Origin of the sequence: Streptomyces sp. NPDC007264, from assembly GCF_042869095.1 — a bacterium.
Lineage (GTDB): Bacteria > Actinomycetota > Actinomycetes > Streptomycetales > Streptomycetaceae > Streptomyces.
In genome coordinates this window covers 113,773-170,495 of the sequence record NZ_JBIAFD010000010.1, presented here as the reverse complement: position 1 = coordinate 170,495, position 56,723 = coordinate 113,773, and the positions used below count along the sequence as shown (strand labels likewise).

Genomic DNA, 56,723 nt, shown 5'->3' with positions numbered 1-56,723 from the left:
CGGTCGGGGTCGTGGGGCTGCTCGCCCTGGGCTCCCGGCGGCGCAGGGGCTGACCCGGCCGTACACGAAGCCGTCGAAGCCAGGTAGGTTCGAGGTGTGAGCGAGAAGACCCACCACGACAAGTTGCCGATCCGGATGCTGCACGACCGCGTACTGGTGCGGCAGGACGCCGCCGAGGGCGAGCGCCGGTCGGGCGGCGGCATCCTGATTCCCGCGACCGCGGCCGTCGGCCGGCGCCTCGCCTGGGCCGACGTCGTCGCGGTCGGGCAGAACGTACGGACCGTGGAGCCGGGCGACCGGGTCCTGTACGACCCGGAGGACCGGGCCGAGGTCGAGGTGCGCGGGATCGCGTACGTCCTGATGCGCGAGCGCGACCTGCACGCCGTGGCGGCGGACCGCTTCGAGGGGTCGGAGGACTCCACGGGGCTGTATCTGTAGGCCGCACGACGCGCACGACGCGCACGACGCGCACGACGCGCACGACGCGCACGACGCGCACGACGCGCACGACGCGCACGACGCGCACGAAGCACGAAGCACGAACGCACCGAAGGAGGGGGCCGGCGACCGCCGTCGCCGGCCCCCTCCTTCCGCGTCCGCGCGTCTCTACGTTCCTTCCAGCAGCCCCGCCGTCGTCGTGCCGCCCGTCGAGGTGCCCCCGGCCCCCGTGGTCCCCCCGGACCCGGTGGTGCTCCCGCCGCCGGTCGTGCCGCCCGTGTCGGTCGTACCGCCGGATCCGGTGGTGCCGCCCGTGGTCGTCGTCCCGCCCGTGGTGGTGCCGCCGGTGTCGGTCGTCCCCCCGGACCCGGTGGTGCCGCCGGTGTCGGTGGTGCCGCCCGTTCCGGGGGTGCCGCCGGTCGTCTGGCCCTGGGTCGCCCCCTGGTCCTGACCGGGTGTGGTCGGGGTGCCGGTCGTGCCGCCGTTGTCCTGGGCGCCGGGGGTGCCCGTCGGCTCGCTCGTGGGGCTCGTGGGCGGCTCCACGACCTGGTCCGCGCCGTCCTGGAGGCGCAGGTCGAAGTCCTTGACCGGCTTGCCCTTCAGCGCCGCCTTCGTGAACTGGGCCCAGATCCGGGTGGGCGCGCCGCCGCCGTTGATGCGGGTCTCGCCCATCGCGCCGTACAACGACTCGTGCCGGCCCGTGTCCGGGTCCTGTCCCATCACCGAGACCACCGTCGCCAGCTGCGGGGTGTAGCCCGCGAACCAGGCCGCCTGGTCCTCCTCCGCCGTGCCCGTCTTGCCGGCGGCGGGCCGCCCGGCGGCCTGCGCCGCGGTCGCGGTGCCGTTGTCCACCACGCTCTGCAGGACCGCCGTCGTGGTGTCGGCCGCCTCGCGGCTCACCGCCTGCTCCGCCTGCCGCCGCGGCAGCGCCACGTCGTCGGTGCCGTCCTTGGAGATCCTCTCGACGAGCGTGTACGTGCCGTGCCTGCCGTGGTTGGCGAGCGTCGCGTACGCCTCGGCCATGTCGAGGACGCTCGCGGTGGCCGTGCCGAGTGCGATCGACGGGTACGGCTTGAGGTCGGGGGTGGTTGCGGGCACCCCGAGGGCGACCGCGGTCTCCTTGACCCGGGACGGGCCGACGTCCACCGCCATCTGCGCGTACACCGCGTTCACCGACTTGTCCGTGGCCTTGCGGACGGTGATCGGGCCGTAGGAGACGTTGTCCTCGTTCTCGGGCGCGTACGCCCCGCCGTTCCAGCCCTGCACCGGGCGCTTGTCCGTGCCGTCGTACACCGTGTTCGGGGTGATCGCGGCGCCGTCCTGCGTCCGGGAGGCGTTCTGCACGGCCGAGGTGAACACCAGCGGCTTGAACGTGGAACCGACCTGGTAGTCGCGGCGGGTCGCGTTGTTGACGTACTGCTTGGTGTAGTCGATGCCGCCGTACATCGCGACGATCTCGCCGGTCGCGGGGTCGACGGCGACGCCGCCCGCGCGGACGTAGCGGTCGACCTTGCGGTTCTTCTTGTCGAGGTGGGACATCACCTGGTCGTCGACGGCCTTGACGAAGGCGTCCTGCTTGGGCTTCTGCAGGGTGGTGGTGATGCGGTAGCCGCCGGTGGCCAGGGTGTCCTCGTCGATGATCTTGTTGGTGGTGAGGTAGTCCTTGATCGCCTGGACCAGGTAGCCGCGCTGGCCGGACATCCCGGCCGCGAACACCTGCTGCCGGGGCGCCGGGAAGGTCACTTTCGCCCGCTGGGCCGGGCTCAGCCAGTGCTTCGTGACCATGCCGTCGAGGACGTAGTTCCAGCGGGCCAGGGCGGCCGACCTGTTCTCGGGGTGCGCGATCACGTCGTACTCGCTCGGCGCGTTCACCAGCGCCGCGAGGTAGGCGCCCTGACCGACCGTGAGGTTCTCGGCGTCGACACCGTAGTACGCCTGCGCGGCGGCCTCGATGCCGTACGCGTTGCGGCCGAAGTAGCTGGTGTTGAGGTAGCCCTCCAGGATGTCGTCCTTGCTCTTCTCGCGGTCCAGCTTGATCGCGATGAAGAACTCCTTCACCTTCCGCGTGACGGTCTGCTCCTGCCCCAGGTAGTAGTTCTTCACGTACTGCTGGGTGATCGTCGAACCGGACTGCCGGCCCTTGCCGGTGGCCGTGTTCCAGCCCGCCCGGATCATCGCCTTCGGGTCGATCGCGGACTCCGAGTAGAAGTCGCGGTCCTCGGCGGCGAGCACCGCGTGCTGGGCGTCCTTGGAGATCCGGGCGAGCGACACGTTCTCCCGGTTGACCGAGCCGTCGCGGGCCAACTCGCTGCCGTCCGCGTACAGATACACGTTGCTCTGCTTCGTCGCCGCCGCGTTCGCCGGAGGGATCTTGACCATGGAGTAGCCGAGCGCGAAGAGGCCGATCACCAGCAGGGTCACCATGAGGAAGGTGCCGAGCACCATCCGCCAGGTCGGGATCAGCCGGCGCCACCCGGTGCGCCCCGGCCGCTTCGGTTTCCCACCGGGCAGCGGCTCGGCCATCGCGGGCTGCGGCTCGCCCGACGCCCCTCCCGGGCTGCTCTGTTGCGGCTGCGGCTGCGGCTGCGGCTCGTCGCTCATCGTGCTGCCGGACTCCTGTTTCGCCTCGTACGTTCCCGTACGCCCTCGTACGCCATCTGCGTCCCTCGATGAAGACTGTCGCACCATGCGTTCCGTTCCCGGCACGGCGGCGTGTCGTGCGGAAAAAACGTGTGGTACGTCCTTCCTCGGCGCGTTAGGCTCCTGCGCTTCGGCCCGGCACGCCTCGAAGGAGGGTTTCCCGTGGGGACAGGGCGGTTGTACGCCGCCGTCGCCGCCGGTGGTTTCCGGCGGTACGCGACCTATCGGACCGCGACCGCGGCAGGGGTGTTCACCAATACGGTCTTCGGATTGATCTTGGCATACACCTACCTCGCCCTGTGGCACGAGCGGCCCCACCTCGGGGGATACGGCGAGTCCCAGGCGTTGACGTACGTGTGGACGGGACAGGCGCTGCTCGCGGTGGTCTCCGTGATGGGCGGCGGCTTCGAGGACGAGTTGACGGAGCGCATCCGCACGGGCGACATCGCGGTCGACCTGTACCGGCCCGCCGACCTCCAACTGTGGTGGCTGGCCGCCGATCTGGGCAGGGGCCTGTTCCAGTTGCTGGCCCGGGGCGTGCTCCCGATGGCGGTCGGCGCGCTCCTCTTCCCGCTCGCCCTGCCGACCCGCCCATGGGTCTGGCCGGCCTTCCTGGTCGCCGTCCTGCTCGGCACCGTGGTGTCCTTCGCGATCCGCTATCTCGTCGCGCTCAGCGCGTTCTGGCTGCTGGACGGCTCGGGCGTGGCCCAGATCTCGTGGATCACGGCGACGTTCTGCTCGGGCATGCTGCTGCCGCTCAACGTGTTCCCGGGCGCGCTCGGCGAGATCGTGCGCGCCCTGCCCTGGGCGTCGCTGATCCAGGCACCGGCGGACGTGCTGCTGGGCACCGCGGACCCGGCGGCCGTGTTCGCCCGGCAACTCGCCTGGGCAGCCGCGCTGCTGGCGGCCGGGCGGATGCTCCAGTCGGCGGCGACCCGGCGGGTGGTGGTCCAGGGTGGCTGAGACGGCCCACGGGAGCGCGCAGGAGAACAACCGCGCGCAGCACGACCACGCGCAGGAGTACGACCACGCGCAGGAGTACGACCGCGCGCAGGAGTACGGGCGCGTGCAGGTGTACGGGCGCGTGCAGGTGTACGGGCGCGTGCAGGTGTACGGGCGCGTGCGCGAGGGTCTGCGCGCCTACCGGCTGATCAGCGCGATGTGGATCCGCTCCACGATGGCCTACCGCGCCTCCTTCGTGATGACGACCCTCGGCAACTTCGCGGCGACCGGGCTGGATTTCGTCGCCATCCTGCTGATGTTCTCGCGGGTCGACGTGCTCGGCGGCTACCGGCTGCCCGAAGTCGCCTTCCTGTACGGCCTCTCCGCGACCGCCTTCGGGCTCGCCGATCTCGCGATCGGTTCCATGGACCGGCTGGGGCGGCGGGTGCGCGACGGCACGCTGGACACCCTGCTGGTGCGCCCCGCGCCCGTCCTCGCGCAGGTCGCCGCGGACCGCTTCGGGCTGCGCAGGCTCGGCCGGGTCACCCAGGGGGCCTGCGTCCTCGGGTACGCCGTCGCCGCGCTCGACGTCACCTGGACTCCGCTCCGGACGGCGATGGTCCCGATGATGCTGCTCAGCGGCAGCGTGATCTTCTGCGCCGTGTTCGTGGCGGGAGGGGCGTTCCAGTTCGTCGCGCAGGACGCCTCCGAGGTGCAGAACGCGTTCACCTACGGCGGCACCACGCTGCTGCAGTACCCGCCGACGGTCTTCGGGAAGGAACTGGTGCGCGGGGTGACCTTCGTGCTGCCGCTCGCGTTCGTCAACTGGCTGCCCGCGCTGTACGTGCTGGGGCGGCCCTATCCGCTGGACCTGCCCGCCTGGCTCGCCTTCGCCCCGCCGCCCGTCGCGGCGGGCTGCTGCCTGCTCGCGGGGCTGGCCTGGCGTGCGGGACTGCGTTCGTACCGGAGCACGGGGAGCTGAGGGCCCATGACGAGTGGCTTCATCGAAGTGGACCGGGTGGAGAAGGTCTTCGACGTGCGCAAGAGGACCGGATTCCTGAAGAGCGAGCGGCGACGGGTGCGGGCCGTCGACTCGATCTCCTTCACCGTGACGCGCGGCGAGATGGTCGGCTACATCGGCCCGAACGGCGCCGGGAAGTCCACCACGATCAAGATGCTGACCGGGATCCTCACCCCGAGCGGCGGCCGGCTGCGCGTCGCCGGGATCGACCCCGCGCGTGAGCGGACGCGGCTCGCGCAGCGCATCGGCGTGGTGTTCGGGCAGCGCACGACCCTGTGGTGGGACCTGCCGCTGATCGACTCCTACCGGCTGGCGCACCGCATGTACCGCATCCCGGACGGGCGTTACCGGGAGAACCTCGACCGCTGCGTCGAACTCCTCGAGCTGGGCGGGCTGCTGGACGTGCCGGTCCGTCAGCTCTCGCTCGGGCAGCGGATGCGGGGCGACATCGCGGCGGCGCTGCTGCACGACCCCGAGGTGCTGTACCTGGACGAGCCGACCATCGGCCTCGACGTCATCTCCAAGGCCAGGGTGCGCGACTTCCTGCGGGAACTGAACGCCGAGCGCGGCACCACCGTCCTGCTGACCACACACGACCTGCAGGACATCGAGCAGCTGTGCTCGCGGGTGATGGTCATCGACCACGGGCGCCTGATGTACGACGGACCGCTGGCCGGGCTGCACGAGGTGGGCGACAGCGAACGCACCCTGGTCGTCGACCTGGAGCGGGAGCTGCCGCCGATCGAGGTGGCGCCCGCGCGCGTGGTGCGGGTCGAGGGGCCCCGGCAGTGGCTCTCCTTCCCGGCGTCGCAGTCGGCCGCCCCGCTGGTGGCGCACATCGCGGCGCAGTACCCGCTGATGGACCTGTCGGTGCGGGAGCCGGACATCGAGGCGGTGATCGCGAAGATGCTCCGGACACGCGAGATCCAGTCCCCGCCGGGGCGGGCGGAGCGGGCGGTCTCGTAGCCCCCGGCGCGACGAACTCGTAGGCTGACGCCCATGACCGACGCTGTGTCTTCCGGGGGAAGCGACGACCGGCGGCCGACGCCACGGGACCCCGACACCCCCGTCCCGGAGCTGCGCGCCTCCGACGCCGATCGTGAACGAGTCGCGGAGGTTCTGCGCGACGCCCTCGCGGAGGGCCGTCTCGACATGGAGGAGTTCGAGGAGCGGCTGGAGGCGACCTACACGGCACGGACGTACGGGGATCTGGCGCCCATCACCCGGGACCTGCCGGGCGCGGGCGTCACCGTGCCGCCCGTGTCCCTGCGCAAGGAACCCGCGCCGAGCGGGCCCTGGGCGGAGCGCATCCTCGGCGGCGCGGGCTCGTCCACGGGGGCCGTCGCCGTCATGTCCGGGTTCCAGCGCAAGGGTCGCTGGACGATGCCGAAGCGGTTCACCTGCTTCGCCTTCTGGGGCGGCGGCGAGATCGACCTCAGGGAGGCGTACTTCGCGGACCGAGAAGTCGAGATCAACTGCGTCGCGATCATGGGCGGGGTGAACATCATCGTGCCGCCCGGCGTGGAGGTCGTCGTGCGCGGGATGGGCGTCATGGGCGGCTTCGACCAGCGCGAGGACGGGGTGCCGGGCGAGCCGGGCGCGCCGCGCGTGGTCGTCACCGGGTTCGCGTTCTGGGGCGGGGTCTCCGTCGAGCGCAAGCTGACCCGCGCCGAGCGGCAGCGGCTGAAGGAGGAGCGCCGCCAGGAGAAACTGGACCGCAAGGCCGCCCGCCGGGAGCTGCGCGGCTCCGGTGAGGAGGGCCTGCTGGACCGGCACGGCGCCGGTGTGGAGGGCCTGCTGGATCTGCACGACGCCCACCTGGAGGCGCTGGAGCAGCACCGTGAGCTGATGCGCGAGCGCCGGGAGCGGCACGAGGAGCGCCGCGAGGCGCAGCGGGAGCGCCGGGAGGCCCGCCGCGAGGACCGCGACCGGCGGCGGCGCGGGGACTACTGACCTGGGGGTCGGGGCTCGGGGCCCTGGGCCTCGGCCTTGGGCCCTGAGCCCGGGACGAGACGGTCGGGACGGCGGACGGCGGCGGTGCCGGGCGGGTGGCGCCGGTGCCACGGGCGTGGCGTGGTGTCCGGCACGCGACGGGACGGCGGCCGTCGGCACGATCGGCAGCGGTGCTCAGCAGGCGGCGCCGGTGTCAGGGGGTGGCTGCGTGGTGGCCGTGGTGTCACGGGCGTGGCGTGGTGACCGGCGCGCGGCGGGACTTCCGGCCGCTGCCGCCGGCGCGGGTACGGGACGTGTCGGCGGGCGCTGCCGCCGGGCCGGATGCGACCCTGAGAAGTCCCCGATTCCTCCGTTGCCGAGACCGTAGTCAGGTCTCGGCTTTCCGGGCATTTCTGCCCGGAAAGTCCGTCTCGTCACCAGAGCGTCAGGGGCTCTGCTTGAGTACGGTCTCTCGCTTCCGGCTGCCGCTGGTGCGGCAGGGTTGCGCCACCTGCCCGCCCCGCCTCCGCCTTGCGGCGGGTGCGGGTGGCGCGGGTCTTCTGGTCGGCTCCACGAGGCTTCGACACCGCCGGGGCGGTGTCCTGGTCTCCGGCCACTCCGGTACCAGTCACGCAGGCTGCCGCGAGGGCGGCGAGGTTGAGTGCGGCGTTGTCGTCCCGGTCGAGGACCAGACCGCAGGCGTCGCATTCGTACGTCCGCACGTGCAGCGGCAGCTTGGCCTTCACTGCGCCGCACCCGGAACAGGTCTTCGAAGACGGGTACCAGCGGTTCGCCACGATGGTGTGGGTGGCGTGGCGCTGGCGGGTCTTGTGGTCGAGCTGGCGGCGGATCTCGCCGAATCCGGCGTCGGCGATACGCCGTGCGAGGCGCCGGTTCTTCAACATGCCGGCGACGTTGAGGTCTTCGACCACGACGGTGCCGTACTCGGCCGCGACGGTGGTGGTGAGCTTGTGCAGGGCGTCTTCGCGGAGGTTCGCCACGCGGTGGTGGACCTTGTTCCGCTGGGCGTTGGCCTTCTCCCACCGCTTCGACGGCTGTTGTCCGGTGCGCCGGTCGGGACCCTGGCGTCGGGACACGACGCGGGAGGCGCGGCGCAACTGCTTGCGCGCCCGGTCGTAGTGGCCGGGATGGGGCGCGGTGCGGATCTCGCCAGTACTGTCGGCCATGACCGCGAGGGTCTTCACCCCAAGGTCGATGCCTACCGCGGCATCCGGCCGCGTGACGCGGACCAGGTCGCGTTTCACCTCCGCCTGGAAGGACACGAACCAGCGTCCGCGCTCGTGCCGCACCGTCGCGGACAGGATCCGGGCCGTCCCGCCCTGGACACGGTCGAGGAGCTTCGCCGTGGGCTCATGCGTGCGGATCGCGCCCAGGCGGGGCAGCGTGACGTGCCGGCCGTCGGCGTCCACGCGGATCGTGCCGGTGGTGAACCGGCAGGACAGGTGTGCCTTCCGCTTCGACTTGAACCGCGGCATACCCACCGCGCGGCCCTTGCGCTTGCCCCGCTTCGACTTGGCGTAGTTGTCGAATGCAACGGCGGCGTTCGCGAGACCGGTGGAGTACGCCTCCTTCGAGTTCTCCTGCCACCAGGCCGCGAACCTCGGGTCGGTGTGCTTGACCTCGTTGAACGCCTTCCTGAGCGCGGGCAGCGACCACGGCCGCCAGGGCGTCAGGGCCTCCTCGGCGACGCCGTAGGACTCCTCCGCACGGCGCTGCCACCACGACGCCTCGACCCAGCCGACCGCCCAGTTGTAGGCGGCACGCGCCGCGCCGCAGTGCGAACGCAGCGCGGCTTCCTGGCCGGCATTCGGGTCCAGAGCGAACCGGTATGCCTGGACCACGAAGCCGGGCTGTGCCTGGAACTTCTTCACTCGGCGGCCTCGCCGGTCGCCACGGCCACCGCGCGGGCGGCGCGGTCTTTCGCCGCCCGTCGCCCGTACAGGCGGGCGCACATCGACGTGAGCACCTCGGTGATGTCCCGCACCAGGTCGTCAGCGGTCTCGGTGGGGTCGAGGACGACCAGACGCCGCCCGGACGCCGACAGGACGGCTTCGAGATGCTCGACGCCGAACCGGGCCAGCCGGTCACGATGCTCGACCACGATCACCGCCGCCTGCGGGTCGGACAGCAGGCGGTGCAGCTTGCGGCGCCTGCCGTTCAACCCGGATCCCACCTCGGTGACGACCTCGGCGACGGCCAGGCCCAGCCCGTTCGCGCCGGACACGACCCGAGCGGCCTGCCGCTCAAGATCGGCCTTCCGGTCAACGGACGACACGCGGCAGTACGCCACCACACGCCCCGAGGCCGCACGGACGGCCGGAGCGGGCTCAGCGACCAGCCACGTTCCGGACGGCGCCTGGCTGACCGGAACGGGCATCTTCCCGTCCTTCACCCATCGCCAGGCGGTCTGATAGCTCACGCCCTGCTGCCGTGCCCACTCCGAAAGTTTCACCAGACCAAGATATTCGAGATATACGACTAGAGGTGACTACGAATGGCTAGAAAATCTGTAGCACCCTTCACCCTCTGGGCGCAGATGCCGGGAACTCCCGTTCCGTTCCGGGAGTCGGTCGGGAAGAGACAATGTGTACGGGGGATGCGAACGGGTGGAGCGGATGGAGAGCAGGAAGACGGACGACGCGGCGGCCCCGGGGCGGCGAGCTCGCCCCGGCGCCGCCATGGGCCGGGCGACGATGTCCGTCACGAGCCGGGCGATGACGTCCTTCAGCCCCGCCGACGAGGAGAAGCGCCGCGGCGTACGCCGGATGAAGAGCACGGCGACCGGCCTGCTGCTCCTCGTGGCGCTCGTGTACGCCCTCGCCAAGTGGGCGCAGGAATCGGGCGCGGGCCCCTGGGCCGCGTATGTGGCGGCGGCCGCCGAGGCCGGCATGGTCGGCGCGCTCGCCGACTGGTTCGCGGTCACCGCGCTCTTCCGGCACCCGCTCGGCCTGCCCATCCCGCACACGGCGATCATCCCCACCAAGAAGGACCAGCTCGGCGTCTCCCTGGGCGAGTTCGTCGGCGAGAACTTCCTCTCCGAGGACGTCGTCCGGCAGCGCCTGCGCGCCGTCGGAACGGGCAGCCGCCTGGGCGCCTGGCTCGCCGAGCCGGAGCACGCGGAGCGGGTGACGGCGGAGCTGGCGACGGCACTGAGAGGCGCGCTGACCGTGCTGCGCGACTCCGACGTCCAGGCGGTGGTCGGCGAGGCCGTCACCCGCCGCGCCGACGCCCAGGAGATCGCGCCCGGCCTCGGCAAGATGCTGGAGAAGGTCGTCGCGGACGGCGGCCACAAGCGGGTCGTCGACCTGATCTGCGTCCGCGCCCACGACTGGCTCATCCTGCACGACCAGCAGGTCATGGACGCCGTCCAGGGCGGCGCGCCGGGCTGGACCCCCCGTTTCGTCGACAGGAAGATCGGCGAGCGGGTCTACAAGGAACTGCTCCGCTTCGTCACCGAGATGCGCGACGCGCCCTCCCACCCGGCGCGCGGCGCACTCGACCGGTTCCTCACCGACTTCGCCTCCGACCTGCAGTCCGACACCGACACCCGCGCACGCGTGGAGCGGCTGAAGACGGAGGTGCTCGCCCGCGGCGAGGTCCAGGACCTGATCGCCTCCGCCTGGACGGCCGTCCGTTCCATGATCGTCTCGGCGGCCGAGGACGAGCGCAGCGAGCTGCGGCTGCGCGTGCGCGCCTCGCTGCTGTCCCTGGGTGTCCGCATGGCGACCGAACCCAAGACGCAGGCCAAGGTGGACGGGTGGGTGGAAGGAGTGGCGGTGCACGTCGTGACGACGTACCGCACGGAGATCACCTCGCTCATCACGGACACGGTCGCCGGCTGGGACGCCGAGCACACCACGCGGAAGATCGAGGCGCACATCGGCCGCGACCTGCAGTTCATCCGGATCAACGGCACAGTGGTCGGCTCCCTCGCCGGCCTGCTGATCTACACCCTGTCGCGGGCGCTCGGAGCGTAGTGCTGTGGCCGGGAAGGTTCGCCGGCTCGCGGCGCCCGGCACGGCTCCCCCGCGCTCGGCTGCGCTCGCGCGGGAGGGGTGGCCACCGCCGCGTTGTCGCATCACCCGTGTACATCCGGTACGCGGGCGACACTCCGCCTTGCGATGCTCCCCCGCAGCCCGAAGGGCGCGGGAGGTGCCCCCGGCACCGAACGCCGCGAGCTTTCCGGCGAACCTTCCCGGCCACAGCACTAGGCGCGGTGTGCGCGGTCCGTGCTGCGTCGGTCGGCCACGGCCCATGAGGCCAGTGCCACGGCTCCGGCGACCCCGAACACGGAGGGCCAGGCGCCCACCTTCTTGGCCAGCGGGTGCGAGCCCGCGAACGCGGCGACGTACGCGGCGGTCAGCGCCCCGGCCGCCGCGCCCCCGGCCTGGCGCCGCCACCGCTGGGCGGCCGCGGCCCCCGCGACGGCCAGCACGGCCCCGCCCAGCTGCCGCTTCCTGCTCCAGCGGGCGACCGCGTACCCGCCGACGAGCCCGCTCGCGGCCACCACTGCCGTAGGAACCTTCGCCATCGCTGTTTGCCTCCTGCTCGTGGGTCTCCTGATCGTTCCGTGCACCGAGGCTAACCGACACCACCTCCCACCTGGGAAGACACGCACAAACCCATAGCCTTGAGCCCTAGGTTGTCAACTTTCTGTCTTCGCGCTATATAAGAAGTCGTCAGGGCATCGCACCCAGCACCTCACGAAGGGAGTGACCCGTGATGCTCATGCGTACCGACCAGTTCCGTGAACTCGACCGCCTCGCGCAACAGGTCTTCGGTTCCACCACGCGCCCCGCCGCGATGCAGATGGACGCCTACCGGTCCGGGGACGACCTCGTCGTCCACTTCGACCTCCCCGGCATCGACCCCGAGACGATCGAACTGGACGTCGAACGCCATGTTCTGAACGTCCGTGCCGAACGCCGTTCCGCGGCCCCCGAGGGCGCCGAGATGATCGCGGCCGAGCGCCCCACCGGAACCTTCACCCGGCAGCTGTTCCTGGGCGACACCCTGGACACGGAGCGCATCGACGCCTCGTACGACGCCGGCGTCCTGACCCTCCGCATCCCCGTCGCCGAGGAAGCCAAGCCGCGGCGCATCCAGATCACGGGTGGCCAGAAGCAGCTCAGCAGCTGACGACCGCAGAAGCCGGAGCCGCCCCGCGGGTGCGCACACGCGGGGCGGCCCCGTGACCGGGGTACCCGGGAGGGGACCGGGTGGGGAAGCAAGACGGAGGAGTACCCGCAGGATGAGTACGACCACGACGAACGCGGCGACGGACACGGCGACGAACGCGGCGACGAACGCGGCGACGGACACGGCGACGGACACGGCGACGAACGCGGCGACGGACACGGCGACGGACACGGCGATGGACGCGGTGGCGAGCACCCTCGGTGCACCCGGCGCGGCCACCGCGAGCCGGGCCACGGCGACGTCCCCGGCCGGCGCACCGGACCTGGACGGCAGTCCGAGCCCTGCCATCGCCACGGTGGACGGGACCGGGACCGCGGCGACCACGACCACCGGGACGGACACGGCGCCGCCCCGCCCGCGCTGGGCTCGGCTGATCGAGGCCGTCAAGGAGTCCGGCCAGTACACGACCACCAGGGAGGCCGAGCGCATCACCCGCATCGTGCTCTCCGCCCTCGGCGGCCACGTCATCGGCGACGAGCGGGTGGAACTCGTCCGCAGGCTCCCCGAGGAGGCGGCACACCTGATCGCCTCCCAGATCCCGGTGACGCGCCCGCTGACGGCCCCCGAGTTCGTGGACGCGGCCGCCGCCCGCATCGAGGGCTCCACACCGGCGACGGCACGCTGGGACGTCGGCGCGGTCCTCTGCACGCTGCCCGGCCTCGTGGGCGACGACCTGACCGACCGGATCCTGCGCCACCTCCCCTCCGGATACGCGCTGCTGTTCGGAAAGGCGGAACTGACACCGGCGGCCTGACACCCGGGCCCGTGGCCCCTGCGGCCCCGTGGCTCCCATGGCTCCCGTGGCCCGTGCGGCCCGCGGCCCGTGCGGCTCCGCCCCTGCGGCCCCGTGCCCCTGCCGCCCCGTGGCTCCCGGAGCCTCCGCCCGGCCGGCTCATCCGATGCGACGGTGGCGTCAGCCGGCCGGGTGGCCCGCGTCGGCAGCGCGGGTGCCCTCGCGGGGCGTGCCTTCGCGGGGAACGCGTCGTGCCACCAGGAATCCGGCCAGCGCCAGCACAGCCATGCCGGTGGCCGCGACGGTCAGCGCCTGGCCCCGGGCCCGGGCGTTGATCCGCACGATCTCCTCGGCCGTGGCGCCCGTGACACCGCGTGAGGCGAGCTTCGCGCGCAGGGCGTCGTCGCTCGCCGCGGCGATCTGGACCTGGTGCTCGAGCGTCTGCTGGACCAGCCGCTTCTGACCGGCGGACAGAACGCCGCTGGCGTCCGTCCCGGCCTCGAACGCCAGCAGCAGCGCCGTGGTCATGAACGTGCCGGCGAGCGCGACCCCGAACGAGCTGCCGAGATAACCGGCGGTGCGCGACACCCCCGTCACATCGCTCACCTCGTCCGGTGGCGGTGCCGACTGGACGAGGTCGGTCACCGTCGTGGCCAGGCCCCGGCCGAACCCGATGAGGAGCAGACCCGGCGCGAGGGCCAGGCCCACGGCCGACACCCGCTGTTCGTGCGGATGGAACAGGACGGCGGTCGCGACGCAGCCCGCGCCCATGAAGAGGAAGATCCCCATCGCCGCGGCGCGGTGCGTCATCCGTCCGCGGGCGATGAGCCGGGCGACCACCGAGGCCGCCACCGTGAGCCCCACGGTCACCGTGATCAGCGTGATCCCGCTGCGCAGCGCGTCGAAGCCGAGGGTCGTCTGCAGAAAGACCGGCACCAGGAAGAGCATGCCGCTGGGCACCAGGATCTGCATCACCTGGGTCTCGGTCCCCGCCCGTACCGTGCGGTTGCGCAGCACGGAGACGCGCACCAGCGGGTCCCGTCCGATCCGGACCAAGCGGCGCTCCCACCACACGAACGCCAGCAGAACCACCAGCCCGATGCCGCCGATCAGCACGACGGGTGACAGCCGGCCGCGGTGGAGCAGCGTATGGCCGAACGCCACGAAGTCCTGCCGGGCCCTGAGCAGCCCGTACCGCCCCGACAGCAGGGTGGCGACCACGAGCAGGCCGAATCCGGCGGCGGACAGTGTCGCCCCGAGAACATCGAACGACTGTTCGTTGCGGGGATGGGGGCCGGCGACCGCAGGACCCCGGCCGGTCTCCGCGGTCCGCCGCATGAGCAGCACCACGGTCAGCGTGACCACGGTCTCCAGGAGGAACGACACCCGCCAGCCCAGGTAGTTGGTGATCAGGCCACCCACCACGGGACCGGCCGCCGCCCCGATCCCGGAGGTCGTGGCCAGCGCGGACAGCACCCGCGTGCGCGTGGCGCCGGTGAAGGCGGCGGTGAGCATCGACAGCACCGCCGGAAGCATCAGCGCCACACCGATCCCCTGCAGCAGCGACCAGCCGACCAGCAGGAACGGCAGCGAGGGGCCCGAGGCGGCGATCAGCGCGCCCAGGACGAAGATCTCGCCACCGGCGACGAAGATCCGGCGGTGCCCGTGGCGCGCCCCGAGCTTGCTCCCGGTGATCAGGAACGCGGCGACCACCAGCGAGTACAGCGAGATGGCCGACTGCACCCCGGTCAGCGATGTATCCAGGCCCCTGACCAGCGCCGACAGTGCCACGTTCAGGGCGGTCGAGGCGTAGTTGATCACGAGGTTCTGGACGGTGCACAGGAGGAACAGCGTCCTGAGGCCCGACGGCGCTTCCGGCCCGGCCGGTCCCCTGATCCGCCACCCTCCGTGTCGCCGCTCCACGCTTCCGTCCCGCGCTCCGACCGCCCTGCCGGGCACCGACCGCCCTGCCGGGCACCGCCGGAGGCGTGCCCCGCCCGCCGGACCGGCACCCGCCTCCGCCTTCGTCCCGGTCCAGGGTGCACGCCCCGCACACCCGTGGCGTTGCGGGACGCGCCAGAGCACGCGAGCGGCACCGGTACGGCGGGCTCCCGGCCGCCGAGATGCGCCCCCGGTCGGGATGTGCTGCGCTGAAGAGAGCGCCTGGAGCGCCTCCCGAAGGGCATCGCGCCATGCCGAGAGTAGGCACCTTCCTGCCGCCCGCGTCCCCCGGCGGGACGGGTCCGCCGTCCGCCCCTGCGGGAGCGGGCAAGATTCCGCCGGACGACCACACGCTGCTGATGAGCCTCCTGCCGGAGATCAGCGGCGTCGAGTTCCTCCACGACCTGGACATCCGCCGATCGTGCGTCCGCAACGGCAAGGTGTACTGCGACGACGTGTGCCTCAGCGACCTCGACCTCTACATCTGGTACGCCCGGATGGCCCGGGAGCCCGCCGGCTATGCCCTGGAGGCCCTGCGAACGCTCAGCCAGGACACACCGGTTGTCCCCGACCCGGAGCGTTTCGCGACCGGCCTCGACAAGTACCGGGCACACCTGTGCCTGTCGCGGGCCGGCCTTCCCGTCCCCGACACGGTCCTGGTCGACCACCGCAACACGGCCGCCGCCGCACCCGTCATCGAGGAGTGGGGCCGCGCCCTGCTGAAACCCCGGCGGGGCGCCTTCGGCCACGGGGTGCTGCTGATCGAGGACTTCGCCACCCTGCGGGACCTGGCGGGCTACCTGGACAGCACCCTCGCGGCCACCGCGGAGGACACCCTCCTCCTGGAGCGCTTCTACCCCCACGGCCCCGGGGACTGGGTCGGCACGACCCTCATCAACGGCACGCTGATGTACGGCTACCGCAAGCGCCGCCACCGCTTCGCCCGCCTGTCCGCCGACGCCTGGAAGGTGTACGACCCGGAGAGGGCGGGCGGCGACGTCGACCGCTGCGAGGTGCCCCCGGGGCACGCCCGCATCGCCCGGCTCGCCCAGCAGGCGCTGTGTCTGCCACTGGTCGGCTTCGACCTGATCCAGTGTGACGGCCGGCCCGTCATCGTGGACGAGAACACCTTCCCCGGCCTCTACCCGGACCTGTTCGCGACCGCGAGGCGCTCGCTCGCCCGCGAACTCTGCACGCTGATCGCCGACTTGATCACCCATCACCTCGGCGGGCCGCCGAGCGCCCGCCAGGACCTGAGGACGGCCACGCCGGACACGGGCCTCATCCTCACCGACGGGGACCCCGAAAGGCCGATCGGCGCCCGGCGGCGTGCGTAGTCGCCTACCGCGAGTACCACGAGCGTGCGCGGGCACTCCGGCGGCACCCCGCTGGTCACGCTCATCGACCTCCCGCGGAACGAGAGACGCACATCACACCCATCCGCCCGTCCGGCTGTCACATCTTCCCGAGTTGACCCGTCAGAGCTGTGTAACCGTCGACGCACAGCAAGGAGATCATCATGGACGCCCGTCTCAACTTCTACGGCAACTCCGTCGCGGCCAAGTTCGCGAAGTACATCAACTCGGCGGGCAAGGTCGTCTCGGACTCGCCGCTTCCTGCCGCGACACAGGAACTGGTGAAGATCCGCGCCAGCCAGATCAACGGCTGCGGCTTCTGCACCGACATGCACACCAAGGACGCCGCGCATGCCGGGGAGACCTCGTTGCGCCTCAACCTGGTGGCGGCCTGGCGGGAGGCGACGGTCTTCACCGAGGCCGAGCGGGCCGCCCTGGAACTGACGGAGCAGGGCACCCGCATCGCCGACGCCGCGGGCGGGGTCACCGACGAGGCGTGGGCGAACGCCGCCAAGCACTACGACGAGGACCAGCTCGCCGCCCTGGTGTCGCTCATCGCCCTCATCAACACCTACAACCGCATGAACGTCATCATCCGGCAGCCCGCGGGCGACTACCAGCCGGGCCAGTTCGGCTGACCACACCCGGCCGCCGCCGGGCGGATCCCGGCGAGCCGACCACGACCGGCCGACCACCACCACCGAGCCCGGGGGCCGGTACCGCCTGCGAGCGGTACCGGCCCCCGGACTCCGCCGCTCCCCCTACGCCGGCCACCGGAACGGGACGTGCACGAGCTCTGTCCCGACCCGTCTCAGACCCGTTCCAACGGCCGATGCGGCCCCTCCGGGAGCTCCACCTCGACCGCGTCGCCGGGGCGCACCACACCTCCCTGCCGCACGATGCCCATGATCCCTGCCTTGCGTACGACGTTCCCGTCGCCGTCACGGCCGACGACCTGCCTCAGCAGGCCGTCCTGGAAGGCGTCGATCTGCAGACAGGGGTTCCGCAACCCGGTCACCTCGACCACGGCTTCCCCGCCGATCCGGAGCAGGGCGCCCACGGGCAGGCCGAGCAGGTCGATGCCGCGGGTGGTGACGTTCTCGCCGAGTTCCCCGGCGGCCACCCGGAACCCCGTCGCGCCGAGCTCCTCGAAGAGCTCCTCGTGCATGAGGTGGACCTGGCGCAGATTCGGCTGCGTGGGGTCCTGCGCCACGCGCGAGCGGTGCTTGACCGTCACCCCGGCGTGAACATCGCCTTCGACACCGAGCCCGACGAGCAGCGTGATGCTCTCCCGGTTCGGCTTGGTGAACGAGTACTCCTCGTTCCTACTGACGGCCCTTACCACTCCGCTCATGGCCCTGTCCCCCTCCGCTCGGCGATGATCGGCCAAGAGCCTAAACCTCTGTGCTCACGGATCACGCTCAACCGCCGATCAGTCGGCTGGGTGACTCGCCCCGGCGGCCCGCCTCACCCGCAGCCATGGACCCTACGAAGTGACGCCACGCTTGCGCCCCCACGGTGACGACGGGCCCGTCCCTGTGCTTGGAATCGCGGACAAGAGCGCCTTCGACCGTGGCCGCGCACTCGACGCATTCACCGCCCGCACCGTTGCTGTACGACGATGTGGACCATATCGGGCGGTCGCCCCCCTGGGTCTCTGTCATGCTCAGTTCGCGTATTCCTTCAGGATGGACTTGATCAGTCGGCTGGAGCGCTGAGGACTCAGAGCGGCGGCTCGGAGACCGTCGAAGGCCCTGGTGTACTCACGCACATGATGCTCACCCTCCAGATAGATCGCATCCGTGATGCCGTCGCGGTACACGATGTCCGGATCTCCTTGATCGGGGAAGCCGAGCATGGTGAAGGAGCCCGTGGCCGGATAGCTACCCGAGTCGAAAGGAAGAACTTGCAGTGTCACGCTGGGCAACTCGGTTGACTCAAGGACGCGCTCGAGCTGTTCCCGCATCAGCGGTCGGTCCCCGATGACATTGCGGACAGCGCCCTCGCTCACAATGAACCAGGCGTCCGGGGCCGAGGGGCGAGTCAGCAGGGTCTGGCGCTCCATGCGCACACGTACCGCCCGGTCGATGTCCTCGGAAGACATGTGCGCACCCGTCCGGTGGAGCTCGGTGGCGTATGCGGTCGTCTGCATGAGCCCGGGGAGTAGCTCGCACTGATACTGGCGAAGCGTGGAGGCGTCCTGTTCCAAGCCGATGTAGATGTTGAACCATTCGGGTACGCCCGTGCCGCCGTGGACTTGCCACCAGCCTCGCGTCTTCGCCTGTCGAGCCAGGGACTTCAGGAACTCACGCATCTCGTCGCTGGTGCCGTAGAACCGGCATAGGGCGTCGATGTCGGAGGGCTGGATCCTGCCGCTGCCCGTCTCCATCCTGTTGACCTTGGAACCGCTCCAGTCCAAGGCTTCACCGACCTGAGCGCAGGTCAACTCGCTCGTCTCGCGAAGCTTCTTCAACTCGATGGAGAGACGGCGGCGGCGTGCCGTCGGAGAACCTGCCATCTCAACTCACCTTCAGTCAGCGAGCATTCAGTCTTGCGCCAGAGCTTGCTCTTGCCAATCACTCGGAAGTGGGAATCTCGCCCTGCACATTGCATGAAGGGATGCGCGCACCTCACTCTGATAGCAGCACAACTCGCCGTGAGCGCTCGTAACGCTTCGCATCTCTGCCCGGCGATCTGAGACGAGGGAGGTCTTCGTGAGCCAGGAACCCTGCATGTCACGAAAGCCGTGGCACGTGGCCTTCACTGCTGAACCCGTGGAGGTGGCCGCCTTGCGCCGCATCATGCGGCTGCATCTAGGGAGCTGGGGATTGCATGACCTTGTCGATCAGGCTCAACTTTGCGTCAGCGAGCTGGTGTCCAACGTCATCACACACGTCGGTCATGGCACTCCGGCCACCCTGACGGTCTCCATGAACGGCACTCATCTACGCATCGAGATCCATGACCCTGAGACACGCGCCCTCCCTGCTCTCCTCGATGCGGGCTCCGACGCCGAGGCAGGTCGCGGCATGGCTCTGGTGGAGGCCGTCGCCGACCGTTGGGGTGTCCTGCTCCACCCCGACCGAAAAGTCACGTGGTGTGAGCTGGCCACAGGGCTCACCTCGCCGAACGGCCATGTGGGAGGCGCGGGTGTCACCCGTGCCGAGGCACTTCTCAGCCTGTATACGGTGGCACGGCTGCCGCGCGAGTCGACGCCGAGCAGGTTGAGCACGGCGATCGCCCAGGAAACGGTGATCGACGCCGTGACGGACTTTCTCCACTGGCTTCGGGCCCACGGCTGCGACGCCGATGAGGTCCTGGACCGTGCCCAAGCGCGTTTCGAGGTGCAGATCTCCGCGCTCGTCCGGGAACCTCTCGCGTGACGTCGTCACCTGGTGGCGATGGCCGAGTAGGTCCACACATCGGCCGGCAACTCGTGCTGGAGTTCCCAAGTGATCGCCATGGGCTTGCTGCCGGCGTGCTTCACGTAGGTGGCCGGGCCGAGGAGCATCCAGGGCTCGGACTTGCCGATGCTGTTGCGCTTGTAACGGCGCAGGAACAGCAGGACGTGGCTGCCTTGCCGGACGTGCTGCTGGTAGCGCAGGCCCGTCGTGGAGTTCTCCGGAGTGGTGCTCTGTGACTCCCAGTGGAAGCGGGTGGGGCTGAGCGCGTAGTCCTTGTAGCGGATGGTGGGGGAGAAGTCCCGCTCGGCTTTCTCCAGCGTGATGAGCAGCGCGTCGGTCTTGATCTCCTCGACCCATCGCACACCCTGACCGAAGTCTCTCGGCATCTGGCCGCCCAGTTGCGCAACCCCGAGAGCCGCGAGGATCTCGGAGCGGTTGTAGGCGCTGTGGATCTTCAGCGGAACATGGCTGAGTGAACCCTCCAAGGGGAGGGGGAAGTGGTCGGCTTCGTCGAGGACGTACGTCAGGACCTGCCGCAACTCGTCACGGAACACCGGCTGGGCGCGGAGGGACTCGAGACCCTGCCGGTATCCGGTGAAGCCGCCCGCGTTGTCCCACAGATTGAAAAAGAGCATGCGGGCATACGTCTGCTCCTTCGGGGACAGGGAGTCGTAGTCGGGGGTGTCGTCTGCGAGCATGCGCAGATAAGCCCTGACCCGTTCAGGGTCGTCGACGTGAAGAAACGCGTGCACGCGCTTCAGAAGCTCCGCTTCGCCCGACCGGGCCGCCCGGTCGATGAGCCCCGCCTTGCGCAGCAACTTGGTCCAGGAGTTGTCACTCTTGTAGAGTTCCTTGATCTCGCGACGGCTTTCGCTCAGGTAGTCGGCCAGCCTGGGCCTGCCGTACTCCCTGACCTCCTTCGCCAGTGTCGTGATCGTGGCCTTGAGTTGTGTGCGGATGTTGTCGAGGACGAGATCCTTGGACTTGCCCTCTAGGAGGATCTGGCAGCCGGAGGGCAACTGGGGGAAGTCGTGCTCGACGGCGTCGACCAGGCGGTTGCGAGAGAGGTTGGTCATAGCCCGGAACTGCGCCTCGAAGCGGAACTCGGCTCGATGCTGACCGATGAAGTCGAGCACCGTCAGCACCGGCTTGTTCGGCGTACGGCGCAGCCCGCGTCCGAGCTGTTGGAGGAACACGGTCGCGCTGTTCGTGGGGCGCAACAGCAGCAGTGTGTCTACGTCGGGTATGTCGAGCCCCTCGTTGAACAGGTCGACGGAGAAGATCACCTGGATGCGTCCGGCCTTGAGATCCTCGAGCGTGCGCTCGCGCAGGGCCGGGGCCGAGTCGCTGTCGAGCGCTGCGGCTTGGAAGCCCGCTGTGCGGAAACACTCGGCCATGAAGCGTGCGTGCTTCTTGGTCACGCAGAAACCGAGCGCACGCATAGAGGCCGGGTCAGCGATCTTGTCCTCGACCTGCTTGATGACGAGACGAGCCCGTGCGTGGTCGCCTGTGTAGAGGTTGCCGAGCTGTTCCGGGTCATAGCTGCCCGACCGCCAGCCGAGGTTGGTCAGATCCGTCCCGTCCGGGAGCCCGAAGTAATGGAAGGGACACAGCAGATCGTTCTCGAGGGCTTCCCAGAGCCGCAGTTCGGCGGCGATGCGCCCGCCGAAGAACTCGTCTTGGACGTTGAGCCCGTCCATCCGTTCCGGGGTCGCGGTCAGGCCGAGTAGTTCGGTCGGTCCGAAGTGCTCGATGATCCGTCGGTATGTGTCCCCCGTCGCGTGGTGGAACTCGTCGATGACGATGGCGTCGAAGTGTTCGGGATCGAACTGCTCCAGCCGTCGGGAGTTGAGGGACTGGACGCTGGCGAAGACATGCGTCCAGTCGCGGGGCTCCTGGCCGTTGTAGAGCAGTTCACCGAAGGACGCGTCGTCGAGGACTTCGCGATAGGTCCGCAGCGACTGCCTCAGGATCTCCTTGCGATGGGCGATGAAGAGCAGCCGCGGGAGTGCTCCGCCGAGCCTGTCTCGCAGGTTCCGGTAGTCCAGGGCGGCCATGACGGTCTTGCCGGTGCCGGTTGCCGCGACGAGGAGGTTCCGGTGACGGTCGCGGATCTCCCGTTCCACTCGGAGGCGCTCCAGCATGTCCTTCTGGTGCGGAAGCGGGCGCACCTCGAGTCCGGACAGGGTGATCTTGAGCTCGTCCGCCGACGTGGTGCCGCCCGCCTGGGCCAACGCCTCGGCGAGCCGCTCACCATCGCGTTCGGGGTCGTACGCCTCGAACGCCGTGTCGGCCCAGTAGGCGTCGAAGGTCGCCTCGAACTTGTCGAGCACCCTGGGGGTGGCGACCGACGACAGACGTACGTTCCACTCCAGACCGTCGAGCAGTGCGGCCTTCGACAGGTTGGAGCTGCCCACGTACGCCGTGTCGAAGCCGGTGTTGCGTCGGAACAGCCAGGCCTTGGCGTGTAGACGCGTGGACCTGATCTCGTAGTTGACCTTCACCTCCGCCCCGAACTCGCGCACCAGCCGGTCCAGCGCATACCTGTCGGTGGCGCCGATATAGGTGGTGGTGATGACGCGGATCGGAACGCCTCGTTCCTTCGCGGCGCGCAGAGAGTCCTCAAGGACCCGTATGCCGTACCACTTCACAAACGCGCATAGCAGGTCGACGCGGTCTGCCGTAGCGAGCTCCGCTCTCAACTCCGCGCCCAGGTTGGGATCGTCCGGGGCGTTGGTGATCAGCGCGGTTTCAGACAGGGGCGTGAGTGGGCGAATGGCGTAGGCGCCGGGCGCCTCCCGCTCAGCGAGCGCCAGCAGCTGTCGAGGACCATCGGCGATGGCGCTGCCCGACCGGTCTTCATCCGGGTCAGGCACGCTGACAGCCAACGCCTGCATGATCTGGTTCGCGGCCGCCACCTGCTGCTTCTGCGGCAGCTGACTCATCCGGCGTTCCACAGCCCGCGCGATGTGCCGGGCGAGTACGTGGGGTGCGGATTCTTCGCTGACCCCGGAGTCGACCGCCTTCCACCCGGCCGCTTCGAGTGCTTCTATCCGATCGTGCAGGCTCTCGGTGATGAGCTGCTCGTAGACACCCGCGACCGGTTGCGACAGGTCCCCCCGTCCCCCCACGACCACTCCCTGATCCTTCGTAATGATTCGTTCCTCAGCGGTTTGCCAAGCGCCTCGAGGTATCCGGAGGCGGACCGGATCCGCCCGTCGACCGCGCTCTCCCTCGACGCGCCTCGGTCGCCGACGTCGCGATGTCCACAGAGGGAGGGGACGAGGGCGTGGATTCAGCCCCCGTGACACCCCTCATACGCCCGCCCCGACCCGCACCAGCACTCCGCCCCCCGCTCCGGCGGCCAGGCCACCGCGCGGCCCCTGGCCGCCAGGGTCGTCGCGTACTGCGGTAGCAGCGTCACGTCGCCCGGTGACGTGCCCTCCGACGCCGCGAACGCCTCGTACGACGGGACCGTGCCGGTCACGATGCCCAGGTTCGCCGTGCCCGAGGCCGACAGTTCCCTCAGGGAGGCCTCTATCGTCCTCAGGTGCTCCTCGTGGGAGGAGTACTCGGCGGTCAGTGTCGGGTACGCCGCCACCAGCTCCGCCAGTTCGGGCGCCGGCCAGTGCAGCACCGCCACTGGGAACGGGCGGGACAGGGCCTCGCGGTAGGCGCCCAGTTCCGCGCGCAGGCGGCTGATCTCCGCCTCCAGCTCCGCAGGGTTGTCCGAGCCGAGGGACCAGATCCGCTTCGGGTCGTGGAGCTCGTCCAGCGAGACCCGGGAGGAGTGGAGGGTGTCCGCCACGGTGTCCCACTCGTCGTGCGGCGCGCCCAGCATGCGGCGGACCCGGTGGCGGCCGTACAGGAGCGGGTGGGTGGACTGCGGGGGGTTCGCCGCGTCGGCGACCAGGAGGCGCAGGCCCGCTGTGAACGTCTCCTCCGCCGCCTCCAGTTCGTCGTGCGACTCCAGCGACTCCGCGACGATCACCCAGGGGGCCGGGTCCCGGGGAGCGGCCGCGCGGACGCCTTCGATGATCGCCCGTGCCTCGGCCTCGTGGTCGTACTCCCACAGGTTCGACGCCTTCAGGGCGCGTACGAGGTGGGGGTTGTCCAACGGCTCGGGAGCGGACAGCAGACGGTCGTACAGCGCGGTCGCGGCGGGGCGGTCGCCGGCCAGCTCCCGGTGGGCCGCGGCCTGCAGCAGCAGGTGTTCCACGTCCTCGGGGTACAGACCGGCGGCCCGCTCCAGGCGCGCTGCTTCGGCGTTGTGGTCGACGTTCTCGGCAGGCGTGTCGGGGCGCATGGGGGACACCGTACTGCCGCCGACCGACAGAGGAGAGAGATTCGCAGGCCAGGGGGACGGAGGGGTTCGTCCCACCGGACACGGCGGGCCGGGGCCGGGGTGTCCGGGCGCGGCCAGGTCGTCGACGACGACCGCGCAGCGCGGCGACGGCCGGGGCGGCGGGCGGGCGGTTCGGCAGGTGATCAGCTCCGCGATATCACCGGTACGGCCGGAGGGGGTCGGCTGCCGGTGCGGCGCCCGGCTCCTGCGGTTCGGCGCGTTGAGCCGAGCGCGTCCAGGGGGCTCATGACCGGCGCACGTCCCTCTTGCGTGTTCTCTGACACACCCCGTAAGTTACCGACAGGTAGCCCGTCCCAACGACAACGCTCCCCAGCTTGCCCGCTCCGCCGCCGCCGTCTTCGCCCGCCGGCAGGAGGTCCTCGCGGCCCTCTTCCTGCGGCATGACCTGACGGAGGAGCGCAGCCGCCGACTCGGTGCCTTCGTCGTCGCCGCGGTCGAAGGCACGGTGATCATGTGCGGGGCCGAGCACATCGCTCGAAGGAGTCGCCATGCCCTCGCTCGACCGCCACGACAACGTCTTCGTCCTCGACCTCGGAGACGGAGAGAACCGCTTCCACCCCGACTGGATCACCGCCGTCGGCGCCGCACTCGACGAGGTCGAGAAGGCGGAGGGCCCCCGCGCCCTGGTCACCGCCGCCACCGGCAAGTTCTACTCCAACGGGCTCGACCTGGACTGGCTGTTCGCCCACGCCGACCAGCAGCACGACTACGTCGTCTCCGTCCACGAGCTGTTCGCGCGGATGCTGTCGCTGCCGGTCGTCACGGTGGCCGCACTGCAGGGGCACGCCTTCGCCGCCGGCGCGATGTTCTCCCTCGCCCACGACTTCCGCGTCATGCGCGCCGACCGCGGTTACTGGTGCCTGCCCGAAGCGGACATCAACATCCCCTTCACCCCCGGCATGGGCGCGCTCATCCAGTCCCGGCTCGCGCCGCAGACCGCGCACGAGGCCATGCTCACCGCCCGCCGTTACGGCGGCGCCGACGCCGCGGCCACCGGCATCGTCGACCAGGCGGTCGGCGAGGACGCCGTGCGCTCCAGCGCGATCGAGCTCGCCCAGGCGCAGGTGAACAAGGCCGGCGACACCCTCGGGATCATCAAGGCCCGCATGTACGGCCCGGCTCTGGCCACCCTGCGCGACACGACGAACCCGCTCGGCTGAGCCGACGCCGCACCGACCGCACCACCCCGTCCCCAGGCGTTCCGCCCGGGGACGGGCCGCCCCAGCCGTCCACCGACTGAGGGGACAGGGCCGGGGCCGACGTCGTTGCCGGACAGAGCGGTGCGTGACCATGGCCACTTGAAGCCGGAGCCCTTATCGTCCGACCCCATGCGCACCCGCGTCGTGCACCACACCACCCGGCGGCGTCGTGCCCTGCTCCGGCGTGGGCTGTGGAGTGGTGGTGAACTGTTGGTCACGCTCGGCGTCGTACTCATGCTGCTCGTCGTCCATCAGCTGTGGTGGACCAATCGTCAGGCCCGGCAGGGAGCCGAGCGCAAGGTGCAGGCGCTGGAGCGGGAGTGGGGCGAGCCCGCCGGCCCGTCGGCCGCCGGCTCGTCCGGTACGCCGGACGCGGGCGGCTCCCCCACAGGCTCCGCCACCGGACGGCGAAACCCGCAAAACCCGCAAGACCCGCGAGGGGTTGCCGCCGTCCGCCCCGCGCTCTCCCGTGCCTACGCCGTCCTCACCATTCCCCGGCTGTCCGTCCGCGTCCCCGTCGCCGAAGGCGTCAGCAAGTCCCGTGTGCTCAACCTGGGCTACGTCGGCCACTATCCGGGCACCGCCCAGCCCGGCGGGGCGGGGAACTTCGCGCTCGCCGGGCACCGCAACACGCACGGTGAGCCCTTCCGGCACCTCGACCGCCTGCGTCACGGGGACGCCGTCACCGTGGAGACGAAGTCCGCCGTCTACACCTACGTCGTCGACAGGACGCTCCCGCAGACCTCCGCCCGGGACGGGGGAGTCATCGCGCCCGTCCCGCGCAGCACCGTGAGACCGTCGTACGGGTACGACCGTCCCGGCTACTACCTCACGCTCACCACCTGCACCCCGGAGTACACCTCGCGGTACCGGCTCGTGGTGTGGGGCACGCTCGCCTCCATGCGGCCCCGGGCGTGAGCCTCAGGCCCGTTCGCGCAGCGCCAGCACCCCGAGTGCCCCGGCGAGCGCCAGCCCCGCCGAGACGATGGCGGCGATGTCCGCGCCGTGGGCGAGCGAGCCGCCGCCCGAGGTGACCACGGCGATCGTGAGGGCCACGCCCGCGCAGGAGCCGATGTAGCGGAACGTCTGCTGGGCCCCCGACCCCATCGCCGCGCGTTCGGCGGGTACCGAGTCCACCGCGACCAGCGGGAGCGCGGCGTTCAGCAGGCCGCTGCCGATGCCCCCGATCACCAGTCCGGGCAGCAGTCGGGCCCAGGAGTGCGCGCCGATCGCGCCCAGCATGGTCAGCACGCCGACGGCATGGAGCGCGAACCCGAGGGCCAGTTGGTGGCGCGGCGAGACCCGGCCCGCCAGCCGCTTCGCCTGGAGCGCGACCGCGAAGGAGAGCCCGGACCACAGCAGGAACAGCCATGCGGTGTCCATCGCCGTGAGGCCCAGTGCCCGCTGGAGCAGTGCCGGAAGGAAGCTGAACAGGCCGATCACCGCGAGGCCCGTGAACAGTCCGCCCGCGGCCGAGCCGAGGAAGCGGGGCCGGCGCAGCAGGGCGAGGTCGATCATCGGTACGCGGGTGCGGCGCTCGATGACGGCGAAGGCGGCGAGCAGGAGCACGGCCGCCGCGAGGAGCACCGCCACCGGCGTCCGCAGCCAGCCGTCGCGGCCCAGCGTCAGCGCGGCCACCAGGGACACGAGGGCGAGGCCGAACACGGAGGCGCCCGCGAGGTCCGGACGGCCGCCCCGAGGCGCGCGGGACTCGGTCAGCGCCCGGGGCGACAGGGCCGCCACGATCAGCGCCGCGACGCCCAGGACCCCGTACGCCACGCGCCATGTGGGCATCGCTCCCGCGATCAGCGGGCCCGCGGCGATGCCGCCGCTGACGAAAGCGCCCCACACGCCGGTCGCGTGCAGTCGGCCCCGAGGGGTCGGGAAGGCGTGCACCAGCAGGCCGAGGCTGCTCGCGAGGATCGCCGCGCTCGCCGCGCCCTGGGCGACGCGGGCCAGGGTGAACAGCCAGGTCGACGTCGCGAAGGCGCCGAGCGCGGTGGTGAGGCCGAGGGCCAGTGTGCCGGCCAGGAAGACCCGGCGGCGGCCGTAGTCGTCGGCGAGGCTGCCCGCCACCAGGAGGAGCGCGGCCAGCCCCAGCGGGGTGCCGTTGAGCAGCCATGCCTGCGCGGAGACGGGGGTGTGCAGGGCGGCGGCGGTGTCGGGGAGCGTGACCATCGGCGCGGTGTACGTCATCAGCGCCACGGCGGTGGCCGCGCTGGTCAGGGCGAGGGTGGGGGTCGCCCGGGGGGTGCCGTGGGGGGCGTGGGCGACAGGGGTGACGACAGGGGTGGCAGGGGTGACAGGGGTGGCGGGGGCGGCGGGGGCGGCGACGGTGTGCTCGTCGTGTTCCCTCGGTTCCGTGCGTTCCAGGGGTGACATGGCCTGCGCTTCCGGAGGGTGGTTCGAGAGGCGGGTTCCAGGTTCGGTCATTGAACCTGATGTGCGCGTACGACCGTAGCAGCAAAGGTTCGGTCATTGAACCAAACGGGAAAGTGGATTCGGTCACCGAACCCTCCTGCTCGGGACTGGCTACAGTGGAGCCATGGCTCTCGGCAAGGACTACGCCACGCAGGAGTGCGCCGTCGCCCGCGCGCTGGAGGTCATCGGCGAGCGCTGGACGCTGCTCATCGTGCGCGACGCCCTCTACGGCGTACGGCGCTACAACGACTTCCTCGTCCATCTCGGCATCCCCCGCGCCGTCCTCGCGGCCCGCCTCCAGAACCTGATCGCCGCGGGGATCCTGGAGAAGCGCCGCTACCAGGAGTCGCCCCCGCGGGACGAGTACGTCCTCACCGAGCGCGGCACGGCCCTGTGGCCCAGCCTGCGGGCGCTCGGTGTGTGGGGGCGCGAACACCTCAGCGGTGCGCGGCTGCGCTACTTCCGGCACGCGACCTGCGGGACGGACAAGGAGTTGGGGCCGTACGGCGAATGCCCCGCCTGCGGAACCGTCGTGCCCGTCGAGGACGTCGAGATGCTGCCGGGGCCCGGCCTCGACCTGGATCCGGCCGACCCGGTCAGCCGGGCGCTGCTGCGGCCGAAGAGGTTGCTGCAGCCGATCGAGACCGATCCTGTATAACAAGCCGGAGAGGCCACGTACGAGGGGAGGAGGCAGCCGGTGGTCCGGTTCCGGGTACGTCTGCGCCCAGCCGTCGTGCTGCTGCTCCTGCTCCTGGAGGTCGCCGCCCTCGACGCCGGCAGCCTCTCCGCCGCCGTCGCGCTCGCCGCGACCGCCGCGGTCGGCTCCGCGTTCGCCCTCTGTGCGCTGATCGCCGCCCGCAGCGTGCCCGCCGTGCCGCCGGCCCGGGTGCGCACGGCCATCCGCGACCGCGAGCACCGCACCGCCTTCCTGCCGCAACGGGACCCCGACGCCCGGGGACGCACCCGGCCGCGGGCACCGGGGCGAGCCCTTCCGGCGACCGCCGCGTAGGGCACGTCCGCGTCGTCCGCGCGTGACCCCGCGCGGGTCGTCCTGCCGACACCTCTTCCACCCGGCACGACGAGACCCCGGAGGGCTCACCCATGTCCGCGTTCATATCCGTGTTCGCCGGCCTGGTCGAACGGCTGGCCGACCTGCTCCAGCCTTTCTTCCACGCCTCCGCGGCGGCCGCCGCGATCGTCCTGTTCACCGCGTTCGTACGACTCCTGCTCCACCCCCTGTCCCGGGCCGCGGCGCGCGGACAGCGGGCGCGCGCCCGACTGCAGCCGAGGATCGCCGAGTTGCGTGCCCGGCACGCCGGGGACTCCGAGAGGCTCCAGCGGGAGGTCCTCGCGCTGCACGCGGAGGAGAAGGTCTCCCCGCTGTCCGGCTGCCTGCCCGGCCTCCTGCAACTGCCCGCCTTCTTCCTGCTGTACCAGCTGTTCTCGAACACGACCGTCGGCGGCCGGAGCAACGGCCTGCTCACCCACGCGTTGTTCGCCGCACCCCTCGGCGACCGGTGGGCCGACGCCCTCGGCCACGGCGGGCCCTTCGGGGCGGCGGGTCTCGTGTATCTCGTGCTGTTCGCGCTCGTCGCGGCGGTCGCCACCGTCACCTACCGGCGTACCAAGCGGACGACGGCCGCGAACCCGGTGCCGGCCGGAGACGGCGCGCAGGTGCCCGGTCTGGGCGCGGTCATCAGGGTCCAGCCGTTCCTGCCCTTCTTCACCCTGGTCACCGTGGCGGTGATCCCCCTCGCCGCCGCGCTGTACGTGGTGACCAGCACGACGTGGAGCGCCGTCGAGCGGGCCGTGCTCTACCGCTGAGCACGGCACGGCACGGCACGGTGGTCCGGTCCGTGAACGGGGTATTGCGGACCGGACGCCGAGCTTGGAAGATCGACCGGCCCTCCGACGGCCGCACCCCGGCCGCGCTCCGGCCGCACCGTCGGTTGGCCGCCCGCGATCGAGGGAGAATGTGACCATGAAGCTGCTGCGAGTCGGTACGGCGGGGGCGGAGCGGCCCGCGCTGCTCGACGCCGAGGGGACCCTGCGCGACCTGTCCGGTCTCGTCCCGGACATCGACGGACCGCTGCTCGCCGACGACGCGGCGCTCGGCAGGATCCGCGCCGCCGCCGAGGCGGGCGACCTGCCGCAGCTCGACGCCTCCGGGCTCCGCGTCGGCCCGCCGCTCGCCGGCATCGGCAAGATCGTCTGCATCGGCCTGAACTACCACGACCACGCCCGCGAGACCGGCGCGGAGCCGCCCGCCGAGCCGGTCATCTTCTTCAAGGCGCCGGACACGGTGGTCGGGCCCCACGACACGGTCCTCGTGCCGCGCGGGTCCACGAAGACCGACTGGGAGGTGGAACTGGCGGTCGTCATCGGCCGCACCGCCCGCTATCTGGAGTCGCACGAGGAGGCGCTCGCGCACGTCGCCGGGTACGCGGTGGCGCACGACGTCTCCGAGCGGGCGTTCCAGACCGAGCGCGGCGGCACCTGGGACAAGGGCAAGAACTGCGAGACGTTCAGCCCGCTGGGCCCCTGGCTGGTGACCGCGGACGAGGTGCCCGACCCGCAGGACCTGTTCTTGAAGCTGTGGGTCAACGGCGAGCTGAAGCAGCACGGGACGACCGCTGAGCAGATCTTCCCGGTCGCCGAAGTCGTGCGCTACGTCAGCCAGTTCATGACCCTGTACCCGGGTGACGTCATCAACACCGGTACGCCGGCGGGGGTCGCGCTCGGGCGGCCCGAGCCGAAGCCGTTCCTCCGGGCCGGTGACGTGGTCGAGCTGGAGGTCGAGGGGCTGGGGCGGCAACGGCAGGAGTTCAAGGACGCGTAGTGCCTCCGGTGCGCGGTGCCGCCGACTGCGCTCGGCGTTCCCGTCGTGGCGAAACGCCGAGCGTATCGTTGTACCGCGCGACTGCCCGCCACCGTGCGGCAGCGGGGAGGAGCGGCGACGGTGACTGTTCTCGTAGACAGGATCGTGATGGCCGAGCAGAGCGAGGAGCTCACCCTCGACAAGATGTTCGAGTGGCTGGAGCCCGCCCCCGAGGGATTCAAGGTCGAGATCGTCCGGGGGGCCATCTACATGTCGCCACAGCGCCAGACGCACTGGGAGATCATCCTCGACATCGTCGAGCAGTTGAGGACGCGTTACCCGCGCAATCGCATCGCCTCCGATGTCCGGATCGACTTTCCGGGCCGTCTCAATGGCTTCGCATGTGACATCGCGACCTTCAAGCCGCACGCGGTCAGGGACGACAAGGGGCGCTGGCGCTACCAGGACGTCCAGTTCGTGGCCGAGGTGATCTCCAAGGACACCGCGGCCAATGACTACGGGCCCAAGCGGGAGACGTACGCCCTCGCCGGGTACCGATCTATCTGATTGCCGACCCGTATACGGGAAGGTGCCATGTTCACATGCGCCCTGAAGGCGGTCAGTACTGCTCAACCCTGATCTTCCGCTTCGGTGAGGAGATCGACCTCAGCGAGACGGTTCTCGGCATCAAGCTGGCCACGGAGGAGTTCCCGCGTGAGGGCGACGCTCCCGGAGCCCCGGCGGCCCAGGGTCCGACAGCCTCACCGTGACCCCCTCGCGGGCCGAGCGCCGGGCCGCCTCCAGGACGTCGAGGGTCGCGGCCGCCTCCAGTGCGGTCACCGGGGCCGGGCCGCCCTCGCGCAGGGCTTTCGCGATCGCCGCGTAGTACGCCGGGTAGTCGCCGCGGAGCGTCGGTTCGGGGCGGCCCCCGCCGGTCTGCGGGGACTCACCGGAGCCCACGCGTCCCCACATGGACTCGGGTTCGACGCCCCAGCAGGGGCCCGGGCGCCTGCCCTCGCGCAGCGCCGCCTCCTGGGGGTCCAGGCCGTACTTCACATAGCCCGCGAGAGAGCCCAGCACCCGGAAACGGGGGCCGAGCTGGGCCGCGGTCGCGGAGACGTAGAGGTGGGAGCGGACGCCGTCGACGTGGGTGAGCGCGATGAACGTGTCGTCGTCCGCCTCCGCGCCCGGCCGGCGCACGTGCGACTCCGCGTACACGGAGGCGGCGGGGCCGAACAGGACGAGCGCCTGGTCGACGACATGACTGCCGAGGTCGTACAGCAGACCCCCGATCTCCGCCGGGTCACCGGACTCGCGCCACCCGCCCTTGGGCTGCGGCCGCCAGCGCTCGAAACGGGACTCGAAGCGCTGGATGTCGCCGAGCTCGCCCTCGGCCAGCAGCTTGCGGACGGTCAGGAAGTCGTTGTCCCAGCGGCGGTTCTGGAAGACGGACAGCAGCAGGCCGTGCTCCTCGGCCAGCGCCGCCAGCTCACGCGCCTCGGCCGCCGTCCCCGCGATCGGCTTGTCGACCACGACCGGCAGGCCCGCCTTGAGGGCGGCCGTCGCGATCGGGACGTGCGTCCTGTTCGGGGAGGCGATGACGATCAGGTCCAGCTCGCCGGCGCGGGGCCACAGCTCGTCGGGTGTGGCGGCCTGTCGCACCTCGGGGAACGCGGCGCGGGCCTGCTCACGCCGCCGCGGGTCCGAGGTGACGACCGTGTCGAGGACGAGGCCGGCGGTGGTGTCGATCAGCGGGGCGTGGAAGACGGAGCCCGCGAGGCCGAAGCCGACGAGGCCCACGCGGAGAGGGGCGGCGGGGCCACCCGGGGCTGTGCGCGTCATGGGCACCACTTTCGCAACGCTGTTGCCAAAGTGCAAGGGCAGGTCACAATGGAGGGCGTGAACGGGACGTGCGCGGGGTCGGTGGAGCGGGAGGCGGTCGTGGGGTCGGGGGAACCGTGGCGAGCGGAGTGAACCTGCCGGCGCTGCGCAGCCACAACGCGGCTCTCGTGCTGGACCTGCTGCGCACGGCGGGGGAGACCGGGATCAGCCGGCTGGAGCTGGCGGAGCGGACCGGCCTGACCCCGCAGGCCGTCAGCAAGATCACGGCCCGGCTGCGGGCGGACGGCCTCGCGACGGAGGCGGGCCGCCGCGCCTCCACCGGCGGCAAGCCGCGAACGGTGCTGCGGCTGGTGCCCGCGGCCGGGCACGCGGTGGGGCTGCACCTGGACCGGGACGAGGTACGGGTGGTGCTGTGCGACCTCACGGGCGCCGTGGTCGCCGAGCGCCGCTCCCCGCTCGACCTGGGCGCGGGCGCACGGAGCGTGGTGGAGCGGGCGGCCCGGGAGGTCGAGGGGCTGCTGTCCGAGGCCGGTCCCATGACCGAGGCCGGTCCCATGACCGAGGTCGGTCCCATGACCGAGGCTGGTCCCATGACCGAGGCTGGTCCCATGACCGGGGCAGGTCGCATGCCTGGGGCCGACGTGGTGTCCGAGGCGGGTCCCCTGCCCGGGGCGGCGGGCTCCACGCCCCGTACGGGCTCCACGTCTCGTACGGGCTCCACGTCTCGTACGGGCCCCGGGCCGTTGCTCGGTGTGGGTGTCGCGCTTCCGGGGCCGCTCGACCATCGGCACGGGGTGCTGCATCGCGTCACCGGGTTCCCCGAGTGGGACGGCTTTCCGCTGCGGGACGCGCTGGCGCGGCGGCTCGGCGTGCACGTGGCGATGGACAAGGACACCAACGCCGCCGCGCTGGGGCTCGCGCTGGGCGGTGCCGTCGAGGCCGCGGACCGGTCGTTCGCCTATCTGCACCTGGGTACCGGGCTCGGCGCCGGACTGGTCATCGGCGGGACCGTGCACCGGGGGCCGCGGACGGGGGCGGGGGAGTTCGGGCACCAGGTGATCCAGCTCGACGGGCCGCCCTGCGGCTGCGGCAACCGGGGCTGCATCGAGGCCCTGTGCCTCGCCGCCGTCGCCCGCGGTGACATGGAGGAGGCGGCGCGTGTCCTGGGCACGGGCGCCGCGAACCTGGCGCAACTGCTCGACATCGACCTGGTGCTGCTCGGCGGCCGCACCGTCGCCGCCCACCCGGAGTCCTTCGTCCGTGGAGTGGGCGCCGTCCTCGGCGAACGCGCCCGGCGCGAGGGCTCGACCCCGGCCGTCCCCGTGCGGGTCGCGCCCGGCGGGGAGCGCGGCGTCGCGGAGGGCGCGGCCCAGCTGCTGCTCGCGCCGCTCTTCGGACGGGCGGAGGGATGACTCCCCGGGGGCCCGGCGAGCGGGCCCGGCCACTGCGCTGATCGAGGGGACTTGGGCCGCGGGCTGCGGCCCTCAGGGCGTGGCGTGCCCCGGAGGCCCGCGCTGATGGCCGGTCATAATGTCATGCGACTGTTTCGACTGTTCCCGGTCCTGCCCTTCGCACTCGCCGCCACCGCCCTTCTCCCACAGGCCGCCGCCGGCGCGGCTCCCTCCGCTGGAGTCCTCGCCGACCGGGAGTCCGCCTGCGTGGCGCCCACGGGTCACGCCTTCCCCCTCACCACCCGCATCCACGGCGGTCCCGAGGCATACGAGCCCGGCGGCGCCGGCCGCACCTGGTTCATCGACCTCAAGAACACGACCGCGCAATCCTGCGGGGGCATCCACCCGGTGGTCGTCCTCGTCGACTTCAAGCGCACGCTGACGGTCGCCCAGCCCAAGCTCGAGTTCTTCGAGGGGGACCGTGCGCACCCGGTCACCTTCGAACACACCGCCCGGGACGAACTGGTCGGCGCGTTCGACGACGGTTTCGCCGGGTTCACGGTCGCGCCGGGGCAGACGCTCGCCGTGAAGGTGCGGCTGACGCTCGCACCCGGCACCAAGCCGAACGACGTCATGGCGAAGGCGGCGATCGTGCAGCGGCAGGGCGGCGACGGCGACTGGGTCGGCGAGTCGAACTACTACCGGTTCCGGATCGATGGCGGGGACGGCCATGCCGATGACCAGGCGGGGACGCCACCGGCATCGGACTCGCCGTCGCCCTCGCGCGCGCCCTCGCCGTCGTCCTCGTCGTCCCCTCTCTCGGCCCCACCCGCCTCCTCACCCGCGCCCACCTCCCTGCCCAGCCCCGTGGGCAAGGAACTGGCCAACACCGGGCCGCAGCCGCCGCACGGCATCAGTCCGACGACCGTCGGCCTGCTCCTGGTGGCGGGCGGCGGCCTCGTCGCGGCCTGCCCCTTCCTGCTGCGCCGCCGCTGAGCCCGCCCGCAGGGCCGGGACGTCCCCGCGGGGCCGGTGTGTCCCCACCGACTGGTGCGTGCCCGCCGGCCCGGTGTGTCCCCACCGACCGATGCGTGCCTGCCGGCCGGTGTGTCCACCGACCGGTGCGTGCCCGGCGGGATCGGGTCGGACCGGTCCTGATTACGCTGGGGCCCTGGGCGCCCGCCTTCATCGTCATGCGGGCGCCCCCGCTTCCCCGTTGCGTACGGCAGGAGATCGCACATGGCAGAGCGCAGGCCCATCGCGTCATGGCTCACCGACATGGACGGTGTGCTCATCCACGAGGGCGTCCCGATCCCCGGTGCCGACTCCTTCCTCAAGAAGCTGCGCGAATCCGGCAAGCCGTTCCTGGTGCTCACCAACAATTCCATCTACACTCCGCGCGACCTGCACGCCCGGCTGCACCGCATGGGGCTGGACGTGCCGGCCGAGAGCATCTGGACCTCGGCGCTGGCCACCGCCCAGTTCCTGGACGACCAGCGGCCCGGCGGCACGGCGTACGTCATCGGTGAGGCCGGACTGACCACGGCGCTGCACGACATCGGCTACGTCCTGACCGACCACGAGCCCGACTACGTCGTCCTCGGCGAGACCCGCACCTACTCCTTCGAGGCGATGACCAAGGCGGTCCGGCTGATCAAGGCGGGGGCCCGCTTCATCTGCACCAACCCCGACGAGACCGGCCCGTCCACCGAGGGCCCGCTGCCCGCCACCGGCGCGGTCGCGGCGCTGATCACCAAGGCGACCGGCAAGCAGCCGTACTTCGCGGGCAAGCCGAACCCGCTGATGATGCGGACCGGGCTGAACACCATCGGGGCCCACTCCGAGAACAGCGCGATGATCGGCGACCGGATGGACACCGACGTGCTGGCCGGGATGGAGGCCGGGATGCAGACGTTCCTGGTGCTCACCGGGCTGACCACGCCGGAGGAGATCGACCGCTACCCGTACCGCCCCTCCCACGTCGTGCCCTCGATCGCGGACCTCGTCGACCTCGTCTGACGGCCCCGGGCGGTCACCCGCCCCGGAGCCCTGCCCGCCCCGCCCGGTGGACGCCGTCGAACAGCGCCCGGTGGAGGCCATCCGGCGCAGCGCCCGCTCCCGTACGGAGTAGTCGAGGGTTCCTTCCGGATGCGCCGGAGTGCCCGGAGGGGGAACCTCCTGATATCGGGAGGTTTCACGATGGGTTCACTTCGGCTCACTCTCTGTGCGGGGGCCGTCGTCGCAGTCGCCCTCGGGCCCGCCGCGTACGCGGCCGAGGCGCGGGGCGTCTCCCTGACCCCGGGGTCCCCCGCACCCGCCACCGGTGTCCGGCCGGCCGTGCGCGGGTGCTCCGACGCGACGGGCACGACAGGCACGACAGGCACGACAGGCGTGGCGGGTGTGGCGGGCGTGGCAGGCACGACAGACGCGAGAGCTGCAGATACGACGGGCAGGGGTGGGCCGGTCGCGTCGGCCGCGTTCGTCGCGGACGGCCGGTTCGTCGCCCGGGTCGTCGGTCGGCACGGCACGCTCCCCGGCGGCACCGGTGTCCTCCTCCGGGCGGCGCCGGGCAGGTACGCCGTCACGGCCGGCTGCGACGGCCGGACGGTGAAGGGGCCGCTCACCGTCGGCGCCCCCAGGGCGGCCGCCCCGACCGGCCCGGTCCTCCCGCCCGCCCTGGCGTCCCCGGCGCCTCGGACGCCGCCGAGCGCTTCGAGACCCCCGATGGCCGCACCGACCCCGACCCCCACCGGCCGGGAGTCGCGCAGTGTGCCGCTCTCGCCGTCCGCCCCCTCCTCGCCGGTCGCGCCGGTACCCGCGGGCGGCGGCGGCACCGCGCGCGTGGCGTCCTCCGGGGCCCGGAACACCGGGCCCGGCGTGGGGCAGGCGGTCATCGGTCTCGTGCTGGCGAGCGCCGCCGCCGTCGCGGTCTTCGCCCGGGGGGCCCGCCGGGACCCCGGCGCGGAGTGAACCGTGTCCGAGCACGAGCGTTCCTCCGGTACCGGGCGGCTGCTGATGGGTGTCGCCTGGGTGGTCCTGCTGCTCGGGCTGTGGCTGTGGGGCCGGGAGGTGACCGACGTACGCCAGGGGATCTCCGCGCCGACAACCGGTGACATGGCCGCCGCCGGCCGGCCACCCGACGCCGAACTACCGCCCGCGGTCGAGCCGTTGGGGCGGGCCGTGCCGCTGCGCGTCGACATCCCCGTGATACGGGTGCAGGCGCCGGTCGTGGCGCGCGGACTGGACCGGCGGGGCGCGATCGAGCCGCCGCCCTTCGACCAGCCCGGGGTGGTCGGGTGGTACGCGGGCGGGGTGAGGCCCGGCGCCGCGGGGACCGCGCTGTTCGTCGGGCACGTCGACACCGAGACCAAGCCCGCCGTCTTCTACAAGCTCAGCACGCTGCGTTCCGGGGCGAAGGTGCGGGTGGTCCGCGACGACGGGCGCGTCGCCGAGTTCACCGTGGAGGACGTCAAGGTCCTCGACCGTGAGCACTTCGACGCCCGCCGGGCCTACGGGACCCGGCAGTCGGGCCGGGCCGAGCTGCGGCTGATCACCTGCGGCGGCAGGTTCGACCGGGCGAGCCGCTCGTACACCGCGAACGTGGTGGTGTCCGCGTACCTGACGGGCGGCGGCCGCTGACGACCGCGGTGCCCCCCGGCAACGGGTGCAACAGCTCTGGGAGAAGCCTCCGACGGCGTCGTGGGAGACGCGGAGGTATGCCACGATTGGGGGTAAGACGGTACACCCAGGGGGGAGTTGGATGTACGGGACGAGGGGTGTGGGGGCTTGGGCCGCGGCGGCGGTGGGGGCCGCCGTGCTGCTGGCCGGGTGTTCCTCCGCCGGGGGCGGGGGCGCGAAGGACGACGGGGGCGCCGGGATCACCCAGCGGCCGAAGTCCTCGGACCCGTTCTGGGTCAACCCGGACGGGAACGCGGCCCGGCAGGTCGCCGCGTACGAGAAGGCCGGGAGGACGGCCGAGGCGGACCGGATCAGGAGGATCGCCGAGCAGCCGACGGGGGAGTGGATCGGGCCGGAGAACCCCGAGGCGGAGGCACGGGGCTTCACCGAGGCCGCCCGGAAGGCGGACCGGACGGCGATCCTGGTGCTCTACAACGTCCCGCACCGCGACTGCGGGCAGTTCTCGCAGGGCGGCGCGGCGGACGGCGACGCGTACCGGGCGTGGATCGACGGGGTGGCCCGGGGCATCGGGGACCGGCACGCGACGGTCGTCCTGGAACCGGACGCGGTGCTGCACATGGTGGACGGCTGCACGCCCAGCAGGTTCCACGAGGAGCGCTACGACCTGCTGGAGGGCGCGGTCACCACGCTCACGGCGCTGAAGAACACGACGGTGTACCTGGACGCGGGCAATCCGGGCTGGCAGCACCCCGACCAGATCTTCCAGCCGCTCCAGCGGGCCGGCGTCGACCGGGCCGACGGCTTCGCGGTGAACGTCTCCAACTTCTACTCGACCCAGGACGCGATCGCCTACGGCAAGCAGTTGTCGGCGAAGATCGGCGGGAAGCACTTTGTGATCGACACGAGCCGCAACGGCAACGGGCCCTACACGCAAGGCGATCCGGGGCAGCGCTGGTGCAATCCGCCGGGCCGGGCCCTGGGCGAGGCGCCCACGACGAGGACGGCGGACCCGCTGGTGGACGCGTACCTGTGGGTCAAGCGCCCCGGCGAGTCGGACGGCTCGTGCAAGGGGGGACCGAAGGCCGGGGAGTGGTGGGCGGCCTACGCGCTCGGACTGACCGGGGCCGGCATCTGACCCCTCCCCCCCGCGTGACCCAGGGGGGCGCCCTCCGCGGTGGAGGGCGCCCCCCTGTGCCGACGACAGGGGCCTAGGGAACCCTCACCCACTGCGCCTTGCTGGGCGTTCCCCGGTCGTCGTCCGCGAACAGCATGTACCAGCCCGACGGGACGAGATTGCGGTTCGTCGGGACGGTCACCGTGATCCTGTTCCCCGATGTCGTGAAGTCCAGCGCGATCGAGCGCTGGTCGACGTCCGTGACGTGCGTCGACGCGCTCGGGCGGATCAGCCGGACCTTCTTGATCGTCGACGCGTGCCGCGAGGTGAACGTGCCCGACGCGCCGCGCGCGAGGGTCCGTGGGCCGCCCGACAGGGAGGGCCGCGCGCCCCGGTACAGATAGGGCGGCGTGTAGATCTCGATGCGCTGCTCGAACGTGCCGGGCCGGGTGTTGGCCTTGTCGCCGTACAGCGAGTCGGAGCCGAAGAACATCACGCGGCCGTCGGGCAGCAGGATCGAGCCCGCGTGGTAGTTGCGGCCGACCAGGGGGTCGGCGACCCGCTGGAACGTGTCGGTGTCCGGGTGGTAGACGCGCGCCTGCCGGATGTCGGAGTCGCCTCGCCCGCGGTAGTCCTCGGAGCCGCCGGAGACCAGCACCGTGTCGTCGGGCAGGACCGAGGACTGCGGGTAGCGGGTGCCCTTCTCCAGGGACGGCCCGTCCACGAAGCGCGGGTTCTTCGCCTTGAGGTCGATCAGCCGCGTCTTCCTGCTGGACAGCTTCGACTCGCCGACCCCGCCGCCCCCGATCACCAGGAACCTCTCGTCCTGTGCGGGCGGCAGCAGCACCGTGCCGGAGGTCTCCATCATGCTGGGATCGCCGAGCCCGGGCACCTTCGTGAACGTGTTGGCGGCCACGTCCCAGACGCCCGGGTCGCGGCCCACGTCGTCCGGCCCGTAGCCCGCGTTGGAGCCCGAGTAGAAGATCTTGCCGTTCTGCATCAGGAACAGCGCCGGGTAGGTCGGGAACTGCCGGGTCTTCCTGGTGTACGTCCACGTCCGGGTCGCGGGGTCGAAGATCTCGTTCTTGCCCGGGACCAGCTGCCCGATGTCGTCCAGCCCGGAGACGCTCAGGATCCTGCCGTCGCTGAGGGTGGTGAGGGTCGGGTACCAGCGGGCCTCGTGCATCGGGTCGACCGTGATGTACCTCTCGGCGACCGGGTCGAACTCGTAGGAGTCCCGGATGCCCTGGAAGTCCTTCTTGTCGAGCGCGAGCTTCTGCGCGATGCCGTAGGTGTTGCGTGCGTCGACGCCGGCCAGTCCCCGGATGCGGTAGTTGTCCTGGGTGCCGGTCTCGTAGCGGGAGCCGCTCTTCTTCGCCTCGACGTAGATGCGGCCGAGACCCGGGTCGTTGCGCAGGAACCTGCCGGTGCGGTCGAAGACCTTCTTCGCGCGCGGCACCAGGACCGGGTCCTTGGAGACGAAGGTCTTGTGGTCGGCCCGGCCGGTGAACACGGTGCCCGCGGGCAGCGTGATCGGCTTGTCGGGGTTCTCGTTGTGGACGATCATCAGGCCGCCGGCCTTGGTGACGTCACCCTTCAGCTTCTCGTACCGCTTGGTGCCGCCGGCGATCAGCAGGTTGCCGTTGGCCAGTTGGGTGTGACCGGTGCAGAACAGGTCCTTGGGCGTGGGGATCTTCTTGATCGTGCCCTTGACCGGGTCCCAGAGGCGGGTGTCGAACTTCTTCTTGTCGAAGTTGTCCTGGTTGTTGCCGGAGCCCGCGATCAGCAGCACCTTGCCGGTGTGCAGGAGCGCCGCGTGAATGGTGTCCTGCCGGTACCGCTCGGGGAACTCGACGATCTGCCAGTGCCCGTTCTCGGCCTTGTACTCTGCCTTGTTGATCGTGTACTCGTGGTACCGCTCCGTCCCGAAGCGGTACAGCCACGGCCCGTTCATGCCGGCCAGCGCGAGGACGACCACGGTGCCGATCGCGAGACGGCGTGCACGGCGGTGGCCGGCCCGGTCCTTCATTTCTTGCGCCCTTCGAGGGCGATCCGCACGGTCTGCTCGGGGCCCTCGGGTCCGGCCCACACGGGTCGCCGGCCCGCCGCGTGTGCGCCGGCGGCCTGCTGCGGCACCGCCACCGCGTCCTGGGGCTCGTCCGCGACGGCCGGGTCGGCCGGGTTCCTGCTCTCCCGCCGTAGCGTCCAGCGCCATACGGCGATGGGTGAGGCCGTGATCAGCAGGGCGATCGAGGCCCAGGTGATCATCGCGGGGTGGGCGTGACCGAAGAGGAAGCCGGCGACGATGGAGCAGCCGAAGACCAGAACGAAGAACAGGTGGATCCGGAAGGTCCCCAGCAGCGTGTCGGGGCTCGCCGAATCGCCCTTGGGCGTGACCACGAACCTGCTCCTGCGGCGCAGCACGGCGTCCATGAGCGAGCGGGCGTAGACCGGTGCGGACAGCGCCGACATCACCATGCCGGCCACACCGCCGGAGCCCTCCGGCTCGTGCGGTGAGACATTGTGCCGGCGGTTCCAGACGTACAGGCCGATCTGCAGCGCGGAGGCGTTGCCGTACAGCATCAGCCAGACCGTCGGGTCGATGTTCACACCCGAGGCGCCCAGCCCCAGGAACAGCGCACAACTCAGCGCTGCCAGGATCCAGTTGGCCGCCGACATCGGGTAGAAGATGATCATCATGGTGTAGTTGAAGAGCCTGCCCGGCGGCAGCGAGAAGAAGCCCTTCCAGTACTGCTTGAGAATCGTCTCGTACGTCCCCCGGGACCAGCGCAGCTGCTGGGTGAAGAAGTCGGTCCAGGCGCCGGGGCCCTCACCGACCGCGAGCACGTCCGGGGTGTACACCGACTTCCACTTCTTCCCGGTGGCCGGATTGCGGTGGCGGTGCATCTCGAAGCCGGTGGCCATGTCCTCGGTGATCGAGTCGTACAGACCGCCGATCTGCTTCAGGGCGGAGATCCGTACGGCGTTGGAGGTGCCGACGAACATCGGGGTGCCGTAGCGGTTGCCGGCCCGCTGGATCAGCGCGTGGAAGAGGAACTGCTGCGACTCGGCGGCCTTGGTGACAAAGGCGTCGTAGTTGCCGTACACCTGCGGGCCGATGACGAAGCCGACGTCCGGGTCGCGGAAGAAGCCCAGCATCCGCTCCAGGTAGTTGGGCAGCGGCACGTGGTCGGTGTCCACGGAGGCGAAGTAGTCGTAGGCGTCGCCGTGCGCCTCCAGCCACGCGTTGTAGTTGCCGTGCTTGGTCCTGGCGCGGTACGGCCCCTTGGGCCGGTTCCAGCGTTCGACGCCCTTGCGGGTGAAGTGGTGCACGCCGAGGCGCTCGCAGACCGCCTTGACCTCCGGGTCGTCGCCCTCGTCGAGGAGCCAGACGTGCAGCAGGCCCCGGTGCCGCAGCCGCACGGCCGCCTCCAGGGTCCTCGTCACCATCGACAGCGGTTCCTTGCCGGGAACGTACGTGGTGAGGAAGGCCACTCTCGTGCCGGTCTCCGGCACCACCGGGACCGGGTCGCGGGCGACGAGCGTGGCGTGCGCGTTCGAGAGCACGTTCATGCAGCGGAAGAACTCGATCAGACCGATCGAGACGAGCATGACGGCGTCGAGGACCGGCAGGAAGGCGTACTGGGGATAGGCGCGGGCGGTCCAGTGTTCGGGCTGGAGCAGCCAGCCGAGCAGGACCAGCGACAGCAGCGGCGCGGCGCCCAGCATGAGGGCGGCGCGGATGCGGTGCGGCTCCTGCGAGAGCAGGGAGCGGTACCGGACCCGGTACGGCCGGTCCGGATCCGGCTGGGTGAGCGGTCCCGCCAGCCGGCTGTAGTGCTCGTAGTCGTATCTCGGCAGGGTCTTCCTGATCCGGCGGAGGCTGCCGGTGTGACCGGTCCGATGCGACGGCACCCGGAGCCGGGTGGTCGGTGACGGGTCGATGTTGTGCCGGGCACTCGTGGACGTCATGAGTCATCCCCCCCGCACGCACCACGTGCGTGTGTTCCTCGTTCGTGTCGTCCGCGGCGGCCCCCCAGGCCGTGGCGGACGGATCCGTGACAGGTCGGCGCGGCCACGTCACCCACACCTGTGGACACGGGTGCGCCCCACCTTCCGGTTGCGGGGACGCCCCCCTCGGCATCCGTTCCGGCGAGGTCCCCGTCCCCGCGCGTGCAACCGGCCCAGCCCCCGGCTGCCGTCGTACGGCAGCGCCGACACTCAGGGTTCTATGGCATCCGGCATGATCACAAGACAGGAAACGCGGTGTTTACCGGTCATACCCGCTCATTCGCATGCTTGTTGGATCCTTCTGGTGCGGTTGAGGTCAGCCGGGTACGGATGTTGAGGAAGTGCTCCCTCACGGCCTGCTCCGCTCGAACGGAATCCCCGGACCGCACCGCGTGGAGGATCTCCCGGTGCTGTCGGCAGGTGACCTTCGGGTCCTGCGGCACGTCCACCCGGGGGTCGGGCCAATCGTGTGGTTCTCCGGGGCGCGGGCGCGAAAAAGGCCCCCCGCTTGTGCGAGGGGTCTTTCGGTGGTGCGCCGCCAGGGACTCGAACCCCGGACCCGCTGATTAAGAGTCAGCTGCTCTAACCAACTGAGCTAGCGGCGCCCGCTGACGTGGAGAACTCTACCCGACGCCGAGGGGTGCTTCCGGCCGTGGGCCGGCGGGCTCCGGTCGGGGGTGGGGCCGATGGGGTGGGTCTCGCGTACATCGTTCGGACCGTCAACATGCGGTTCGGGTGCACGGTTGGAAAACTGACGGACATGCAGAAGTGAGGACATATCATCCGAATATGGACAGAATGTGTAAGGGGCATCGCATGGAGACTCCGGTGTTCGAGGAATCCGATCCCACGAGCGGACGCGACCGAGGCGGCCGCGTCCGCCGGCGGCCCGTCGGTCCTGCGTCTTCCCGGGCCGCCGGACGTTCCGGGGGGCGCGGCCCGACGGTCCGCAAGGCCGTCCTGCTGGCCGCCGCGGTGGGCACGGTCCTCGGCATGAGCCCCGCGATGCCCTCCCTCGCCGCCGCCCACGCCCCGCTGCAGCCGGGTGTGCCGGCGGACGACGCACTGCCCGACACCCCGCAGGGCCAGACCGCGCCGCTGCGGGGCCCGAGCGGGGCACCGGCCTCGGCCGCCCTGCCCAAGACGACCCGCGCGCAGATCATCAGACGGGCCAAGAAGTGGGTCACGGCCGCGGTGCCGTACGACATGAACAAGTACTGGTCGGACGGTTACCGGCAGGACTGCTCGGGCTTCGTCTCGATGGCCTGGAACCTCGGCAGCAACGAATGGACGGGCAGCCTCAACGCGTTCGGTGTCCGCATCTCCAAGGAGGAACTGCAGCCCGGCGACATCCTCCTCTTCCACAACAAGAGCAACCCCGAGAAGGGGTCGCACGTCGTCATCTTCGGCGGCTGGACGGACTACACCCACACGTCCTACATCGCCTACGAGGAGACCCCGCCGGTGGCCCGGCGGCAGGCCACCCCGTACGCCTACTGGTCCAATTCCGGCAGCTATGTGCCGTATCGCTACAAGGGCGTGACCGACGGCGCGGTCGGCACCAAGGGCGCCCCGGCCACGATCGCCGGCGCCACGCCCCCCGTCCTGCCGGTCCCCTTCCCGTCCGCCGCCTTCGGCCCGGGCGCCGACAACGGCAACGTCACCCGGCTCGGCAGTCTTCTCATGGCGCGCGGCGGGGCGCGGTTCTACCTCGAGGGCCCCGGTTCGCGCTGGTCCGAGGCGGACCGGCGTGCCGTCGCGGCGTTCCAGCGGGCCCAGGGCTGGACCGGGCAGGCCGCGGACGGGCTGCCGGGACCGGTGACCTGGAAGTACCTGACGCAACGGGCGGGCGCGGACATCCCCCTGACGGTCACCCCCACGGCGGGGACCGCCGCGGTGGGGGCGCCCGGGACCGCCGCCCCGCACCCACCGGCCCTGAACCCACCGGCCCTGAACTCGCCCGCCCTGAACCCACCGGCCGTGAACCCGGCAGGGACGCCCGCGACGGCGCTCGCCGGGCCCCCCGCCGCCCAGCCCGTGGGGAAGCCGGTGCCACGCGCCGCCGCGCCCGTGGTGCCCGGCTACCCGGGTGCCGACATGTTCCGCCCGGGCGCGAACAACCCGTACGTCACCCGGCTGGGCCGGCAACTGATCAAGAAGGGGTTCGGCTCCTCCTACCCGCAGGGGCCGGGGCCCGTCTGGGACGAGGCGGACCAGCGTGCCGTCGAGGCGTTCCAGCGGGTCCTGGGCTTCGACGGTGACGCGGCCGACGGCCGTCCGGGACCGGAGACCTGGCGACGGCTGTTCTCCTGACCCGGAGGCACAGGTGAACACGACGGCATCGCACACGCCGGAGTCCGAGGGGGCGCCGGACGGCGCCGACACCCGGTCCGCCCGGCTCATCCAGAGCGAGGCGACCACCGAGATTCCGGTGCACCTGCTGTTCCGGGACGACCCCGACGCGGCCGCCGTGCCGCTCGCGCCCGCCGTCGTGGGACGGCGGCTGGGCACCGGTGAGCAGCCGCGGGTGCGCCGGCCCGGCCCGCCGCCGGCCCGCCGGGTGCCGGTCGTCGACCCCGAGCCGGCCGAGCGGCCCGCGCGGGTGCTGCCCGGGGCGGTGGGAGTGATCGCCGGTCTGTGCGGACTGGTCGGCTGTGCGGCCGTGTCGTGGTGGGCCGGCCTGCTGTCGCCGGCCGCCGTGCGGACGCTGGAGCTTCCGGCGGGCGCCGGGGCGGGGCTCGGACCGGCGCAGCTTGCCGCGTACGCGGGGGCGGGCACGCTCGCCCTCCTCGGGTTCGGCGGCCTCGCGCGCGGGCGCGCGGGCGCTGCCTGGGTGCTCGATCTGTTCGGGCGGTACCGCGGCACGGTCCGTCGCGCCGGGCTGATGTGGATCAACCCGCTGGTGCTGCGCCGCCGGGTCGATGTGCGGCTGCGGCACTGGCACAGCGAGCCGATGGCCGTGGTCGACGCCGACGGCGTCGCGCTGCGCGTGGTCGTGCTGGTGACCTGGCGGGTCAAGGACACCGCGCGTGCCGTGCTCGGCGTCGAGGACCACCGGGCCTATCTGCGGGAGTGCGTGTCCTCGGCGCTCGCCCGGGTGCTGCCGCAGGTGCCGGCGGAGCCGTCCGCGGTGCGGGACGTGCCGGGCCCGGGCAACGCCGAGGCCCTCGGCGATCTGCTGACCCGGAGGGTGGTGGCGGAGGTGGCGCCGGCCGGCCTGGAGGTGTTCGCGGTGCAGCCGACCCGGATCGAGTACGCGCCGGAGACCGCCGCGCGGCCGGGGCGCCGGGGCATCGCCGCGCTCGACGCACGCCACCGCGAGGCCGTGCTCGGCTCGGTGGTCGACACGGTCGAGGACCTGGTGGGCCGGCTGGCCGCGCGGGGTCTGATCGGCGCCGACGACCGCGAACGCACGGCGCTGGTGAGGGACCTGACGGTGGCGTTCTGCGCCGGGCACCCGGTCGACGGGCCCTGAAGACCGCGTGCGATTGGTATGGACATGTTCAACTGGCGGCAATATTCTGACACTTGGTCTAGACCTGCACGCCTCAGGAACCTCCCCACGTTCTCCAGGAGCGGCAGCATGCGCACAAGGACCAAGTTGTACGCCGCCGTGCTGGGCCTGGCGACCGCCGGAGCCTTCGTGCTCTCCACCGGCGGCGCCGACGCCCACGGCTACACCGACCAGCCTCTCAGCCGGCAGAAGATGTGTGCGGCGAACGGCGGCATCGTCACCGGGTGCGGCGACATCCAGTGGGAACCGCAGAGCGTCGAGGGCCCGAAGGGCTTCCCCGCGGCCGGCCCGGACGACGGTCGGATCTGCTCGGCCGGCCACACCAACTTCGGCACGCTCGACCAGCCGAGGACGCCCTCGGGCGCGGACTGGCCGACGACCAGGGTGACCGGCGGGCAGAGCTACACCTTCCGCTGGCAGTTCACCGCCATGCACGCCACGACCGACTTCAGGTACTACGTCACGAAGCAGGGCTGGAACCAGAACCACGCCCTGACCCGGGCGGACCTCGACACCACCCCGTTCCTGACGGTGCCGTACAACGGCCAGCGCCCGCCGTCGACGCTCACCCACGCCGGCACCCTGCCGACCGGGCTGAGCGGGCACCACGTCATCCTCGGGGTGTGGACGATCGCGGACACGGGCAACGCGTTCTACTCGTGTGCGGACGTCACGTTCTGAGCGGCGTCCCGTCCCGATTCCGTCCCGCGGCCGTGTTCTGAGCATTCCTTGAGGGGCGTCGGCCCCCGGGGCGGGTACGGTCCACGCACGCCGGGACGACCATGACGGCGTGCGTGGAGCCGTGCCGACAACGGGGGGAACCGTGGGCCTCTTCTTCTATCTGGTGCCGAGCCTCATCATCGCCGGGGCGCTGGCCGTGGCGGCCGTGACGGTCCGCCGCTCGCTCCGGCTGAGGAGCAACTGGAACAGCGGCCTGACCGCCGAGGCGCGCTGTCTGAGCACGTACACCACGACCAGCGGCGGCGGTGAGACGTCGGTGACCACGACCCTGCACCACGTGTACGAGTTCACCACCCGCGGGGGCCGGCCGGTCCGCTTCGAGGAGGCGAACGGACCGCGGACCACGCTGGAGGGCGACGTGGTCACCGTCCACTACACGGCGGCCCACCCCGAGCGGGCCACCGCACACGCCCCGGCTCCGGTGAAGGTGCTGGCCGGCACGGCGGGCGTCCTGGCGTTCCTCTCCGTGGCCGTCCTGTTCTGCGTCGGCTTCATGGTCACGTTCGCCGAGTTCTCCGCCGCGGAAGGGCCGTTCATGCCGTGACGCCCCGGCCGGCCGGGGCGCCGTACCCGGTCCTGTCATCGGCCTCCACATCTGACGGAGCGTCAATTACCGTGCGGGCCCATGGAGTCCATGAGGGGTACCGTCGCGGAGCTGGTGCGGGAGCGGTGGGGCGACCACCGGCCGGGACTGTGGTTCGAGGGGCGGGCGCTCAGCCATCACGAGGTGGCCGCGGGGGCGGCGGCCCGGGCGGCGCTGCTCGCCGAGCTGCTGCCGCCGGACGCGGAGCCGCACCTCGGTGTGCTGCTCGACAACACCCCGGAGTACCCGCTGTGGCTGAGCGCGGCGGCCCTCGCGGGCGCGGCCGTCGCCGGGATCAACCCCACCCGGCGCGGGCCGGAGCTGGCCCGCGACATCCTGCACACCGAGTGCCGTGTCCTGGTCACCGAACGCACCCACCTCCCCCTTCTCGACGGGCTGCACCTGCCGGGGGTGCGGTTGTTGGTGACCGACACGGACACGTACGCGGATCTCGTCGCCGGTTACGCGGACGCCGGACCCTACGCCTCGAAGGCCACCCCGGCCGACCGCCTCCTCCTCTACTTCACCTCCGGGTCCACCGGCGCCCCGAAGGCCGCGGTCTGCACCCAGGGGCGGCTGGCGGCGGCCGGCCGGTCGCTGTCCGGCCACTTCGGGCTGGGCGCCGACGGCGTGCACTACATCTGCATGCCGATGTTCCACGGCAACGCGGTCATCGCCGACTGGGCCCCGGCCCTCGCCTCGGGTGCCGCGATCGCGCTCCGGCGGCGCTTCTCCGCCTCCGGGTTCCTGGACGACGTACGGGCGTACGGGGCGACGTACTTCACCTACGTCGGGCGCGCCGTGCAGTACCTGCTGGCCACCGAGGAGCGGCCCGACGACCGGGACAACCCGCTGCGGCTCGGCTTCGGCACGGAGGCGGGCGCCGTCGACGCCGCCGCCTTCGAGAGGCGCTTCGGGGTGCGGCTGGTGGAGGGGTACGGATCGTCCGAGGGCGGTGCCGCCATCCAGCGCACTCCCGGCACCCCGGCCGGGGCGATCGGCAGGGCGGCGCCCGGCGACGACCTCGCCGTCGTCGACCCGGAGACCCGCAGGGAGTGCCCGCCCGCCCGTCTCACCGCGGACGGCCGTCTGCTGAACGGCGGCGAGGCCATAGGGGAACTGGTCAACCGCGGGCCCAGCCCGTTCGAGGGCTACTGGCGCAACCCGGCCGCGGACGCGGCGCGGCGGCGCGGCGGCTGGTACTGGACCGGCGACCTCTTCTACCGGGACGCCGACGGCTTCCTCTACTTCGCCGGCCGCACCGACGACCGGCTCCGCGTCGACAGCGAGAACCTCGCCGCCGCGATGATCGAGAACGTCCTCGCCCGGTACGGGGACGCGGTGGCCGTGGCGGTGTACGCGGTGCCGGACCCGGTGGCGGGCGACCAGGTGATGGCGACGCTGGCGCTCGGACGTGGGGCGGGCTTCGATCCGGTGGCCTTCGCCGGTTTTCTCGCCGCCCAGCCGGACCTGGGCACCAAGATGGCGCCCCGCTTCGTGCGCATCGTGGACCGGATGCCGGTCACCGCCACCAACAAGATCCAGCGCGCGGGTCTCCGGAAGGAGGGCTTCCGCTGCCCGGACCCGGTGTGGTGGCGGCCCTTCGGGGAGAGGGAGTACCGCCGCCTGCGCCGGCCGGACATCGAGGCGCTGGTCACGCAGTACCGGGCCCAGGGCCGGGAGGACCTGCTCGACCGGTAGCGGCCGGGTCATCGCACCGGGCGCCGGCCCTCGGCCGGCGGTGATGGGGGTGTGGGTGGCGCAGCCCCCGCTCTGCGCGGCGAAGCCGCGCAGAAACGGTGATGGCGACCCGGTTCGCGCTGTCCGCGAACAGGAATCGCCATCACCATCGTGCGCCGCCAGGGACTCGAACCCCGGACCCGCTGATTAAGAGTCAGCTGCTCTAACCAACTGAGCTAGCGGCGCAGACTCCGTCGCTGTGCGCTCCCACGCCCGGCGACGAAAGAAATACTACCTGGTCCGAAGGTGTGCTCGGGACCGTTCAGATCGCCAGGGAGAGGAGCACGGGGGCCGCCCCCCGGTTGAGCCGGTCCGCCGCCTGCCGCAGGCGGTGGGCGTCCTCCACCGGCAGGGACAGCGCGAGGCAGCCGACCGCGGAACCCGCCGTGATCGGGACGGCCGCGCAGACCGTGCCCACCGCGTACTCCTGGAGGTCGAGCACCGGGACCGTCGGGGGATGGGCGTCGAGGCGGGACAGCAGCGCCTTCTCGCTGGTGATCGTCCGTGAGGTGAGCCGGACCATCTTGTGGCGGGCCAGGTGGTCCCGGCGGCCGTTGAGGTCGAGCTGGCCGAGCAGGCTCTTGCCGACCGCGCTGGCATGGGCGGAGGAGCGGAAGTCCACCCACTCGTGCACGGCGGGGGCCGCGGGGCTCTCGGCGTGCCGGGTGACGTGCACCTCGCCGTCGATGTAGCGGCTCATGTAGACCGCGGCGCCCACCGAGTCCCGCAGCCGGTCGAGGGTCTGCTGGAGCTTCTCGCCCAGCGCCCGCTCGCGGCCGTGGGCGGAGCCGAGCCGGCCGAGGGCGGCCCCGGCGACGTACGCGCCGTCGACGGCCTGCTCGACATAGCCCTCCCTGCGCAGCATCCGCAGGAGGGAGGTCAGCCGCTGGGCGCCGAAGCCGGTCTCGCGGACCAGCTCGGCGTCGGTGACGCCGGTGGAGCGCCTCGCCACCGTCTCGAGGAGGCGCAGGGCGTCCTGTGCCGAGTGGTACGGGGCGGTCGGCTCATGGGTCAGCGCCACGGTCTCCCCCTGCGCTTTCGGGCCATTCTCGGGACTGCTCGGCTTCTCCCACGATAGGGCCGAAGTGGATGCCCGGGAGGAGGTGTTGACGAAGTCCGCGGCGCCTTCCGGCCTTCCCGGCAGGAACGCGCCACTCCGGCATATGCCGTGGTCACGACCCGGACGAGTGATCCCGGGCCGGCCGCGCCGTGTTCACCTTCCGTGGTCACAGCACCGCGCTCAGGAATTCCCGGGTGCGGGTGTGGTCGGGGGAGCCGAAGATCTTCTCGGCGGACCCCGACTCGACGACGTGGCCGGAATCGAACATCAGGACCCGGTCCGAGATGTCGCGGGCGAAGCCCATCTCGTGCGTCACGCACAGCATGGTGATGTCCGTGGTACGAGCGATGTCACGGAGGACGTCGAGGACCCCGGCGACCAGCTCGGGGTCGAGCGCGGACGTCACCTCGTCCAGCAGCAGGACCTGGGGGCGCATCGCCAGCGCCCGGGCGATCGCGACGCGCTGCTGCTGGCCGCCGGAGAGCTGGCTCGGATACTTGTCGAGGTGGTCGCCGAGCCCCACCAGTTCGAGCAGCTCGCGCGCCCGCTGCTCCGCCTCGTCCGCGGACAGGCCGAGGACGGCGACCGGCGCCTCGGTGATGTTCCGCAGCACCTTCATGTTGGGGAACAGGTTGAACTGCTGGAAGACCATGCCGATGTTCTTCCGGATCTCCCGGACCTGCTTCTCGGCGGCCGGGAAGAGCCGCTGTCCGCCCACGGTGATCGTGCCCTCGTCGGGCCTGTCCAGCGTCATCAGCAGCCGCAGGATCGTCGTCTTGCCGGATCCCGAGGGGCCGATCAGCGTGACGTGCTTGCCGGCCTCGACCGAGAAGTCGAGCCGGTCGAGCACCGTGTGGTCGCCGAAGCGCTTGGTGACCTTCTCGAAGCGGATCAGCTCGCCGGTGGCCGCCGGCGGGTTGGCGTGGGCGTCGGGTTCCTTCATCAGAGGGGTGTCAGCGGACAAGGCGTCGCTCCAGGGCTCGCAGGAGGAGGGAGGCGGGGTAGGAGATGAGGACGAAGGCCACTCCGATGACCGTGAGCGGCTCGGTGAACTGGAAGTGCTGCTGTGCGAACAGCCGCGCCTCGCCGAGCATGTCGAGGACGGTGATCACCATCAGCATCGGCGTGTCCTTGAGCATCGCGATCACGTAGTTGCCGAGCGCCGGTACGACCCGGCGCACCGCCTGCGGCAGGATCACCGCGGTCCAGGTGCGCAGCGGCGGCAGGCTCAGCGCGGTGGCCGCCTCCCACTGGCCGGCGGGCACGCCCTCGATGCCGGCGCGGTAGACCTGCATCGTGTACGTCGAGTAGTGCAGGCCGATCGCGACGACGCCGGTGGTCAGCGCGGAGAAGGCGAGCCCCCACTCGGGCAGCACGTAGAAGAGGAAGAACAACTGCACCAGCAGCGGGGTGTCGCGGACGAACTCGGTCACGACCCCCACCGGCCAGCGCACCCACCGGGTGGGGGCACGCATCAGCAGCGCCCACACCAGCCCCACGGCGAACGAGATCAGCGAGCCGAGGGTCAGCGCCCGGAGGGTGACGAGCAGGCCGTCCCAGAAGTGCGGCAGGAAGTCGCGGACGGCACCCCAGTCCCAGGTCACGACAGACCACCTCCCACCGCGGTGGTGCCGGTCCGGCGCGGGGAGAGGGCGGGCCCGGACGCCGCCGCCTTGCCCGCACCTGCCTTGAGGCGGTGCTCGAGACCCCGCATCAGCCGGGTCAGCAGGAAGGCGATCACGAAGTAGATGAGCAGGACGTACGTGTAGATCTGCGCGCTCTCCTGCAGCGCGAGCCGCACGAGGTTGCCGCTGAACGCCAGGTCGCCCATGCCCATGACGGAGACCAGCGCGGTCCCCTTGAGCAGCTCGACCAGCAGGTTCGAGAACGGGGGGATCATCTCCGGCACCGCCTGCGGCAGCAGGATCTTCCGCATCCGCTGCCACGGCGTGAAGCTCAGCGCGATCCCGCCGTCGCGCTGCGCCGGGTCGACGGCGTTCAGGGCACCGCGCACGATCTCGGCGCCGTACGCCCCGTAGGTCAGCCCCAGCGCGAGCGTGCCCGCCCACATCGGCACCAGCTGCCAGCCGAAGGCGAGCGGCAGCACGAAGAACACCCAGAAGATCATGATCAGGGCCGAGGTGCCGCGGAAGACCTCCGTGTAGAAACCGGCGAGGAAGCGCACGATCCACAGCCGGTGGGTGCGCGCCGTGCCGACGGCGAAGGAGACGGCCGCCGCGAGCAGCGCGCCGAGCACGAGGAGCTGGACGGTGGTCCAGATCCCCTTCAGTACGAGTTCCCACAGTCCCGAGGTCATCCGCGGCACAGCTCCTTCGCGGTCATGTCGGTCATCTCGGCCTCGGTGAAGCCGAACGGACGCAGGATGCGGAAGAGTTCGCCGCTGGCCTTCAGCTTCCTCAGCTCGGCGTTGAAGGCGTCCCGCAGCTTCGTCTCGGTGGGCCGGAACGCGAAACCGCCGCCGTCGACGTGGGGCCGGCCCTTGACGAGGGGCGCGAAGGGTTTCGTCGCCTCCGCCTCACGGGACTTCCTGACGACCTCGCGGGTGGTGAGCGCGGTCCCGGCGAACACGTCCGCGCGTCCGGCCTCGACCGCATTCAGCCCCGCGACCTGGTCGGGGACGATCAGGATGTCGCTCTCCCGGTAACCGGCGTCGACGGCGTATTGGATCTCGGCGTAGCCGGTGCCGGTGGCGAATTTCGCCTTCTTCTCGACGACGTCCCGGTAGTCGTGCAGGCCCATCGGGTTGCCCTTGCGCACGATGAAGGAGTCGAGCATCTGGTAGTCGGGATCGGCGAAGACGACCTGCCCGCAGCGCTCCGGGTTGATGTACATCCCGGCGGAGACGACGTCGAACTGCTGGGAGTTCAGCCCGGGGATGAGCGAGCCGAACTCGGTCGGCACGGGCTGGACGCGGTCGACGCCGAGGCGTCCGAAGACGACCTTCGCCAACTCCGGGGCCTCGCCGGTGAGCTCGCCGTTCTTGTCGATGTAGCCGAAGGGGATCTCGCCGGCGATGCCGAGCCGGACGACGCCCTGGGCCTTGAGCCGGCTGAGCAGATCGCCGCCGGGCGTGCTCGACGCGGCGGCGACGCGGCTGCAGCCGGCGGCCGCCGGCACGCCGAGGGCGGCGAGAGCGGCGAGCAGTCCGCGGCGGGTGGTTGCGGGTGTTCCCGGGTCCTTCGTCCGTGGGGGAGCCATGGGCGCGCGGCTACCCGGGAACATGCGATGTATTCCGGCCGGTTCCGGCCCCGTCGAAAGGCCGGGGCCCCCGGCACCGGCCGGCCCACGGCGGCCGGCGGACCGAGTCGCTCGGCCGACCAGGTGAACGAGGCGCGCGGCTTCGCCCCGGCTGGGTACCCGGCGACGGGGTCCCCTCCAGGCTCGGCCGGAGAAGGCGGCACCACGGGGACCCGCACCGACGGAACGACAGGAAGGCTGGGCATGACGGCACTCGGATTCCTCTACCCGGGTCACTTCGCCGAGGACGACTATCCGCGCATCGAACAGTTGCTGGGCAGCGACATCCGGGTGGACCTCGTCCACACCGAGACCGGCGAGGACGACTGCCGCGTCGACGTCCTGCGGAAGACGGGCGCGCCGCAGCGGCTCGCGGCGGGCGTCGAGGGACTGCGGCTCACCGGCGCCGAGGCGGTGCTGTGGGCGTCGACGGGCGGGAGCTTCGTGTACGGCTGGGAGGGCGCCCACGCCCAGGTGCGCGCTCTCGCGCAGGCGGCCGGGACGCCGGCCTCCTCCACCTCCTTCGCCTTCGTCCACGCGGTACGGGAGATCGGCGCCCGACGGGTGGCGGTCGCGGCGACCTACCCGCAGGGCATCGCCGACCTGTTCGCCGGATTCCTGGGGGCGGCGGGCACGGAGGTGGTCGCGGTCCACGGCGCGGGCCTCACCACGGCGGCGGAGGCCGGCGGCTGGGGCGCGGACGAGGTGCTGGCGCTGGCACGCGAGGGCGACCACGCCGACGCCGACGCGGTGCTGCTGCCCGGTACGGCGCTCCACACGGCCGCGCACCTGACGGCCCTGGAGAAGGCGCTGGCCAAGCCGGTCCTCACGGCGAACCAGGTCACCGTGTGGGAGGCGCTGCGCCTGGTGGACCGCCGGGTGAACGCGCCGGCCCTGGGGACCCTCTTCCGGAGGGAGCCCCTCGTGCAGGTGTGACCGACAGGGGCGGCGCCCGGCCCGGGAATAACCGGGGACTGCCTCCTGTTCTCTGCCCCCAGGAGACGCGACGCGCACCCAGGAGGCAACCCGGTGGACGAGATCCGAGGCACGGCACAGGGCACCGCCCCCGTCCCCCTGTCCGTACTTGACCTGGTCACCGTCGGCGCCGGGCGCACCGCCACCGACGCCCTGCGCACCAGCGTCGCCCTCTCCCGCCTGGCCCAGGCGCGCGGCTACCACCGCTACTGGGTCGCCGAGCACCACTCCATGCCGGGTGTGGCCTCCTCCTCACCCGCCGTGATCCTCGCCCATCTCGCCGCCCACACGGACCGCATCCGCCTCGGCTCGGGCGGTGTGATGCTCCCCAACCACGCCCCGCTGGTCGTCGCGGAGCAGTTCGGCACGCTGGAGGCCATGGCCCCGGGGCGCATCGACCTGGGCCTGGGCCGCGCGCCCGGCACCGACGGCGCCACGGCCGCCGCCCTGCGCCGCACGGACGGGCTGAACGAGGGCGCCGACGACTTCCCCCAGCAGCTCGCCGAGCTGACCCGCTTCCTCGACGACGACTTCCCGGACGGCCACCCGTACGCCCGCATCCACGCGGTCCCCGGCCCCGTCCAGGCCACCTCCCCGGGCGGTGTGCAGTCCCCGCACCGTCCCCCGATCTGGCTGCTGGGCTCCTCCGGCTTCAGTGCCCGGCTGGCCGCCATGCTCGGTCTGCCCTTCGCCTTCGCCCACCACTTCTCGGCCCAGAACACCATTCCGGCGCTCGACCTCTACCGCGAGTCCTTTCGCCCGTCCGAGGTCCTCGACGCCCCGTACGCCCTCATCGGCGTCGCCGCGCTCGCCACCGACGACGAGAAGGAGGCCCGCCGCCAGGTGCGGGCCACGGCCCTGAACATGGTCCGGCTGCGCATGGGCCGCCCCGGCCTCGTCCCCACCCCGGAGGAGGCGGAGGCGCACGAGTTCAGCCCCCTGGAGGAGGAGTTCATCGCGTCCTGGACCGCCAACGTGGTGCACGGCACGCCGGACGAGGTCCGCTCCGGCCTCGACGACCTCCAGAAGCGCACCGGCGCGGACGAGTTGATGCTCACGTCCAACGCCCACAGCGGCGAGGTGCGGGTGCGCTCCTGCGAACTGGTCGCGGACGCCTACGGGTTGCCGGCCGAGTGACCTCGGGAGGGTGCCGTCGCAGGGGGACGGAACCTTTCCGGCCCTCCTGCTCCTCCCGGTCTTCCCGGCCGGCCCGGTCTCCCCGGCTCACGCGGCCTCCCCGGCCGGCCCGGTCTCCCTGCCCTCCCGGTCAGGAGTGCGGGCAGGCCTCCGAGCCCACCAGCTCGGAGATGCGGTCCGGCGGCACCGGCCGCGAGTACAACCATCCCTGGCCCGTGTCGCAGCCGATCCGGCGCAGCCGGGTGGCCTGCGCCGAGGTCTCCACGCACTCCGCGGTGACCGTCAGGCCCAGCCGGTGGGCGAGCTGGATCATGGCCTCCACGATGACCTCGTCCGCGGGGTTCGGGCGGCCGTCCGCGCCCTCGTACTGGAAGCCGCGGACGAACGAGCCGTCCAGCTTCAGCACCGACACCGGCAGCCGGCTGAGGTAGGCGAGGTTCGAGTAGCCGGTGCCGAAGTCGTCGATGGCGATGCGCACCCCCATGTCGCTGAGGGCCTGGAGCGCCTGGATCGGCCGCCCGGCCGAGCCCATGACCGCCGACTCGGTCAGCTCCAACTGCAGCAGGTGCGGGGCCAGTCCCGTGCGTGCGAGGGTCTCCGCCACGTCCGCCACCAGATCGGAGTCCCAGACCTGACGCACCGCCACGTTCACACTGACGAAGATCGGCGGATCGTCCGGGCGTTCCAGCTGCCAGCGGCGTGCCTGACGGCACGCGGTCGCCAGCGCCCAGCGCCCCAGCTGCACGATCGAACCGTCCTCCTCGGCCAGCCCGATGAACCGATTCGGCGTCAGCGTGCCGAACTGGGGGTGGTGCCAGCGCACCAGCGCCTCCACGCCCCGCACCCGTCCGTCCTCCAGCCCCACCAACGGCTGGTACTCCAGGGCGAACTCGCCGCGCTCGATGGCCGGACGCAGCGCTGAGGACAGGGCCTGGCGGGTCATGCGGTGGGCGTTGCGCTCCGGGTCGAAGAGGGTCCAGCGTGCCTTGCCGTCGGCCTTCGCCCAGTACAGGGTCGTGTCGGCCGCCTGCATCAGCCCGGTCGCCGTCGTGCCCGCCGCCTGCCGCTCCACGACGCCGATGGACGCCGAGAGGGACAGCCGCTGCCCGGCCAGGTCGAACGGCTCCTGGAGGGCCTTGAGCACCGCCTCGGCCAGGTCGGCGAGTTGCTCGGTGCCCGTGGAGTCCTCGACGAGCAGGGCGAACTCGTCGCCGCCGAGCCTCGCCACCAGGGGAGCGACCGCCCGCGCGTGTCCCGCCTCGTCCGCGCAGCGCGTCAGGCGTCGCGC

52 protein-coding genes, 2 tRNA genes and 2 pseudogenes (2 of these 56 only partly in view) are annotated in these 56,723 nt (G+C 71.7%); 33 read left to right on the top strand and 23 right to left on the bottom strand.

Annotation, left to right across the window (positions count from 1 at the left end):
• Together ACFYMU_RS19345 and ACFYMU_RS19340 are read left to right on the top strand one after the other, a co-directional pair.
• Positions 1-53, top strand: partial view of a DUF3618 domain-containing protein gene (locus ACFYMU_RS19345; protein WP_388374336.1) — the 3' portion only. 286 nt of this gene lie to the left of the window's left edge; 53 of the gene's 339 nt are visible here — the last part of the coding sequence; the start codon falls outside the window, past its left edge; its stop codon occupies positions 51-53.
• A gap of 43 nt (positions 54-96) precedes the next feature.
• Entirely contained in the window at positions 97-438 is a 342-nt protein-coding gene (locus ACFYMU_RS19340; RefSeq protein ID WP_388374334.1) for a GroES family chaperonin, read from the top strand.
• Positions 439-606: 168 nt separating this feature from the next.
• Here the strand turns inward: ACFYMU_RS19340 and ACFYMU_RS19335 are convergent, their stop codons facing one another.
• Positions 607-3,039 carry a transglycosylase domain-containing protein gene (locus ACFYMU_RS19335; RefSeq protein ID WP_388374332.1) on the bottom strand — a complete coding sequence of 811 codons (2,433 nt, stop codon included), beginning with the start codon at positions 3,037-3,039 and terminating at the stop codon, positions 607-609.
• A 201-nt stretch (positions 3,040-3,240) separates the two neighbouring features.
• Between ACFYMU_RS19335 and ACFYMU_RS19330 the strand changes: the two genes are divergently transcribed.
• The 4 genes from ACFYMU_RS19330 (at position 3,241) to ACFYMU_RS19315 (ending at position 6,994) form a co-directional block, all read left to right on the top strand.
• Complete coding sequence (locus tag ACFYMU_RS19330; RefSeq protein WP_388374330.1) at positions 3,241-4,041, top strand: ABC transporter permease; 801 nt, start codon at positions 3,241-3,243, stop codon at positions 4,039-4,041.
• A gap of 103 nt (positions 4,042-4,144) precedes the next feature.
• The gene (locus tag ACFYMU_RS19325; protein ID WP_388374557.1) at positions 4,145-5,002 is read left to right on the top strand and encodes an ABC transporter permease; all 858 of its coding nucleotides are present in this window, start codon (positions 4,145-4,147) and stop codon (positions 5,000-5,002) included.
• Between the two features lie 6 nt (positions 5,003-5,008).
• Entirely contained in the window at positions 5,009-6,007 is a 999-nt protein-coding gene (locus tag ACFYMU_RS19320) for an ATP-binding cassette domain-containing protein (protein ID WP_388374328.1), read from the top strand.
• Between the two features lie 33 nt (positions 6,008-6,040).
• Positions 6,041-6,994 (top strand): DUF1707 domain-containing protein, encoded by a 954-nt coding sequence (locus tag ACFYMU_RS19315; protein WP_388374326.1) that lies wholly within the window; start codon positions 6,041-6,043, stop codon positions 6,992-6,994.
• 413 nt (positions 6,995-7,407) lie between these two features.
• Here ACFYMU_RS19315 and tnpB read toward each other — a convergent pair whose 3' ends face one another.
• Positions 7,408-8,865, bottom strand: coding sequence for an IS607 family element RNA-guided endonuclease TnpB (gene tnpB, locus ACFYMU_RS19310; protein ID WP_388374324.1), 1,458 nt, complete (start codon positions 8,863-8,865; stop codon positions 7,408-7,410).
• Positions 8,862-9,446, bottom strand: coding sequence for an IS607 family transposase (locus ACFYMU_RS19305; protein WP_388374322.1), 585 nt, complete (start codon positions 9,444-9,446; stop codon positions 8,862-8,864). Before ACFYMU_RS19305 ends, tnpB begins: the two co-directional genes overlap by 4 nt.
• Positions 9,447-9,579: 133 nt before the next feature.
• Here ACFYMU_RS19305 and ACFYMU_RS19300 point away from each other — a divergent pair, with 133 nt between their 5' ends.
• Positions 9,580-10,971 carry a DUF445 domain-containing protein gene (locus ACFYMU_RS19300; protein WP_388374320.1) on the top strand — a complete coding sequence of 464 codons (1,392 nt, stop codon included), beginning with the start codon at positions 9,580-9,582 and terminating at the stop codon, positions 10,969-10,971.
• A gap of 230 nt (positions 10,972-11,201) precedes the next feature.
• Here ACFYMU_RS19300 and ACFYMU_RS19295 read toward each other — a convergent pair whose 3' ends face one another.
• Positions 11,202-11,525 (bottom strand): hypothetical protein, encoded by a 324-nt coding sequence (locus ACFYMU_RS19295; protein WP_388374319.1) that lies wholly within the window; start codon positions 11,523-11,525, stop codon positions 11,202-11,204.
• Positions 11,526-11,716: 191 nt separating this feature from the next.
• Between ACFYMU_RS19295 and ACFYMU_RS19290 the strand changes: the two genes are divergently transcribed.
• Positions 11,717-12,133 carry an Hsp20/alpha crystallin family protein gene (locus ACFYMU_RS19290; RefSeq protein ID WP_388374555.1) on the top strand — a complete coding sequence of 139 codons (417 nt, stop codon included), beginning with the start codon at positions 11,717-11,719 and terminating at the stop codon, positions 12,131-12,133.
• A gap of 430 nt (positions 12,134-12,563) precedes the next feature.
• Complete coding sequence (locus ACFYMU_RS19285) at positions 12,564-12,947, top strand: DUF2267 domain-containing protein (protein WP_388374553.1); 384 nt, start codon at positions 12,564-12,566, stop codon at positions 12,945-12,947.
• A 159-nt stretch (positions 12,948-13,106) separates the two neighbouring features.
• Here ACFYMU_RS19285 and ACFYMU_RS19280 read toward each other — a convergent pair whose 3' ends face one another.
• On the bottom strand, positions 13,107-14,849 hold the full coding sequence (locus ACFYMU_RS19280; protein WP_388374317.1) for an MFS transporter: 1,743 nt from the start codon (positions 14,847-14,849) through the stop codon (positions 13,107-13,109).
• Positions 14,850-15,118: 269 nt separating this feature from the next.
• Here ACFYMU_RS19280 and ACFYMU_RS19275 point away from each other — a divergent pair, with 269 nt between their 5' ends.
• Complete coding sequence (locus tag ACFYMU_RS19275) at positions 15,119-16,204, top strand: RimK family alpha-L-glutamate ligase (protein ID WP_388374315.1); 1,086 nt, start codon at positions 15,119-15,121, stop codon at positions 16,202-16,204.
• Between the two features lie 182 nt (positions 16,205-16,386).
• The gene (locus ACFYMU_RS19270) at positions 16,387-16,860 is read left to right on the top strand and encodes a carboxymuconolactone decarboxylase family protein (RefSeq protein ID WP_388374313.1); all 474 of its coding nucleotides are present in this window, start codon (positions 16,387-16,389) and stop codon (positions 16,858-16,860) included.
• A gap of 173 nt (positions 16,861-17,033) precedes the next feature.
• Here ACFYMU_RS19270 and ACFYMU_RS19265 read toward each other — a convergent pair whose 3' ends face one another.
• The 3 genes from ACFYMU_RS19265 to ACFYMU_RS19255 all read right to left on the bottom strand — a co-directional run bounded on the left by ACFYMU_RS19265 (position 17,034) and on the right by ACFYMU_RS19255 (position 18,740).
• Positions 17,034-17,576 (bottom strand): MOSC domain-containing protein, encoded by a 543-nt coding sequence (locus ACFYMU_RS19265; RefSeq protein ID WP_388374311.1) that lies wholly within the window; start codon positions 17,574-17,576, stop codon positions 17,034-17,036.
• Between the two features lie 67 nt (positions 17,577-17,643).
• Entirely contained in the window at positions 17,644-17,886 is a 243-nt protein-coding gene (locus ACFYMU_RS19260) for a DUF397 domain-containing protein (RefSeq protein ID WP_388374309.1), read from the bottom strand.
• Positions 17,887-17,888: 2 nt separating this feature from the next.
• On the bottom strand, positions 17,889-18,740 hold the full coding sequence (locus ACFYMU_RS19255; RefSeq protein ID WP_388374307.1) for a helix-turn-helix domain-containing protein: 852 nt from the start codon (positions 18,738-18,740) through the stop codon (positions 17,889-17,891).
• 214 nt (positions 18,741-18,954) lie between these two features.
• Here ACFYMU_RS19255 and ACFYMU_RS19250 point away from each other — a divergent pair, with 214 nt between their 5' ends.
• A complete protein-coding gene (locus ACFYMU_RS19250) occupies positions 18,955-19,605 on the top strand; it encodes an ATP-binding protein (RefSeq protein ID WP_388374551.1) in 651 nt (216 codons plus the stop codon).
• A gap of 5 nt (positions 19,606-19,610) precedes the next feature.
• Here the strand turns inward: ACFYMU_RS19250 and ACFYMU_RS19245 are convergent, their stop codons facing one another.
• A complete protein-coding gene (locus ACFYMU_RS19245) occupies positions 19,611-22,757 on the bottom strand; it encodes a DUF3427 domain-containing protein (protein ID WP_388374305.1) in 3,147 nt (1,048 codons plus the stop codon).
• A 164-nt stretch (positions 22,758-22,921) separates the two neighbouring features.
• Positions 22,922-23,932: a hypothetical protein gene (locus tag ACFYMU_RS19240; RefSeq protein WP_388374303.1), complete on the bottom strand. Its 1,011-nt coding sequence runs from the start codon at positions 23,930-23,932 to the stop codon at positions 22,922-22,924.
• A 316-nt stretch (positions 23,933-24,248) separates the two neighbouring features.
• Between ACFYMU_RS19240 and ACFYMU_RS19235 the strand changes: the two are divergent.
• From ACFYMU_RS19235 to ACFYMU_RS19225, 3 genes and pseudogenes are all read left to right on the top strand, one after another.
• Positions 24,249-24,401, top strand: a pseudogene (locus tag ACFYMU_RS19235) (hypothetical protein); the annotation flags it as partial.
• Positions 24,402-24,480: 79 nt separating this feature from the next.
• Entirely contained in the window at positions 24,481-25,152 is a 672-nt protein-coding gene (locus ACFYMU_RS19230) for an enoyl-CoA hydratase-related protein (protein WP_388374301.1), read from the top strand.
• A gap of 168 nt (positions 25,153-25,320) precedes the next feature.
• The gene (locus tag ACFYMU_RS19225) at positions 25,321-26,109 is read left to right on the top strand and encodes a class E sortase (protein ID WP_388374299.1); all 789 of its coding nucleotides are present in this window, start codon (positions 25,321-25,323) and stop codon (positions 26,107-26,109) included.
• Between the two features lie 3 nt (positions 26,110-26,112).
• Here the strand turns inward: ACFYMU_RS19225 and ACFYMU_RS19220 are convergent, their stop codons facing one another.
• Positions 26,113-27,573 (bottom strand): MFS transporter, encoded by a 1,461-nt coding sequence (locus ACFYMU_RS19220; RefSeq protein WP_388374297.1) that lies wholly within the window; start codon positions 27,571-27,573, stop codon positions 26,113-26,115.
• A 163-nt stretch (positions 27,574-27,736) separates the two neighbouring features.
• On the opposite strand from ACFYMU_RS19220, the gene ACFYMU_RS19215 reads away from it, so the two are divergent.
• From ACFYMU_RS19215 to ACFYMU_RS19195, 5 genes are all read left to right on the top strand, one after another.
• Entirely contained in the window at positions 27,737-28,270 is a 534-nt protein-coding gene (locus ACFYMU_RS19215) for a winged helix-turn-helix transcriptional regulator (RefSeq protein WP_388374295.1), read from the top strand.
• A 39-nt stretch (positions 28,271-28,309) separates the two neighbouring features.
• On the top strand, positions 28,310-28,621 hold the full coding sequence (locus tag ACFYMU_RS19210; RefSeq protein WP_388374293.1) for a DUF6412 domain-containing protein: 312 nt from the start codon (positions 28,310-28,312) through the stop codon (positions 28,619-28,621).
• 104 nt (positions 28,622-28,725) lie between these two features.
• A complete protein-coding gene (locus ACFYMU_RS19205) occupies positions 28,726-29,436 on the top strand; it encodes a YidC/Oxa1 family membrane protein insertase (RefSeq protein ID WP_388374549.1) in 711 nt (236 codons plus the stop codon).
• 157 nt (positions 29,437-29,593) lie between these two features.
• On the top strand, positions 29,594-30,451 hold the full coding sequence (locus ACFYMU_RS19200; RefSeq protein WP_388374291.1) for a fumarylacetoacetate hydrolase family protein: 858 nt from the start codon (positions 29,594-29,596) through the stop codon (positions 30,449-30,451).
• Positions 30,452-30,571: 120 nt separating this feature from the next.
• Complete coding sequence (locus ACFYMU_RS19195) at positions 30,572-30,997, top strand: Uma2 family endonuclease (protein ID WP_388374289.1); 426 nt, start codon at positions 30,572-30,574, stop codon at positions 30,995-30,997.
• Positions 30,998-31,117: 120 nt separating this feature from the next.
• On the opposite strand, the gene ACFYMU_RS19190 is transcribed toward ACFYMU_RS19195, so the two are convergent.
• Positions 31,118-32,272, bottom strand: a complete 1,155-nt coding sequence (locus tag ACFYMU_RS19190; protein ID WP_388374287.1) for a Gfo/Idh/MocA family oxidoreductase — start codon at positions 32,270-32,272, stop codon at positions 31,118-31,120.
• A gap of 68 nt (positions 32,273-32,340) precedes the next feature.
• On the opposite strand from ACFYMU_RS19190, the gene ACFYMU_RS19185 reads away from it, so the two are divergent.
• The 6 genes from ACFYMU_RS19185 (at position 32,341) to ACFYMU_RS19160 (ending at position 38,437) form a co-directional block, all read left to right on the top strand.
• Positions 32,341-33,684, top strand: coding sequence for an ROK family protein (locus ACFYMU_RS19185; RefSeq protein WP_388374285.1), 1,344 nt, complete (start codon positions 32,341-32,343; stop codon positions 33,682-33,684).
• Positions 33,685-33,807: 123 nt separating this feature from the next.
• A complete protein-coding gene (locus tag ACFYMU_RS19180) occupies positions 33,808-34,659 on the top strand; it encodes a hypothetical protein (protein WP_388374283.1) in 852 nt (283 codons plus the stop codon).
• A gap of 243 nt (positions 34,660-34,902) precedes the next feature.
• A complete protein-coding gene (locus ACFYMU_RS19175) occupies positions 34,903-35,682 on the top strand; it encodes an HAD-IIA family hydrolase (protein ID WP_388374281.1) in 780 nt (259 codons plus the stop codon).
• A 390-nt stretch (positions 35,683-36,072) separates the two neighbouring features.
• Positions 36,073-36,633 (top strand): hypothetical protein, encoded by a 561-nt coding sequence (locus tag ACFYMU_RS19170; RefSeq protein WP_388374279.1) that lies wholly within the window; start codon positions 36,073-36,075, stop codon positions 36,631-36,633.
• A 3-nt stretch (positions 36,634-36,636) separates the two neighbouring features.
• On the top strand, positions 36,637-37,302 hold the full coding sequence (locus tag ACFYMU_RS19165) for a class F sortase (protein WP_388374278.1): 666 nt from the start codon (positions 36,637-36,639) through the stop codon (positions 37,300-37,302).
• Between the two features lie 121 nt (positions 37,303-37,423).
• The gene (locus tag ACFYMU_RS19160) at positions 37,424-38,437 is read left to right on the top strand and encodes a glycoside hydrolase family 6 protein (RefSeq protein ID WP_388374276.1); all 1,014 of its coding nucleotides are present in this window, start codon (positions 37,424-37,426) and stop codon (positions 38,435-38,437) included.
• 73 nt (positions 38,438-38,510) lie between these two features.
• Here the strand turns inward: ACFYMU_RS19160 and ACFYMU_RS19155 are convergent, their stop codons facing one another.
• From ACFYMU_RS19155 to ACFYMU_RS19140, 4 genes and pseudogenes are all read right to left on the bottom strand, one after another.
• Positions 38,511-40,445: a galactose oxidase-like domain-containing protein gene (locus ACFYMU_RS19155; protein WP_388374274.1), complete on the bottom strand. Its 1,935-nt coding sequence runs from the start codon at positions 40,443-40,445 to the stop codon at positions 38,511-38,513.
• Entirely contained in the window at positions 40,442-42,388 is a 1,947-nt protein-coding gene (locus tag ACFYMU_RS19150) for a glycosyltransferase family 2 protein (protein WP_388374272.1), read from the bottom strand. Before ACFYMU_RS19150 ends, ACFYMU_RS19155 begins: the two co-directional genes overlap by 4 nt.
• Positions 42,389-42,693: 305 nt before the next feature.
• A pseudogene (locus ACFYMU_RS19145) lies at positions 42,694-42,873 on the bottom strand (FCD domain-containing protein); the annotation flags it as partial.
• Positions 42,874-42,955: 82 nt separating this feature from the next.
• Positions 42,956-43,032: transfer RNA gene (locus tag ACFYMU_RS19140), tRNA-Lys, on the bottom strand.
• Between the two features lie 211 nt (positions 43,033-43,243).
• On the opposite strand from ACFYMU_RS19140, the gene ACFYMU_RS19135 reads away from it, so the two are divergent.
• The 5 genes from ACFYMU_RS19135 to ACFYMU_RS19115 all read left to right on the top strand — a co-directional run bounded on the left by ACFYMU_RS19135 (position 43,244) and on the right by ACFYMU_RS19115 (position 48,966).
• The gene (locus ACFYMU_RS19135) at positions 43,244-44,740 is read left to right on the top strand and encodes a peptidoglycan-binding protein (protein ID WP_388374270.1); all 1,497 of its coding nucleotides are present in this window, start codon (positions 43,244-43,246) and stop codon (positions 44,738-44,740) included.
• 13 nt (positions 44,741-44,753) lie between these two features.
• Complete coding sequence (locus ACFYMU_RS19130; protein WP_388374268.1) at positions 44,754-45,902, top strand: SPFH domain-containing protein; 1,149 nt, start codon at positions 44,754-44,756, stop codon at positions 45,900-45,902.
• 108 nt (positions 45,903-46,010) lie between these two features.
• Positions 46,011-46,622: a lytic polysaccharide monooxygenase gene (locus ACFYMU_RS19125; protein ID WP_388374266.1), complete on the top strand. Its 612-nt coding sequence runs from the start codon at positions 46,011-46,013 to the stop codon at positions 46,620-46,622.
• Positions 46,623-46,743: 121 nt separating this feature from the next.
• Entirely contained in the window at positions 46,744-47,226 is a 483-nt protein-coding gene (locus ACFYMU_RS19120) for a DUF3592 domain-containing protein (protein WP_388374264.1), read from the top strand.
• Between the two features lie 81 nt (positions 47,227-47,307).
• Entirely contained in the window at positions 47,308-48,966 is a 1,659-nt protein-coding gene (locus tag ACFYMU_RS19115; protein ID WP_388374262.1) for a long-chain-fatty-acid--CoA ligase, read from the top strand.
• Between the two features lie 151 nt (positions 48,967-49,117).
• On the opposite strand, the gene ACFYMU_RS19110 is transcribed toward ACFYMU_RS19115, so the two are convergent.
• The 6 genes from ACFYMU_RS19110 to ehuB form a co-directional block, all read right to left on the bottom strand.
• Positions 49,118-49,191 (bottom strand) — tRNA-Lys (locus ACFYMU_RS19110).
• Between the two features lie 76 nt (positions 49,192-49,267).
• On the bottom strand, positions 49,268-50,026 hold the full coding sequence (locus ACFYMU_RS19105) for an IclR family transcriptional regulator (protein WP_388374260.1): 759 nt from the start codon (positions 50,024-50,026) through the stop codon (positions 49,268-49,270).
• A gap of 205 nt (positions 50,027-50,231) precedes the next feature.
• On the bottom strand, positions 50,232-51,008 hold the full coding sequence (gene ehuA / locus ACFYMU_RS19100) for an ectoine/hydroxyectoine ABC transporter ATP-binding protein EhuA (protein WP_388374258.1): 777 nt from the start codon (positions 51,006-51,008) through the stop codon (positions 50,232-50,234).
• Between the two features lie 10 nt (positions 51,009-51,018).
• Positions 51,019-51,669 (bottom strand): ectoine/hydroxyectoine ABC transporter permease subunit EhuD, encoded by a 651-nt coding sequence (gene ehuD / locus ACFYMU_RS19095; RefSeq protein WP_388374256.1) that lies wholly within the window; start codon positions 51,667-51,669, stop codon positions 51,019-51,021.
• Positions 51,666-52,382 (bottom strand): ectoine/hydroxyectoine ABC transporter permease subunit EhuC, encoded by a 717-nt coding sequence (gene ehuC, locus ACFYMU_RS19090; RefSeq protein WP_388374254.1) that lies wholly within the window; start codon positions 52,380-52,382, stop codon positions 51,666-51,668. The genes ehuD and ehuC overlap by 4 nt, the downstream gene beginning before the upstream one ends.
• Positions 52,379-53,284: an ectoine/hydroxyectoine ABC transporter substrate-binding protein EhuB gene (gene ehuB, locus ACFYMU_RS19085; RefSeq protein WP_388374252.1), complete on the bottom strand. Its 906-nt coding sequence runs from the start codon at positions 53,282-53,284 to the stop codon at positions 52,379-52,381. Before ehuB ends, ehuC begins: the two co-directional genes overlap by 4 nt.
• A 243-nt stretch (positions 53,285-53,527) precedes the next feature.
• Between ehuB and ACFYMU_RS19080 the strand changes: the two genes are divergently transcribed.
• Both ACFYMU_RS19080 and ACFYMU_RS19075 read left to right on the top strand, forming a co-directional pair.
• Entirely contained in the window at positions 53,528-54,259 is a 732-nt protein-coding gene (locus tag ACFYMU_RS19080) for a decarboxylase (protein ID WP_388374250.1), read from the top strand.
• Positions 54,260-54,352: 93 nt separating this feature from the next.
• Entirely contained in the window at positions 54,353-55,435 is a 1,083-nt protein-coding gene (locus ACFYMU_RS19075) for an LLM class flavin-dependent oxidoreductase (protein WP_388374248.1), read from the top strand.
• 130 nt (positions 55,436-55,565) lie between these two features.
• Here ACFYMU_RS19075 and ACFYMU_RS19070 read toward each other — a convergent pair whose 3' ends face one another.
• Positions 55,566-56,723 carry the 3' portion of an EAL domain-containing protein gene (locus ACFYMU_RS19070; protein ID WP_388374246.1) on the bottom strand. It continues 819 nt past the right edge of the window, so only the last 1,158 of its 1,977 coding nucleotides appear in the window; its start codon lies beyond the right edge, outside the window — the gene reads right to left on this strand; the stop codon is at positions 55,566-55,568.

Coding starts and splice junctions, on each gene's coding strand:
- ACFYMU_RS19335 (WP_388374332.1), bottom strand. CDS start 3,039: ATGAGCGACGAGCCGCAGCCGCAGCCGCAGCCGCAACAGAGCAGCCCG.
- ACFYMU_RS19320 (WP_388374328.1), top strand. CDS start 5,009: ATGACGAGTGGCTTCATCGAAGTGGACCGGGTGGAGAAGGTCTTCGAC.
- ACFYMU_RS19315 (WP_388374326.1), top strand. CDS start 6,041: ATGACCGACGCTGTGTCTTCCGGGGGAAGCGACGACCGGCGGCCGACG.
- ACFYMU_RS19295 (WP_388374319.1), bottom strand. CDS start 11,525: ATGGCGAAGGTTCCTACGGCAGTGGTGGCCGCGAGCGGGCTCGTCGGC.
- ACFYMU_RS19290 (WP_388374555.1), top strand. CDS start 11,717: ATGCTCATGCGTACCGACCAGTTCCGTGAACTCGACCGCCTCGCGCAA.
- ACFYMU_RS19275 (WP_388374315.1), top strand. CDS start 15,119: ATGCCGAGAGTAGGCACCTTCCTGCCGCCCGCGTCCCCCGGCGGGACG.
- ACFYMU_RS19270 (WP_388374313.1), top strand. CDS start 16,387: ATGGACGCCCGTCTCAACTTCTACGGCAACTCCGTCGCGGCCAAGTTC.
- ACFYMU_RS19265 (WP_388374311.1), bottom strand. CDS start 17,576: ATGAGCGGAGTGGTAAGGGCCGTCAGTAGGAACGAGGAGTACTCGTTC.
- ACFYMU_RS19260 (WP_388374309.1), bottom strand. CDS start 17,886: ATGACAGAGACCCAGGGGGGCGACCGCCCGATATGGTCCACATCGTCG.
- ACFYMU_RS19255 (WP_388374307.1), bottom strand. CDS start 18,740: ATGGCAGGTTCTCCGACGGCACGCCGCCGCCGTCTCTCCATCGAGTTG.
- ACFYMU_RS19250 (WP_388374551.1), top strand. CDS start 18,955: ATGTCACGAAAGCCGTGGCACGTGGCCTTCACTGCTGAACCCGTGGAG.
- ACFYMU_RS19240 (WP_388374303.1), bottom strand. CDS start 23,932: ATGCGCCCCGACACGCCTGCCGAGAACGTCGACCACAACGCCGAAGCA.
- ACFYMU_RS19230 (WP_388374301.1), top strand. CDS start 24,481: ATGCCCTCGCTCGACCGCCACGACAACGTCTTCGTCCTCGACCTCGGA.
- ACFYMU_RS19225 (WP_388374299.1), top strand. CDS start 25,321: ATGCGCACCCGCGTCGTGCACCACACCACCCGGCGGCGTCGTGCCCTG.
- ACFYMU_RS19220 (WP_388374297.1), bottom strand. CDS start 27,573: ATGTCACCCCTGGAACGCACGGAACCGAGGGAACACGACGAGCACACC.
- ACFYMU_RS19215 (WP_388374295.1), top strand. CDS start 27,737: ATGGCTCTCGGCAAGGACTACGCCACGCAGGAGTGCGCCGTCGCCCGC.
- ACFYMU_RS19200 (WP_388374291.1), top strand. CDS start 29,594: ATGAAGCTGCTGCGAGTCGGTACGGCGGGGGCGGAGCGGCCCGCGCTG.
- ACFYMU_RS19190 (WP_388374287.1), bottom strand. CDS start 32,272: ATGACGCGCACAGCCCCGGGTGGCCCCGCCGCCCCTCTCCGCGTGGGC.
- ACFYMU_RS19180 (WP_388374283.1), top strand. CDS start 33,808: ATGCGACTGTTTCGACTGTTCCCGGTCCTGCCCTTCGCACTCGCCGCC.
- ACFYMU_RS19175 (WP_388374281.1), top strand. CDS start 34,903: ATGGCAGAGCGCAGGCCCATCGCGTCATGGCTCACCGACATGGACGGT.
- ACFYMU_RS19160 (WP_388374276.1), top strand. CDS start 37,424: ATGTACGGGACGAGGGGTGTGGGGGCTTGGGCCGCGGCGGCGGTGGGG.
- ACFYMU_RS19155 (WP_388374274.1), bottom strand. CDS start 40,445: ATGAAGGACCGGGCCGGCCACCGCCGTGCACGCCGTCTCGCGATCGGC.
- ACFYMU_RS19150 (WP_388374272.1), bottom strand. CDS start 42,388: ATGACGTCCACGAGTGCCCGGCACAACATCGACCCGTCACCGACCACC.
- ACFYMU_RS19135 (WP_388374270.1), top strand. CDS start 43,244: ATGGAGACTCCGGTGTTCGAGGAATCCGATCCCACGAGCGGACGCGAC.
- ACFYMU_RS19125 (WP_388374266.1), top strand. CDS start 46,011: ATGCGCACAAGGACCAAGTTGTACGCCGCCGTGCTGGGCCTGGCGACC.
- ACFYMU_RS19115 (WP_388374262.1), top strand. CDS start 47,308: ATGGAGTCCATGAGGGGTACCGTCGCGGAGCTGGTGCGGGAGCGGTGG.
- ehuA (WP_388374258.1), bottom strand. CDS start 51,008: ATGAAGGAACCCGACGCCCACGCCAACCCGCCGGCGGCCACCGGCGAG.
- ehuC (WP_388374254.1), bottom strand. CDS start 52,382: ATGACCTCGGGACTGTGGGAACTCGTACTGAAGGGGATCTGGACCACC.
- ehuB (WP_388374252.1), bottom strand. CDS start 53,284: ATGGCTCCCCCACGGACGAAGGACCCGGGAACACCCGCAACCACCCGC.
- ACFYMU_RS19080 (WP_388374250.1), top strand. CDS start 53,528: ATGACGGCACTCGGATTCCTCTACCCGGGTCACTTCGCCGAGGACGAC.